This window comes from Methylobacter sp. BlB1, from assembly GCF_015476545.1.
GTDB lineage: Bacteria > Pseudomonadota > Gammaproteobacteria > Methylococcales > Methylomonadaceae > Methylobacter.
Map to the genome: position 1 here is coordinate 1 of NZ_JADMKV010000033.1, position 47,333 is coordinate 47,333.

Genomic DNA, 47,333 nt, shown 5'->3' on the forward strand with positions numbered 1-47,333 from the left:
GATCGTTGCGATCGAAGAGAAAAAGCTTGCAAAACGGAGGAGTCCATATATGTGCCGAGGTACGAGGTGCATCATTCTCGATATGGCTGAGTGAAGGCAACATGAAATCCACAACAGGAACCCATAGCATGACCAAAAACGTTTACCAAAAGCCGTCGCCGGAGACCCAGGCGGAAGCGCTGAAAATCGCCAGGGCGACGCAGCGCCCGGGGCAAACCAAGGAACAAACCAAACTGATCGCCCAGGGCATTGAAAAAGGCATTGCCCTTTATAAGAAGCAGCAAAAGGAAAAGGCCAGGGAGTTGAGCCGGAAGCTCAAGAAGGCTTCAAGTCAGCAGCAGCACTCTGCCGAGCCGGAGGACCAGGAAATGGAAATTGTGGAACGGATTGTTTACCGGCAGCATTGGCTGCCCTGGCTGCTGCTGGCTTTGAGCTGGCTGGGGTGGGGTGTTTATTTTTTCGTTTCCCGAGGCCAATGAATATTCATTGCAGCGGCCGGGGGTATGCGCCTGATGCCGGCATTGGCCTCTGTTTTTGTTGCTTTCCAGACTCCGAAGCACAGAGCGGAACCGTGGGACGGATTCCGCCGCATCTCCTATGCGGCAGATAGTGCCTGTGTATCCTTCAACTCCGTCAACTTCTCAAAATAATCCACTACCAGCTTCGCTTTGCTATGGGAATTCAAACCTTCAGCCAAAACAATAGTCCCCGAGGCGGTTTTGGCGATGATCTGGTAATCGATGTGATGAGTACTGCCGGACTGGCTGCTGCCGTTTTGTTTGATTTCGATCGAGCGAATCAGCGGATAGGCGGAGGTTTTGTTGCTGACCGGAACGCCGAGAATGCGCCGAACGGCAGTGAGCGAATGGCCGTCGAACCGGACGTGCAGCGAGTTGAACAGAGCGTATAAACCGGAAAGCACAATCAGACTGCCGACAAGACCGAATATGCCGCTCATGAGGTTCAGCGGGAAGCCTTCCTGTGTTGCCTGCTTCCAGAGGAATACGCCGACGCCGCTGAAGATGCCGCCAAACAGCATGATGGCAAATGCGCTCAGCGGCTTGCGCCACATTGGGTAGTAGATGTCGACGCGGCTGCCGGTCCGAGTCAGCGGCAATAGTGCGTCTGCTCTAGATTGCACATGCCCGGATGGTTGGTGTTGCGTGGAGAGAGTGGTGATGCGGCGGGACTTTTCTTTGCCGGGATAGACGGGGATTTCGAAGCTGCGCTTTAAGTCTACACCGGGCATATCACCGTGGATATTGAGCCGCCACAAATGGTAATTGTCGCTGTGCTCTTCACTTGACGGCAACCCGTCCGGCACTTCAAACCGGTATTGCAGGCGAGTACCGTGCATCGATGGATGGACCTCGGCATATCCCTGGTCCTGCCAGATGACTTTTTCGCTGCGCGAACGATCTTCACCGCGGCCTGAAATGTAGCTGTTGATGCAGCTAAGGGTCACTTCGAAGGCTGTGGACGGCTGGCAAGGAATGTTGACCAGTAGCTCGCCGCCGACATCGCCTCCGATTGCGCCAGGGAAAGGGTCTATGGTCATCGGCGTCGCGCCGAAACGTTTCCATTCCAGTGTAGTTTTGATCGCCCAGAACAGCAGGCCCAGACCCACGCACGGAAATAACAGCACCAGCAGCGCAAGCGCGCCTTTCTCGCGCCAGATGTCCGGTATGAAAAAGGCGGTAGGGGTGCTGATCAGATTCCAGAATACAGCAAAACCCCAGGCGAAATACATGCCGGTTTTGGCATTGGACTGGATGATGCCGCCTTGCCATTCGGGCCGCTGCAACCAGGGCTTTGTGCCGCCCGCCCGTATCGCCGCGGTTTTTGCGCCGCGCAGGCCGAAATAGATCATCGCAAAACCGGCACCGCCGAAGGCAACGACGAAGATCAATTTGAAACCGAGCAAGCCCCAGCGAATGTCCCGATTCAACACGGCATCTGCGGGATTTGAAGGATCATACCAGACGCTGACCGTCTGGTTGTTTATGCGGGCATTTTCCAGGCGACTGCCCAGCGATTGCTGGAAGTCGCCGACATTGTCGTTGCCTGTGTTGATGGCGACACGGTTGCCGCGATAGTCCCGCCCGTCGACGTTATAACGGTATTCGGCTTTTACCCCATAGGTTGTGGAATCGTCGGAATGGCTGGTGACGATCTGGGCCTGCAGCAGGGTTCCCGGCGTTTCCGGCCAGGAAGCCATGCGCGCAGCGTCATGCAACGTCGGCACAATGGAAAACAGCAGGAAACCTGCACCGATGCAGAAAAACGGCAGCCCGAACAAGGCAAGCAGCCAACTTTTTTCGGTTTTGACGGTAGAGGGCATGTTTTATTCCAAATAGCCACTGATTGGATGGATGATCGCCTGAATGCGGGGCTTTGGCATCGGCGTTTCTCTGCACAGGCAGGGGCGCTGTGCACAATGTCATTTTAGTAGATATAGCGCAAGGTGGCTGAAAACTCATGCAAAGCAGATGTGCGCGGGCATGGTGAAGGGCCGCCATTGGCTTGAAGCCTAGGCTGACAGGGCAAGATTTTGCAGAGCGAGCCAGGGATTCTTCCCAGAACGGTCCCATCCTTCAGAGAATTAATTCTTTGCTTTTGTGCCGTGGCGTACATAAGTTTTGTTCTTTTTGTTGTAGCTTACATTCCTTTGCTGGGAGCAAATGGCCTGTGGCTATTCTCCAGGAAGAAGTCCTATCTCTTTTAATTCAATCACTTGAGGGAAAGATATGACTCAACAGATAGTTAGACACAGATCACGCAGATCTTCTGTGCAAGCCGTGATTTCTTTTCAATCAAATGAAGAGAGATGGACATATTGAAAAGTGTTTACAGTCGGTGAAAAGTCATGGGCCAAAAGGATAATCCTCCAGAAACATTGCATCAGCCAGCGCAGGCTATAGCGAGCGTGGATGTAATACCCGTTATTGAAGAACAGTTACGTATTGATAAAAGGGTCGTGGAGACCGGAAAGATACGAATTTCAAAACGGGTGACAGCACATGAAGAAACGGTCGCCGTGCCGCTGATGCATGAGGAGATACAGGTGGAAAGGGTCGCTATCAACCAGTTTATCGATTCACCGCCGCCCTCAGTCCGATACGAGGGCGACACGATGGTGATTCCGGTAACAATGGAAGTGGCTGTGGTTGAAAAGCGCCTGATGCTAGTCGAGGAGTTACATGTAACTAAACGCCAGAATCAAAAGCAGGAACCCCAATCAGTGAATTTAAGCAAGGAGACGGTGAGCGTTGAACGCCTCAACATTGACCGCCCTGATTACTATGGCGCCGAGCAAAGCGGATGCTGACAAAACACCTTTGTTTTTAATCGAAAATCAGCTTTATAGGTAAAGATTATGAGTCAGACAGTAGTAGGCATATTCGATGATCCTTCCGATGCCCAAGACGCCGTGCAGCAACTTTTAATTCATGGTTTCTCTCGGGCGGATATTGATATCTCCATACAGAAATCCGAGCAACGCGATGAAAAAAAGCTCAGCAGTTTTTTCACCTCTCTATTTGGGACGGATACGGCAAGATCCTATACCGAAGTGGCCCGGCAAAGCGGCGCCATCGTGACTGTCCATGCCGACTCGCCGAGCCAGGCTGCTCAAGCGGCAAACATTCTTGATGATGCGGGCGCTCTGGACATGGATGAGCAGGCCTACCAATACGGCACTGGCGTTTCCGGACAAGCAGGGCTCTCTGAGCAGCAGGCTGGCGCCGCCGAGCGGGCCGGCATTGCCGAACCGATCGGCACCTGTGGACCAGCCGGGGCCACCGGCAGGGAGGAAACCATTGCCGAGGCGGCCAGCAGGGAAAATGCCATCCCTATTATTGAAGAGCAGTTAAACGTAGGAAAAAGAGAAGTTGAAACGGGCCGGGTCAAGCTGCGCAGCAAAATAATTGAGCAGCCGGTCGAGGAGCATCTGAGGCTTCGCGAAGAGCATGTGCATGTTGAAAGACACGCCGTAAACCGGCCTGCCTCCGAGGCGGATCTGGCAGGTTTTAAGGAAGGCGAAATAGAAATCGTCGAACACGCCGAAGTGCCGGTTGTTAATAAGGAGGCGCGTGTCGTCGAGGAAGTGCAGATCGAAAAGGAAATAGGCGAGCGTGAGGAAATCGTCAGGGAGAAATTGAGAAAAACCCAGGTGAATGTAGAGGGCGGAAAAAGGCCGCAGTAATGTTGCAGTCCATAGGATGTGCCGACGACCCCATGGATGGGGAAGGTAGAGCACCAACAGTAGGCGCTTTAGGCGACGCAGGAGCAGTTGCCGAGGCGCAGCCCGCGATGGATGCATTTCACCGTGTCGCTTAAAGCGCTTGCTCTTGGCCGGCATATCCTATGGCCCTACATTGCCGAACTGATGATGGCGGACTGTTGAAGCGGATCCGCCTGCGGGTTAGGCCTGTGCGTGATTGCAAGACCTGCCCCTTTATTTTTCGCCGATCATTTTACCTTCGAGGTATATCTCATTAAGGAACTTGGTTCTATCGGCAGTCATTTTGCTTTCGCACTTTAAAAGGTCCCAGTCTCGCGATGTGCCGCCGCTAGACAGGGTGTAATAAGCATGGCAATTGGCATCTCGATATTTTAGCCAAACCCTCTGACTTTGAATAAGGGCTTCTCTTATTTCTTCCTTTGGCACCAAGCCATCTTTGAAATCGTCTGAATCTATTTTTCTTATGATTTGCTGATAGACCTGGTTAAGTTTTACGTCTGCCAGTTCATATTCTTGCTGTGCCTTGCAAAGATGCTCCGGCAAATCGCACTCATCGGATGCTTGAGCAACAAAAGAAGCTGACAGCAAAAATAAAAATATTAATTGATTCTTCACCAAATACTCCACTCTCTGCACATGAGTCTTTATTGTATTTAACGTTGGAATTGAGCAGCGGTTCAGGCGAAGCCTGATACGTCCGCGAATGATTTGTGTATGCCCAGCATGGGCGTGAACTTATGGGTGGAAGTTCCCTGTCAGAGAACCGATATTGATTAACATTCAGCATAGGTTGACGATTATAACGACTAGCCGAAGGCAAGGGCAATATCGTCAGGTGTCGTCTGGCGGAAGTCTGGGAGCTGACGGACAGAAGTTATATAGAAAGCCGAATCCCTAACCCCAAAAAGGTATGCGGTGCGTAACCGTCTACAAAGTTTTGTAGGCTGGTGAGGAACGAACCGCATCAATCGCGAACGATGCGGTTCCTATCGTCACCCCATCCTGCCGCGCTACGCCTGTTGGACAATTGCCGAGGGCATTCCGGGTCGGATACCCTAAAGGGCTCAAGTGCATTCGCCCCTACAGCGTCTTCGAAGAAGAAGTTGATGGGCTGATCCGCCGGCAAATCGCACAACAGCCGGCCTTCACCCCACTTGAATATCCACACTCGGATAACGGACCCGCCGTTTCTTGGGCGTGGCGATCACATAGGCCGCCGTCAATGGCCCCAAACGCCCGACGAACATCAGCACCATGATCAGACACTCGCCGGCGGTCGAAAGTTCTGTCGTCAGGGCTCTGCTCAAGCCGACCGTGCTGAGCGCGGATACGACTTCAAACAGGATATCGAGCAGCGGCGCGTTTTCCAGCGCCGACAGGGCCATCGTGCCGACAATCACCAGCATCATCGAGATGACACTGACCGAGAAGGCCTTCATGACCACGTTACGCTGCACCGACCGGCGCATCATCGTGACGTCGTCGCTTCGGTTGAGAAAAGCATAGGTGGTCATGAACATGACGATAAAGGTGCCCAGCTTGATGCCGCCGGCCGTACTCATCGAGCCGCCGCCGATGAACATTAGCACGATCATCAGCAGTGCTGTCGAGTCGGTCAGGGATTCGACAGGCAGCGTGTTGAAACCGGCCGTGCGCGGCGTGACGGCTTGAAACCAGGCGGCCGTCAATTGCCCGGCCAGCGGCAGGTTCGCAATCGTTCCTCCATTGTGGCGCTCAAACAGCCAGATCAGCAGCCAGGCGCTCAGGTTGATGATCACTGTCGCACCGATCATCAGCTTCGTATACGGCTGCAACCGCTTCCAGCCGCGCGTCTGCCACAGGTCCATCAGTACGCCGAACCCGATGCCGCCGATGATGATCAGGGACGTGATGATCAGATTGACCGGCACATTCCCGACGTAGGCCGATAAATTGTCCGCAGATAGCCCAAACCCGGCATTATTAAAGGCTGAAACCGTATAGAAAAAGGCATGGAAAGCTGCCTGATGCCAATCCATTTCATCGCTCCAGATCAAAGTCAGCAGCACGAAGGCGATGCTTTCGACAGTGAGTGCAAAATAGACCACGGCGCGCGCCACTTCACGGATCTTGTTCAGGCTGGTCTGGTTGAACGCCTCCAGCGCCAGAAGCTGATGCCTGACGCCGATCCTTTTGCCTATGCTCAGAATGGTCAGCACCGAAAAAGTCATGAAGCCCAGGCCGCCGGCCTGAATCAGCAAAGCGATCACGGTTTGCCCGAAGGTGGTAAAGCGCGTACCGGTATCGACCACGCCCAGGCCGGTCACCGTAACGGCCGAGGTAGCCGTGAACAGCGCCTCCAGCCAAGTGACAGGACGGGTCGTGGACAGCGGCAATTTGAGAATGGAGGCGCCGAGAATGATCAGCGTCAGATAGCCGGCCCCCAGAATGGTCGGCGGACTGGCTTTTAAAACCCTGCTTGTCAGCGAGGATCGGCCGCCTTCGAAGCGGTTGACGAGATGCTCTACCATTGCGCTACATGAACCGGTCTGCCAGTTTCAGCAGTGATTTTCTGACTCCGGCCAGGACCACGGTGTCGTTCGGCTCGATCAGGAACGGGTCGGCTGGATTCGGAAACAGTTGCTCGCGCCGTTTCACCAGAATGCCGAATACTTCGCCTTTGACGCTTGACAGCAGTTCGGCCAGCGAAGCGCCGGCCATCTGTTCCGTTACCTTGACCTCGACGATATATTGCTTGTCGCCCAGCGCCATGTACTCGCGAATCATCGGATAAGCCAGAGCCTGGGCCGTACGCGCGCCCTTTCCTCTTCGGGATGGATGATATGGCTGACGCCCAGCCGGCTTAAAATCAGGTGATGCGCCTGTGTCGTCGCCTTGACCCAGATGTTGTCGATGCCCATGTTTTTCAGATGCACGACGCAGAGCAGGCTGGCCTGCAGGTTCTCGCCGATCGCGATGATCACGGCATCGTATGCCGTCGGGTTCAGCTCTCTCAGCGCATGCTCATCCGTCACATCGGCGACCGCCGTATAAGTCAGCGCATCGGCAAAGGTTTCGATCACGCGCCTGTCGCTGTCGATGCCGACGACATCATGCCCCATCCTCATCAACTGAAGCGCCAAGGTGGCGCCGAAACGCCCCAGGCCTACCACTGCATACTGAGCCATAAACAACCCTATCAATTAACAAAGTCTGCTTTGTTGCCGAAGGTAGCCTAACGGTCCGGCCTGTCATGCTGATGGTATTCTAAAAAACAGATATGGAAATCTAATTATATCGTTTTTAAGAAACATCAGAGTTCACTACCATTTACTCAGACACACCGTTCAATCATTTATTCAAATTTGAAAGCAACACAAAGGGCACAGACATGGCAGCTAACGTTGAGAATATTAACCTGAAAAAACAGCGCACGGCTGAAATCACCAGCCGGATCGGCCAAATGCTTGAAGACATCCGTTTTGGCTCGATTGAAATTGTCATTCACGACGGCAAGGTGGTGCAGATCGAGCGCCGCGAAAAGCTCAGACCTGAAGTTTTCGGTAATTAAATTAACAAAATCCACCGGATCACCGGGGATTTGAAACAGATGTGATGCAGCCGGGCGTTCCCATGCTCCGCATGGGAACGCTTCCGTATGGCTGAAGCGGCGCGGAACGGGACACTGGAGCATCCCGAAGACAGTTTCTGCGCGGCGTCTGTGAACTATAAATAATCTACCGGAATAGCCGGCGATTAAATTAAAAAAATTAAAAAGGCGGCAAGACACCGGACAACCGGAAAGGGCTGCTATCTGGGGAAACGCATGAGGACCAACAACGTTTTACTTTTAACGGCCGCCATTAACGGTCTGTTAGCTGTCAGCGGTATTCAACCGGCAACCGCCTCTACCGCTAAAGAAAAAGACGAAAAAATCGAATTACTGGAACGTCGCCTGCTTTTGCTGGAGCAGCGCCTGGAAGCCGCCGAGCGTAATAATACCGAGCATACTAAGGCTCCGGTAGCGGACGACAAACTGCAAGCGCTGGACCAGAAAGTCAAAATTCTGGAGCGGAAACACGAAGTCGATAAGGAAATCGCCATAGAAAACGCTAAAACAGCCCCTATATTTGAAGCTGGCCCGAAAGGCGTGAGCTTTTCGTCGGCCGATGGCAGCAACTCGGTACGCCTGCGCAGTTCCATACAGGCGGACGGCCGCTTCTTTGTCGATAATGAGTCAAAGGCAAAGGACAGGTTCGATCTCAGGCAGGCGCGTATCTGGTTGGAAGGGCGGTTCTGGAAATATTTCGACTATAAGCTCATGCCCGATTTCGGCTCTAACCAGACGCTGTTGGCCGATGCCTATGTCGATGTGCATTATTTTCCCTATGCCAGCTTGAATATCGGCAAACAGAAAACGCCGATCAGCTTGGAACGTCTGCAAGGCGATTCCGACGGCAACTTCATGGAGCGCGCCTATCCGACTTATCTGGCCAGCAACCGTGACATTGGCGTCAAGTTGCACGGCAGCTTCGCCAGGCCCGGCGATAAAGTCCAGTATGCTGGACCTATCGACTTCAAAAACTTCTTCACTTATGAAGTGGGTGTATTCAATGGCGGCGGCGACAACGGCGCCGACAATACCGACAAGGAAAACGACGACAACAAGGAAGTGGCGGCCCGCCTCTGGTCGCATCCGTTCCAGAACTCCGGCATTGCTGTGCTGGATGGTCTCGGCGTCGGTGTCGCCGGCAGCTGGGAAGTGCCCAACAACAATAAAACCACCGTCAAGAACCTGAAAACCCCGCTGGGCCAGAATACCTTGGTTGACTACACCAAAGTCGGTACAGGCACAACGGAAGTGGTCGCGGACGGCGAACACTATCGCATCTATCCGCAGGCGTACTGGTTTTATGGGCCTTATGGCTTGCTGGGCGAGTATGTACTGTCGTCTCAGCAGTTGACCGGCGACGGCGGCAATACGCATATTCAGCAGGACAACACGGCCTGGCAGATTCAGGCGTCTTATGTCGTGACCGGCGAAAACAACACCTTCCAGAGCGTCAAGCCGCGCTCGCCGTTCGATCCGTTCAATGGCCAATGGGGCGCCCTGCAACTGGCGGCGCGCTGGAGCGAATTGTCCATCGATGAGGACACATTCAAACCGATCAATGGCGTGCAGTTGTTGAACCCGGCCAATTCAATCAGAGAAGCCAGCTCTTGGGCGATCGGCGCCAACTGGTTCCTGAACCAGAATACGCGCTTGATGGCGGATTATGAAAATACGCATTTTACCGGCGGCGCCAAAAACGGCGGCGACCGCCCGGCTGAAAACGTGTTTTCAACGCGGCTGCAGCTGGTTTTCTAACGCTGCGCCGCGGATTGTGGGGGCGACTTCAGTCGCCCATTGATTATCAATACAAGGTTGTAGGGTACGCACCGCGTACCATTTTGGAGCGTCCATAAGTGGTACGCGGCGCGTACCCTACTGTTGATAAGCGAAGTCGCCCCCACAAGTTGATAAATATCGAATAATTCGATGATAAGTTCTAATTATATCGTTTCTATTATTAACCCGGCTTACGTACCATTTGCATCAATGAACAAGCGCTAACAAAGCCGTCTTGAAACCTTTTACTTATTCTTTAAAGACAGGATACACCATGAACACAAAAATAAGGCTGAAAACCGGTTTGCTGGCGGCGAGTCTTTTGGTCAGCAGCGCCGCATTCGCCGACAGAACCTTGCTGAATGTCTCCTATGACCCGACCCGGGAGCTGTATCAGCAATTCAATCAGGAGTTCGTCAAATACTGGAAGGAAAAAACCGGCGAGACGGTCACGGTTCAGCAATCGCACGGCGGCGCGGGCAAGCAGGCGCGAGCTGTTATCGACGGCCTCGATGCTGACGTATTGACGCTGGCCATCAGCTACGATATCGACAAAATCGCCGCGAACGCCAAGCTGCTGCCCAAGGACTGGCAGAAACGCCTGCCCAACAACAGCGTGCCCTATACCTCAACCATGGTTTTCCTGGTCCGCAAAGGCAATCCGAAAGGCATCAAGAATTGGGATGATCTGGTGAAAGAAGGCGTATCGGTCATCACGCCAAACCCTAAAACCTCCGGCGGCGCGCGTTACAACTATCTGGCCGCCTGGGCCTTCGCCGAAAAAACCTACGGCAGTAAAGAGGCCGCCAAGGACTTCATCAGAAAGCTGTACAAAAACGTACCGGTGCTGGATTCCGGCGCCAGAGGCTCCACCACCACCTTCCTGCAGCGCGGCATCGGCGATGTGCTGCTGACCTGGGAAAACGAAGCCTACCTGGCTCTGAAGGAATTGGGCCAAGGCGAAGTTGAAATCGTCGTGCCGCCTTTCAGCATTCTGGCCGAAACGCCGGTTGCAGTCGTTGACACGGTGGTCGACAAACACGGCACGCGCGACCTGGCTGAAGCCTATCTGAATTATCTGTACTCGCCGGCCGGCCAGAAACTGGCAGCCAAAAATTTCTACCGTCCGACCGACACTAAAGCCGTCGATGCGGCCGATCTGGCCAACTTTCCGCAACTGGAACGCGTAACCGTGGATCAGGCTTTCGGCGGTTGGGACAACGTGCAGAAAGAGCATTTCGATGACAAAGCCATATTTGATCAGATCTATTCACCAAGCTAGTTAGGCACACTGTAGGGTACGCACTGCGTACCGTTCCGGGCTCATAAAAAGCTTGGAAAGGCACGCGGTGCGTACCCTACAGGCTGCCCTTATATCATTCTGTTGCCGGTGGGCACGAATAGGTTGTGTCCACCCTGCCGTTGGGGCGATACCTATAAAAATTTATGCTCACCACCACGAAAAGCGTAAAAAAACATGAGTCAAAGTAACATCATGCCGGGCTTTCGCCCGACTCTCGGTTTCACCCTGTTTTATCTGGGGCTGGTCGTGCTGATCCCGTTAAGCACGCTGGTATTCAAAAGCTTCCAGTTGAGCTGGGATGAGTATCTGTCCGTCATTACCAACGACCGCGTGGTCGCCTCTTTCCGCGTCAGCTTTGTGACTTCGCTGGCGGCCGCCGCCGTTGCCAGCCTGTTCGGATTTATCATTGCCTGGGTGCTGGTGCGCTATCCGTTTCCGGGCAAGCGCCTGTTCGATGCCCTGATCGATTTGCCGTTCGCCTTACCGACGGCGGTTGCGGGCATCGTGCTGGCGACGATCTACCAGCCTAATGGCTATATCGGCCAATGGCTGACCGAAATCTTCGGCCTGCAAATTGCTTACAAGCCTCTCGGCATTATCGTGGCGCTGATTTTCATCAGCCTGCCGTTCGTCGTGCGAACGGTCCAGCCAGTGCTGCAGGAATTCGACTCGACCATGGAAGAAGCCGCGTCCAGCCTTGGCGCCACGCGGCAGCAGGTGTTTGCCCGCATTATTCTGCCCAACCTGTTGCCCGCTTCGCTGACCGGTTTTGCGCTGGCCTTTGCACGCAGTGTCGGAGAATACGGCTCAGTCATTTTTATCGCCGGCAATCTGCCTTATGTTTCCGAGATCGTGCCACTGATGATCATCACCAAGCTGGAGCAATACGAATATGCCGGCGCCACGGCGATCGCGTTGACCATGCTGGTCATTTCATTTCTCTTGCTGCTGGTGATCAACCTGCTGCAACTGTGGGTGCGCAAGCGCTCAGGACAACTCTAAAAGGATACCGACATGAGTGCTATTGCTTACCCTGTCCACGAGGCTAAAACCGTTGAGCGGCCGCATGCGCTGCGCGATCCCGACTGGGTCAGATGGAGCCTGACTGCCGTCGCCCTCGGCATTATCGTTTTGTTTTTATGCCTGCCTTTGGGCATCGTAATCGTCGAGGCTTTTTCGAAAGGCTGGCAGACTTACTGGTCGGCGCTGACGCAGCCTGACGCCCAATCGGCCATGCAGCTGACATTGCTGACCGCCTTAATAACCGTGCCGCTCAACACGGTGTTCGGCGTGGCCGCGGCCTGGGCAATCACGCGCTTCGAATTTCGCGGCAAAAGCCTGTTGACGACGCTGATCGACTTGCCGTTCTCGGTGTCGCCCGTGATCTCCGGCCTGATTTTCGTGTTGTTGTTCGGCGCGCAGGGTTGGTTCGGCGAATGGCTGAGAGCGCATGACGTGAAGATCATCTTCGCCGTGCCGGGCATCATTCTGGCTACCTTGTTCATCACCTTCCCGTTCGTGGCACGCGAGCTGATCCCTTTGATGCAGGAAATGGGTAGCGAAGAGGAAGAGGCAGCGCTGTCGCTGGGCGCGAGCGGCTGGCAAACCTTCTTGATGGTCACGCTACCGAACATCAAATGGGCGCTGCTGTACGGCGTGCTGTTGTGCAATGCCCGCGCGATGGGCGAATTCGGCGCCGTTTCGGTCGTATCGGGCCACATCCGCAGTCTGACCAATACGCTGCCGCTGCACGTCGAAGTCAGTTACAACGAATATGACTTTGTCGGCGCCTTCGCCAGCGCCTCGCTGCTGGCAGGGCTGGCCATTGTGACGCTGGTCCTGAAAAGCGCGCTGGAATGGCGGCAGGCCAGACGATAAACCTGAGCGATATGGGCTGGGCTGCAAACCCGGCAATTCGTGCCGCTAATGCTGGGTTTAGCAACCCAGCCTACACAGTTCCAATAGTTTTGTGAGACGACTTATGAGTATTCTGCTTTCCAACATCAGCAAGAAATTCGGCCAGTTTTCAGCGCTGAACAACATCAACCTGGAAATTCCCGAAGGCGAACTGGTTGCACTGCTGGGCCCTTCGGGCTGCGGCAAGACCACCTTGCTGCGCATCATTGCAGGCCTGGAGCAAGCCGATCAGGGGCGCGTGCTGTTGAACGGCGAAGACAAAACCGACCAGCATGTCAGCCATCGCGGCATCGGTTTCGTCTTTCAGCACTACGCGCTGTTTCGCCACATGACCGTTTTCGACAACGTGGCTTTCGGGCTGCGCGTCAAGCCGCGCAATCAGCGGCCGAAGGAAAGCGAAATTGTCAAAAAAGTCCACGCCCTGCTGGAACTGGTGCAATTGGACTGGCTGCACGACCGTTACCCGGATCAGCTGTCCGGCGGCCAGCGCCAGCGCATCGCCCTGGCGCGCGCCCTGGCCGTGGAGCCGTCCGTGCTGCTGCTGGACGAGCCTTTCGGCGCGCTCGATGCCAGCGTGCGCAAGGATCTGCGCCAGTGGCTGCGCAACCTGCATCACGAGCTGAACGTCACCAGCATTTTCGTGACCCATGATCAGGAAGAAGCCATGGAAGTCGCCAGCCGCGTGGTCGTGCTCAATCACGGCCGCGTTGAGCAGCAAGGCTCGCCCAGCGAGATTTACGACCGTCCGGCCAATGCTTTCGTCTCGCGCTTCATCGGCCAGACCAACGTATTTACGCCGGAGCAGATGGACGACATTTGGCTATCCTCGTACGGAGTACAGCCCGGCAAAACCGCGCATGTGCGTCCGCATGACATCGATATCGAAAAAACAAACGATCAGGATGCGAAGGTCACGCTGAAAGACTGGCAGCATCTGGGCGCATTGATCCGCATCGAGCTGGTCAAGAATGGTTCAAACGACCGGTTTTACGCCGAAATGCCTAATGAGCGCTTCAAGCGCCTGCAGCTCGGCAAAGGCGACAAGGTGTCCATGCGCATCCGCCAGGCGCATTGGTTCTAGTAGATACAACCCGACTGTAAAGGACTATAACCATGAACTTAAGCCAACTGGAATTACTGCGCGTGCTGCAGGAAACCGATCTGAACCTGTCCAAAGCGGCCGACAGGATGCACATCGTGCAATCGGCCGTCAGCCGGCAACTGCAGCTTTTTGAAAGCGAGCTGGGCTCGCCCCTGTTCGAGAGAAAAGGCAAAAAGCTGACTGGCCTGACGCCTTTAGGGGTTCGCATCATGGATGAAGTGTCGACGATCAACATGGCCAAAAATAACATCCGTGCCATCGCGGCCGATTACCTGGACAGCCATCAGGGCACCTTGCACATTGCAACTACGCATACGCAGGCCAAGTATTTTCTGCCGACCCCGATCCGGCGCTTCCGGGAAAAATATCCCGGCGTCAGGATCTACATGATTCAGGCCTCGCCCGAACAGTTGATCGACCAGCTGCATGCGCACAAGGCCGATATCGCGATCTGTACGGAAAAAGTCGATGAAGATGCCGGACTGGTGCTCAAGAAATGCTACGCATGGCACCATGCGGCCGTCATGCCGCAGGACCATCCGCTGAGCACGGGCGAGATCACGCTGGAGCGGCTGGCGTCTTTTCCGATTCTGACCTACAGCTTCGGTTTCACGGGCCGGTCGAACATCGAACATGCCTTCAGAAGCGAAGGGCTGGAGCTCGACATCATCCTGGCCGCGGCCGACACGGACGTGATCAAGACCTATGTACGCCTGGGGCTGGGCGTCGGCCTGATCGCGGGCATGGCCTACGACGCGCTGGCGGACCGTGATCTTGTGGCGCGCGACCTGTCGCATCTGATTCCGCATTCGACGACCAAGATCGCCTATCTGAAACACAACTATCTGCCGCTGTACAGCCAGCATTTTATTGAGGAGCTGTTGAGCGCGGCCGATCTGCACCGCAACAGCAAGGAGCCGTTGCCGTTGCAACAATAGGAAAAACACAGCCTCTGCCGCTTGGCTCTGGCTTTTTTGCCTGCGATTTTAGGCGATGGCGACAGACGGCTGTCGCAGCGTTCTGAAATCGCGGATTGATCAACAAGGAATCCCATCTTCATGCAGGAAAATAATCAGAAAAACATTAGCCGCTGCGACCTCGACGCCATCGTATCGGAACTGCGGCTGCTGCGGAACAAATCGCTGCAGCGCCGGCAGCGAGAAGGGCGGCCTACGAAGCTGCCGTCCCGAAAGGCGCTGATCGACGTTCTTGAAAAGCTTTCGGCGGCGCTTTTTCCGAACCGTCTCGGCTCAGGGGAACTCACCGATGAGAGCATCGATTATTTTGTCGGCCATACGCTGGATGCGGCGCTAAGAGCCCTGTGCGAGCAGGTGCGCCGCGAGTGCTGCTTCAAAGCTGAACAGAACGGCAACGTCGTCTCCGAGTGCAATCAACAGGCAGATAGCATCAAGCGCGATTTTGCCGCGCAGCTGCCGGCGATACGCGCGCTGTTGGATGAAGACCTGATGGCGGCCTATGAGGGCGATCCGGCCGCAGCCAGTCCGGACGAAGTGCTGGTCTGCTATCCGGGCATGACCGCCATTATTTACCACCGGATCGCGCATGTGCTGCACTCGCTGGGAGCGCCGCTGGTAGCACGCATGATTGCCGACATTTCGCATTCGGTCACCGGCATCGACATCCATCCGGGCGCCAGAATCGGGCCCAGCTTTTTTATCGATCACGGCACCGGCGTCGTTATCGGCGAAACGGCCATTATTGGCCGGCATGTGCGTTTGTACCAGGCCGTCACGCTGGGCGCCAAACGCTTCCCGAAAGACGCGGACGGCACCCTGATCAAAGGCAACGACCGGCATCCGATCGTCGAAGACGATGTCGTGATTTATGCCGGGGCCACCATTCTCGGCCGTGTGACCATCGGCCAGGGCTCAACCATCGGCGGCAACGTCTGGCTGACGCACAGCGTGCCGCCCGGCAGCATCATCACGCAGCCCCAGGCGCATAGCGAAGCGCTATCCGGCGGGGCTGCAACTCAACAGGAGGGAGCTTACAACAGCCACTGAGTCAATTTCGTATCACTAAAAAATAATAACTAATCACCAGACAAAATAATCAGGAAATAGAAATATGTCAGATATACATGAAGCCTATACCGCATTGAGCGATGTTGCCGCGCGTACATTGGCCAATGCGACCAAAACTGTCCCCATGATGTCCACCATCACGCCCAGATGGCTGGTTCATTTGCTGCACTGGGTGCCGGTCGAGGCGGGTATTTACCGCGTCAACAAGGTCAAGAACGAAACCGGCGTTGCGGTCGACTGCTCCAGTCTGGACGAGCGCGAACTGCCGCAGACTTTCGTCGACTATGAAGCCTGGGGGCGCGAGTACCGGCTGGGCGCGGTCAACACCGTGCTGGACATTCACACCCGCGTCTCGGACTTGTATAGCAGCCCGCACAACCAGATCCAGGAACAGTTGCGCCTGACCATCGAGACCATCAAGGAGCGCCAGGAAAGCGAGCTGATCAACAACCCCGAATACGGCCTGCTCAGTAACGTGGCGCCCTCACAGAAAGTGCAGCCGCGCGTCGGCACGCCCATACCCGACGACATGGACGAGCTGATCACCAAGGTCTGGAAGCAGCCCGGCTTTTTCCTGGCCCATCCCCTTGCTATCGCCGCTTTCGGCCGCGAATGCACGCGCCGCGGCGTACCGCCCGCTACCGTGACGCTGTTCGGCTCTCCGTTCCTGACTTGGCGCGGCATTCCGATCATTCCATGCGACAAGCTCAAGATCGTCGACGGCAAAACCAATATCCTGCTGATACGCACCGGCGAGAGCCGTCAGGGCGTGGTCGGGCTTTACCAGCCGAACTTGACCGGCGAGCAAAGCATGGGCTTGTCGGTGCGCTTCATGGGCATCAATCATAAAGCCATTTCGTCCTATCTGATCTCGCTCTACTGTTCTTTGGCGGTGCTGACCGACGACGCCATCGCGGTGCTTGAGAACGTCGAAGTGGGCAAATACTATGATTACAGCTATGACTACAAGTGATTTTGATGCCCGGAACGCCTCTGCGGCGCCGGAACTGTCGGCCGAGCAACTGGAGCGCATGGCTAATGCCCTGTTTTCGGCCCTGCCCGGCGACGGCGATGCGGCCGGCGTAGCGGCGCAAGAGTTGGCCGTGCAGGCCGCCGAGCATCCGAGAGCGATGAACTGCGCAACAAAACTGGCCGGACTGCTTAACCCGGCCGGCGCTGCGCCGTCTGTTTCCGGCACGCCCGGCGAAGACACGATGTTAAAGGAACTCGCCCGGCAGATAGCGACAGTCGATCACGCGCCTTTGAACGGAACATCCGGTTCATCGTTTTATTTTCTCGACGACCTCATGCCGTTCGGCCGCAGTCCGGAAGCGCCGGGCGTCGGCAATGCGCATCCGCCTTTCGACGTGCATGCCGTGCGCCGCGACTTTCCGATCCTGCGGGAGCATGTCAACGGGCGGCCGCTGATCTGGCTGGACAATGCCGCGACGACCCAGAAGCCGCAGTGCGTGATCGACCGCATCGCGTATTTCTACCAGCATGAAAACTCCAACATCCACCGCGCCGCGCATGAATTGGCGGCGCGCGCCACCGATGCCTACGAGGCGGCGCGCAATACGGTCGCCCGCTTCCTGCACGCGCCGTCCAGCAATGAAGTCGTGTTCGTGCGCGGCGCCACCGAGGCGATCAACCTGGTCGCCAAGTCCTGGGGACGCCAGCATATCGGCAAGGATGACGAGATCATCGTCACCTGGCTGGAGCACCACGCCAACATCGTGCCGTGGCAGCAGCTGTGCGCCGAGACCGGCGCCAAGTTGCGGGTCGTGCCTGTCGACTATGACGGCCAGGTGCTCTTGGACGAGTATGAAAAGCTGTTCAGTTCGCGCACGCGGCTGGTTGCTTTCACGCAGGTGTCCAACGCGCTCGGCACCATTACGCCGGCCCGGCAGATGGTCGAAATCGCCCATCGCCACGGCGCGCGCGTGCTGATCGACGGCGCGCAGGCCGTGTCGCACATGCGCGTGGATGTGCAGGCGCTGGATTGCGACTGGTACGTGTTCTCGGGCCACAAGATCTTCGGGCCGACCGGCATCGGCGCGCTGTACGGCAAGCGGGACGTGCTCAACGGCACAGTGCCCTGGCAGGGCGGCGGCAATATGATCAAGGATGTCACGTTCGAGCATACCCAGTACCATCAGGCGCCTACGCGCTTCGAGGCCGGCACGGGCAATATCGCCGATGCGGTAGGGCTGGGGGCTGCGCTGGAGTACATGGAAAAGCTCGGTATGGACAATGTCGGCCGCTACGAGCATGAACTGCTGGTCTATGCCACGCGCGGGCTCAAGACCATCCCGGGCTTGCGCCTGATCGGCACGGCAGCCGACAAGGCCAGCGTGCTGTCCTTCGTGCTTGAAGGCTTTACGACGGAAGAGGTCGGTTCGGCGCTGAACAAGGCGGGCATTGCCGTGCGCTCCGGCCATCACTGCGCGCAGCCTATTCTGCGCCGTTTTGGCATCGAAGGCAGCGTGCGTCCTTCGCTGGCGTTTTACAACACCTTCCAGGAGATCGACGTGCTGGTCGAAACCGTGCGCGCCATTCAAAGCAAAAGACCTATCTGAAGTACCGAGGGTAGGCGCTTCAGCCGCGATTGCCGCGGTTGAAGCGCTTTTTGCGAGATGATATGGAATTGTTTTACCGAAGCGGCCTCATTGCAAGGCGCTGTTTCTGATCTGTTGAGAAGAAAATATTAAGCCGTTTCTAAAAATTGCAGTAACTGATGTTGCGCGGGTGGGGGTCGAATTCATTCGACCCGAGATACGTAATATCAGTTGTAGTAACACTCTTTACAATAAGGATTTTGGCAGCAGGTGGCGAACCACCTGCCGACATCAAAGGCAACCGATTACTTGTTGCCGGCCTTGAGATGCTTGACCGCTTCTTCAGCGGCTTCGGTCGCCACTTCGGTATGTCCCTGTTTGCCGTGTTCGATGGCGCTTTCCAGTGATTTTACGCCTTCATCGATGTGATTTTTGGCTTCGCCTTTGGAAACCTCGGCGCTTTTCTGGGCATGTTTCAGCGCTTCTTCCGCATGCTCAACCAGAACGGAAGCATGTCCCGCTTTGCCATGCGTTACCGCGGCATTGGCATGTTTCAGCGCTTCGTCCGCATGCGGTTCGGCAAAAACGCTTGTGTTCAATAAAAGTAATAAGCCTGTAGCCATTAATTTGAAAATTTTCATATTCGACCTGTTTTAAATAGTTAGTAAACGAAAGGTATTTTTGTATCAGGTTGAGGCTTTGTATGGCCTTGCATTCTCATGACCGATGCCGGTCATCTAAAGTCAGGCTATTTTTCGGCACCCCCCAAGTTGATGTTTCTTAAATTCTATTTATGGCGTTGTTCTCCATGGTGCTGTTTCAATTCCTCCCATCTGGCCAGCTGCTGCGTGGTCAGGACTTGTTTGATGGCCGCTTGCGATTCCTCGTGCAGAGCCTGAATCTTTTCACGCTGCTGGCTGAAAATTCCCTCCAGCTTGGCTTGCTGGTCTTTCGTCAATTCAAGCGCTTTGCTCAGCTGCTCAACGCCGTGACCATGATGATGCCAGCTTTCGGCCTGTCCTTGGCCGGGAACGGCGAAAGCCGTGACAGGAAGGGCCATCGCAAGGGATAAAAACAGGATTTTCTTATTCATAATGTTTCTCCGTTGATTGAATATTGACAGGCTCTTTTTCCGGAAGCAGTTCCATGAATTAATTCATCTGAGGTCATGATGAAAAATCCCGCAAATGCTCCGGCAAGCTATTGATTAGCTTTTGGCCTGAAACGGATGGACGGCGGTTGATTTCTGGGCCAGTACATCAACGGCTCTCGGTTCGCCTGCGACCGCGCGCTTGATAGCCAGACGCGTCGCTTCGTAATTGAACGCCTGGATTTTTGCATCGTCTTCGGCCAGCCAGTGAATAAAGACGCCCACGGAAATAAAAATATCGTCAGCCTCATCAATGGGTAAAATGCCATCCTCGACCGCATCGGCAACTGCCAGCGCTACGCCTCTTTGCGCGGGACCGAACAATTGCGTGGCCTGTTTGCCGTTTTTGATGGTCACTTTATTGAATAGCACAGTGGCCGGCTTTACCAATAGATTGGGAGCCACGACGGCCAGCAGGGTGGTAAAGCCGTCTTTGTTGTTGGTCAAGGCATTGGCAAACGCCGTTTCTGCGCTGCTGCCCCGGGGGCCTAATATCAGGTCAATATGAGCCACTTCACTGCCTTCCCCTACCAGCGCTTCGCCAATATGCAGCTTATTAATTCGAGCCATTTTTCTACTCCGTTTGTATTGTTGAAAGCGTTTCCTGTTGCACCGGATACGCACCTATCGATAACTAAGCGGTTTTCATGCCAATCATGATAAAACTCGATAAATCAAGGCAGATACGGATAAGGCAATCCGTTTTGCTTTGTGATGGCTGTTGCTGATTCAACCTGAGTTGCTGAATGGGTGTTTCAGAACGAACAGTGCGGCAGGATGATGGCATTATGATCAAAATCAAACACAGACCTTGGAGAACTATGGCCTTGACGTAAATAATGATGGTTCCGTCATTCGCCATTTTGGTATTGTTCTGCTCTTGTGCCGGCGTTTGACGGTATTGCCAGGACATAGCATCGTTTTGCACATAGATTCATTGCCGTATGACCGGAGATATTCATGACTGAATCCAAGCCCAAGCCCGCCGCGGTATTATTCATAGCCATGCTGGCATCCCTGCCCGTCTTTTCCGATACCATTCTTCATCACACGCCGCCTTTTGTGCCGACGGGCATGGCGCCGCTGGGAAACGACCGGCTATTGCTGTGGCGGGACGATGGCCAGGTGCAAATGCGTGACGGCAACGGTGAATGGTCGGCGGTTTTGCATCTGCCCATGCAGAAGGTCATACAGATCGAACCGGAGAGCTCCGGTTTTCTGGCTTTCGGTGCACCCGTGACGCCATTCGGGGCAAGTTTCATTGTGGCCTTTGATCCGGCAGGCAGGGAAATCGAACGCTGGTCGGTCGCTGGGGCATGGGATATCAAGGTTACTCCCTATGGAAGGCGGGCAGTGACTCGAACCGGGCTTTTGCCGCTGTTGCCTCAAGCTGTCGTCGGCGCCGAAGAACCTTTCCCGGCATGGGGCGGCGATCAGCGGGAGGAACCACGATTTCCTCCGGAGCTGTTGTACTGGCTGGGAGGGACGATTTTCTGTCACCGCGCCGATCTGTCCTTGCAATCTTTTTCCCATGCGCGCTGCGAACGACCGGGCCCCGGAGGATGGATCTATGAGTATGGAGAGTCGACGTTGGCCCCAGTCGCTTGCGGCCCCTGGCTGCTGGTAAACGAGGGTAAGCGCCAGGAACAGCTTGTCGTACTTGACATGGCGACGGGCAAGATTCTAGCCCGGCGGAATTACCCCAGCGATCCGCATATCGCTTGTGCCGGTGGAGAGGAATTGGCGGTCGGCGATCGTAATCTCGAACTAGTCCGACTGCCGTCGCTGAAATCACGCTGGCATTTTCCCATCGCTAAAGATCGGGTGATTGAGCTGATCGCATTAGAGCATTACCTGGCCTATCGTGGGGAAAACAGCCCGGACTTGCTGCTGGTGCCGCGGCCGGCTCCTGAGCACCAGTGATGCAAGCTTCATGCGATTAGGCGTGACTGTTGTGCGTGAATTGCGGCGGTTTTCGGAACAATGATGGTCGTCGTCTTATTCTTTTACATACCTTTATTATCAATAAGATATAAATTTTTTTTGGAAAAACTTAACGCTCTTTCGATACAAAATTTGGAAGAATGCTGATGCCGTCTTCCATGGTTAGATAAATTTCCTGATTGGAACGCGAATATGGATGAGATATGTATTACAAGTCTAACATTATAGCTTTGTTGCCTTGATGGCTAAAAACAGGGAAGATATGCGGGAGCTTTATAATAAATTGTCAGAAATTAAGGATTAAGGAAACATCATGACAGTATTAGTTCCGGGGGAAACAGAAATAGCTTCTGAAACCGATGTTCGTGCAGGATTTATCGGGATTGGTGGAGTAAATGACGCATTTGATTTGTACCTAGTGCTGCTAAGTAATGGAAACTATAAATTAATAGTATTTATGAAAGTCCAATTCTTTTTTCAAGATGGAAACGGAGGAAAATGGACTAACAGTGAAAAGACAACTTTTGTAAATAAATGGGAATCCGCGATCAAGCAAAAATGGGGAGGGAGGGTATTAAAACAGCTCAAGTCGAATAAAAATGTCAGTATCGAGTTCAGATTCAAAACACAAATCGGCGGATGGATGCTTGATCATTGGGAGATTAATGTAGAGAAAGTGAATAAGTTTGCTGTCAGCAGTGTCAATCCAATTATAGGAAATGTCACACTTGATAGTTTGGACTTAAAACTAACTCGTAAAAAAGGGGGAGGCTTTCAGCGCGCTGTCGTTCATGAATTTGGGCATATGATTGGACTGGATGATGAATACCTAAAAAACAGTCCATTTCAGAAAGACTATAAATCAGTAATGAATGGAGGTGAGTCAGTTCTTACTCGACATGATGCGCCGCATATGAAATGGCTCAATGAAAGGCTAAAAGAGAAGGGTATTCAGTAATTATGAAATATATCCTTATTTTGTTCTTCTCACTAATCACATCTTCATGCAATGCAGGCAATAAAATGGATAATTTAGATTCTCTCTTTTCAAAAGTGTTAGCTAGTTCAACCGCAGATGAAGAAGAAGGTACAATTGAAGAGGTTTGGGAATATATGTCTGATAACAGAATATATGTTCAAGTATATTCTGTGGATAAATTGGGAAATAAGATTGACATTGACAATGTTTCTAATATAAAAGAAATTACAAGCGTAGAAGTAGTTTTTTCTAAAGGCGAATTTAAAAAATCATTTATTTGGCAACCTATAGACAATGAAAATATCTTCATTTTATTTAGGGAAAAATAAGAGTAATTACAAACGATGGTCTTAATATTGACCTGGAGACGTTGTGTGTTCCTTGGCAAGTTAGTCCAGCGTTACGTTACAAGATGAACCATGGAAATTACATTAATCAGGCACGGCAAGCCCGCATTCGAGCTAAAAGGAAAAGTAAAATCCCGGGATGTTTGCGAGATGATCAGAAGGTATGATTCATCAGGCATAGCGGAGCCGCCGCCGGAACAAGCAAAGCAGCGGGCATCGGCATGCAAGGTGGCCGTCTGCAGCGATTTCATCCGCTCTTTGGAGTCGGCCAAGGCACTCGGATTTAATGATATCTTACTGAGCGATCCGATGTTTCGGGAAATTGCCGTACCTCATTTCAAGACGGGTTCATTTGCCATGTCAGCCAGCGCCTGGGGTGCGCTGTTGAGATACATGTCGGTATTCGGTTTCTCGCAAAATGGGGAGTCGCTCTCGATGGCAAAAAAGAGGGCGCAGGTTGCGGCATCGGCTTTGATTGACATAGCCCATGTCCATGAAAGCGTTTTGCTGGTGGGGCATGGCTTTATAAACTATTTTCTAGCCAGGGAATTGCTGTCCAGAAACTGGGTCGGCCCCTCAAAGCCAGGCGGCGGCTATTGGGAATACGGGGTATATCAATATCATGCGGTATGACATGGCGCTGGGCGCCGCAAAGCCTGAACCAGGGGCAGGGTGCGGCTGGCTGCTCAAAGCATCCGACTCGCCGTTTCGGAGGACCCTATTCTAAGGCCGCTCATTTAAAATGTTACACAACAAAAAGGAAGTTTAATGGCTCAAGTAAAAATTTACGGCATTCGGGAAAAGCAGGCGCCGGTGCGCGAGCGTTTGTCAGAAACCACACCAATGTGTCATGGAAGCCTTGCAGTTTTCGGGCGATAAACGCGCACATCGTTTTTTTTATGATGGAGAAGCTTGAGCAAGTTGATCCCCCATATCGACCGCCCACTGCAATGATCATAATGCCAGCACATCACTTCGTTCTCGTCAGTCCAGGATTTTTCCTGGATGGTGTCGTCGAATATCAATACGCCGTCTTCCCGTTCTATTTGACGAACGGTTGATTTCACGTGTCGCCATAGATCCCGTGAGTTGTATTCACGCTTCGCTAAAAAAACGCGTCACACGATCATGGCTCACATCACCATCCACCATGGCCGACAACCCTGACGCTGTTGTCGCACCAAACGTACTGATCAAATAATCAGTGTATAACTCTAATTCTGCTTTTTTCATCCGTATAGCATAGCGGGTTTTAAGGATGACTGCGTAACATCAATTACTCTCTTACAGCAGCCTGGAAACCTTGCCGTCCCTTGAGCCGAATGCCGATCCTCCTGCTCCATACCCCAATCCCAGTTCGACTGCCTATGAAAAATTACCATCAGCGATATGAATTATTGCTGAGGTGATTTTTTTTCATCGTTTTATTCTGTTGTGCAAAGGCGCTGAGCACTCTGGCGCGCCTTGACAAAGACTTTGCGGCGTCAACCGCCTGGTCCGTTTCTATCCGATGCAAGCGTGAAGCCCGTAGACCATACGCAGCAGCGTATTGATCCATGGCAAACAACGATCGGGAAGGTGTTGCGCGGCATCTGTAACTGTTCACTTGAAATGGGGATATCAAATGAAAAAACGTACTTTATTGGGACTGGCCACAGTCTCTTCGCTTTTATTCAGCAATCAAGGCGCATTTGCACACAGCGCTGCCGAAGCCCAGTCGGGCGGGTTGCGCGACTTGATGGGCCGCAGCGCCGCGGTCGCATTCGGCAAAGTCGTCGATATTCAATACCGTAATTCCGAACCGACCCGGGAAGAACCCAATGGGGTGCCGCATACTTTCGTTACCTATGCCATCGACAAGGTGTTCCGCGGCTACTTGCCCGAAAAATTCACCCTGCGCATTCCGGGCGGCGCCGACGGCAAAGGCGGCGTGTACACCGAAACGACTGCGCCCACCTTTGCGCGCGGCGAAACCGATGTGCTCTTTATCGAAGGCGGCGAGCCGGGCGATTGCCAATTGGTCGATTGCGTCGGAGGGCGCTTTCGCGTCTCCGAAGACCACATCTACAACGGCTACGGCGTACCCTTGGTCGAAGCCGAAAAAATGCTAAGCTTCGGCGGCAAGCCTCATTTCGAGCTGAATACGATGGAGCTGCCGCGTCCCGATTTCGATAAAGTCATCACCCAAGCCGAAACCATCGCCTGGCTGAAAGAGAACCAGATCGACGAAAGCCGGCTGGACGAACTACGCAAAAAATACGAGGTGGAAGCGCCCGCTTTTTATCGCATCAATTTACAGGCGGAAGGCATCAGCGACAGAGACGATGATTCCGGCGAGGAAGAAGCCGGCGTCATCGACACATACCGCGATCCGCTCAGCACCACCGAATTTTTCGCCCTGCTGGAGCATTTCAACGCCGAATTGGGCACGCCCGATCTGAAAGTCGTCGAAGCGGACCCCGGCCAGGCATTTTTCGTCAAGCCGCCCGTTGCCGAACCGATGCAGGAGGTCAGAACCGATCTGCCCAAGGCCAGCGACGAAGAACTCAGAGAACGCGAGAGACTGGACGGATTATCCCAACGGGATGAGCCCGATAGCGCTGATTCCAGCTTTAACAAACTTACCGTTAACTAATCGAAAGGGATATAACTCATGAAACAGATCAGATTTTTTGTGATGCTGCTCCTATTGATAGCGGCGCAATCGGCATTTAGTGCTTCCTGGCTGGAATGCAACGGCGACAGCGGAAAGAAATTGCGTTGGGGCGGAAACTCGACGAGCGCGCGCATCAATACCACCAGTTTTTCCGGCAGCGCTTTGACCGCTGCGCAGCGCGGCTTGAGCGCCACCAATAAGAACCCCTCGCCGTTTGTGATCAATGCCACGACTGAAACCGGCGGCGTCTCCCGCGGCAACGGCCAGAACGAAATCTATGCCAAGAACATCTCGCCTCCCGGCGTGGCCCAGATGAACTACCATTGCTACTGGTTCTTCGGCTGGCATTACGGCCTGGACGAAGTGGACATCGTGCTCGATTCCGAGCGCAACTGGACCAGTTCCACTGCTAAGTCGGCCAACTTCACGTACACGGGTTCCGCGCGCCCGATCGACTCGGTGATTACGCATGAAGCGGGACACCTGCTGGGGCTGATGCACGTGAACTGGGAATACAACGTGATGGGCGACTCCTGGCGGCATCACCATGCCAACGGCACGCAAGCGGACATTTATTTCGGCGAAGATGCTTCCCATGGTTCGCGCGTGCTGTACGGCTCTCAAAACAGCGCGTTCAACGACGTGTCAGTCACGCACTGGCGCCGTACCGGCGCGGACGGCGAATATTCCAGCCATGGCCGCGTACGTGTCCGCAACAACGCGAATACCGCGACCTTGACCGGCATCACGATCAACGGCGAACCCGGTTTCCGCGTCACTCGCGGCACCTTGGTCAGACCGGAATTTACGCTCGAAAACAACGGCAAGTCGACCAAGAGCGACATCGGCTTCGGCATCTACGTCTCGACCAACGACTTCATCAGCACGGGTGATCGGCGCATCGCCGGCGGCACCTTCGGCTCTTTGAGCCCGGACGATGTGCACACGACCACCATCCCGGTCTTCATTCCGAGCGATTTGACGGTCGGCAAGGATTATTGGCTTGGCATCATCATCGATGAAGACAATGCGATCAGCGAAGTGAACGAATCGAATAACCAGGCCTATATTCCGATCCGAATCCAATGATCAGTGCCTGAAAGCGTCCCCGGAGCAGAAGGTTCTGTTTCGGGGCGTTGTTGGATAAACAGAATTAGTGTTAAAGTCAGGCTATAAAAACCGGCTTCCGGCATGGTCCTGAAAAAGCGCGGCCATGCGGACATAGCCGCGCAAGGTCTCGACGCTGCGGTGCCGCAAGGGTTGTGTTGCGTTAGCGGGAGGAGCCGCAGTTCAGGTAAACTACGCGACCTTAATACCGTTCAGAAAAAACTACATTAAAAGGAAGTTTAATGGCTCAAGTAAAAATTTACGGCATTCGGGAAAAGCTGGCGCCGGTGCGCGAGCGTTTGTCGGAAACCATTCACCAATGTGTCATGGAAGCCTTGCAGTTCCCGGCCGACAAACGCGCGCATCGTTTTTTCATGATGGAGAAGGAGGATATGCTTTATCCGCCAGGGCGTACCGATGCTTACACCATTATCGAAATCGCAATGATCGAAGGCCGCAGCATTGAAGCAAAGAAGAAGCTCATCCGTCTGCTTTTCGATAAAATCAGGGATGAAGTCGGCATCGCGCATCAGGATATCGAGGTGTGCATTCAGGAAAGCCCCGCGCACAACTGGGGCTTCAGGGGCATGCACGGCGATGAAGTCAAACTCAATTATAAAATCGATGTATGAATTTATTCAGGCGTTGGTGTTTCAACGGACATCGGGCATTTTGAAAACGCCGTATGTGATTCCAAGACCACACGCCCTGTTATGAATGACTGAAATGAATACTCGCCGCCACGGCAGTAGAAAACTGATTGAGTTCAAGATCAGCATTGAAAAAATTGCATTAGGTAGTATTACGTATTATGCTTCGCTTCGTGCTTGGCGCATCAGTATTTATGTTAGTCAGGCACTAAAGAGGCTGCAGTCTGGATTGGAAGTATGGACTCGGCGCATCAGCGGCAGAGAAATCCATTGCAGAACTCCAGTCCGGCTACGGGCCGGCTTTATTTTGTCTGATCGCCCATTCCGACGGGATAGGCGAATCTGTTCCTTACACTAGATCACAGGATGTCATTGTATGAATAAGTTCAAAAAACGGTTGTGGGTAATGGCTTGCGGTTCATTACTTGCAAGCATCGGTATCAGCCAATCTGTCCATGCCGCTAATAATATTCAGCACTTTAAACAAAAAGGGTCGGGTGCGTCGGCTCAATGGGATCAGTCTGACGACTGCTCTTACTCCAGTACCTCCGTATATGTCTCGGAGACCGAAACACCAGGCGCCTCCGGCGAGTCGGCGCCATTCGTCAGCGTATGGGTAAATACCTACAACTCTTGCAATGGAACCTCACACAGCATTTCCGGTTATTCATACGCTGATATCCAGTTCAACAAGAACCCGGGATTCAAGCCCAGCACACTGGTTGCGACCATCCCCGCCTCAGTGTGCAGCTATGACTATAATACGGATTCATGGTGGGGATCGTATACATGTGAGGAAAACCATACCATCGATGTCGATCTTACCTGGACGCCTACTGAGCATCCAACACACTCCAACAGCCATTACAACTACGGTTCGCCCACTTATAAGTTTTCATCCCACAGTGTAGGGTCTACGGCGGCCGCTACAGTTTCGGGAACCGTCAAACAGGACGGCTCTCTCGACTTGATTACCGGCAGCTTGACGTACGGACAGGTGTATTCTGACCATTCCGGCAGCATATACCTGGGCGAGTACCCTATCTTTTTGCCCCAACCAGTAGTTGCCTACTGACAATAAGGGCGGCACAAGCTTGAACCGCCTGTAAGCCGTGCTGATGTTAAACGGGAAGCGTCTAAGAAATTCGGGCGCTTCCCTTATCAACGCATCTTAAAAAGTTCTATTTCTTCGTAAGGCTTGAGTCGAACTGAGGTTAATTAAGGAAACCCATGAGCAGTTATCAGCTACAAACTGAAATTGAGATTGATGCAACCCCCGACCAGGTCTGGGCAATTCTTACAGATTTCACAGCCTATCCGGAGTGGAATCCCTTTATCAAATACATTCATGGGCTTCCGCAGCATGGCGCCCGGCTTGAAGTGCGCATTCAGCCAAGCGGAGCCAGAGGCATGACTTTCCGTCCGTCCGTTCTGATGGCCGATGCCGGCCGGGAACTTTGCTGGCTTGGCCGCTTCCTGCTGCCCGGCTTGTTCGACGGCGAGCACTGCTTTGTGATCGAGCCTCTTGCCAGCGGAAAGGTGCGGTTCCGGCAAAGCGAGCAGTTCAGCGGCGTGCTCGTGCCGGTATTCAGAGGCAGTCTCGAGCGGGATACGAAGCGAGGTTTTGAAGCGATGAATCAGGCGTTGAAAGCGCGCGCCGAAGCAAGCCAATCAAACTGACTTTTTAGGATAAACCTTTATGAAACCAATTGATCGCACTTGTGCCGAACATTACGTCTGGGGCGATGCATGTGACGGATGGCATCTGGTAAAGCGCGATGACATGTCGGTCATCGCCGAGCGTGTGCCGGCCGATGCAAAAGAAATTCGTCATTTTCATGCAATTGCGCGGCAGTTTTTTTTCATCCTGAGCGGTTGTGCCGTTCTCGAGATCAATGGCGAGCGTTTCTCCTTGATGGAAGGCCAGGGCATGGAAGTCGCCCCCGGCATTTCGCATCAGTTCTTGAATGAATCGTCCGAGGATGTTCACTTTCTGGTCATCTCGCATCCGAGCACCAGAGGCGACCGTGTCGATGCCTGATTTTGCGCCGCCTTCAATTTCAAAATACTAAATACTATGAAAGACACAACCGCCAAAATTGCCGGCATTGACAATTTCCGCGCTGTCGACGCTACGCTCGCGACATCAGGCCAGCCCACGGAAGATCAGCTGCGGGCTGCGGCGGCCGAAGGCTATGAAGTCGTCATCAATCTCGCGCTTCACAACCATCCTCGCTATTCGCTGCCGGATGAGTCGGGTCTGGTGGAAAGCCTGGGCATGACATACGTCCATATTCCGGTCCAGTTCGACGCTCCCGGCGAGAATGAGCTGCTGGCTTTCTTTGAAGCCATGGACGCGCACAAAGACAGAAAGCGCCATATTCATTGTTCCCTCAATAAACGGGCGACCGTATTCCTGGGATTGTACAACATGATCAGGCTGGGCCAGGCTGAAGCTGACGCGTTCGAGACCATGAGGTCGGTCTGGGAACCCGACGAGGTCTGGGCCGCATTTATAGCGGAATTTATAGCGGACATGCAGGCCAGGCATGTTGCTCACTCTCCGGCCCGCTGACCGGCATCAGCCCGGCCAGATTAAAAAATCTGTAATTCTTGCCGTAAATCCATAACGCCACATTGACGCTCCCCCATTGGGTACAACAGAAAATTAATTTTTCGTGTGATGGCGTACATAAATTTCATTCTTCTTGCTGTAGGGTAATTTTTTATCAGGAATACGTGCCATAGTCTGTTTGCTTTCCTCTGCATCGGGCCGTTATATCAAACGTCGGCCCAGACGCGACTTTTCAAGCCGAGAGAGAAGTTATGCCATTTATCCGCCGCTTATATAGAACGCTACTTTTATTGGCAGTTTTCGCTGTTGCCATGTTTTCTATCAGCGCCTATGCGCATCAGGAACAAGCCGGAGCCGGTCTTACAGAGAAAGCCCGGCTCGGCGAGATTCGTTTCCCGACTTCTGCCCGGTCGGAAAAGGCGCAAGCCCATTTTCTGCGGGGAGTCACGGCGCTGCATTCCTTTTCGTATGAGCTGGCGCTCGACGAGTTTCGCAAAGCCACGGCAATCGAGCCGGATTTCATGATGGGCTATTGGGGCGAGGCGATGGCGTACAATCAGCCGCTCTGGGGAAAGCAGGACGCTGATGCTGCGCGTAAGGCGCTCGCAAATATCAAGGACATCCCCAAGCTAGGCCCAAGGGAGCGGGCTTATCTGCATGCAGTAAAGCTATTGTATGACGAAGGCGACAAGGCCTACGCCGCCGCTATGGAAAGGCTCTACCGGGAATACCCGGACGACCTGGAGGTGGCAGCCTTTTATGCGCTGGCCCTGCTGGGAAGCGTCCGCTCAGACGATCCTGCCGGTCTGCGAACCCGGATCAGGGCAGGCGCCGTCGCGTTAGAGGTGGCCCGAAAAGCACCCGATCACCCCGGCGCAACGCACTATATCCTTCATGCGTTCGATGACCCGGATCACGCCATTCTGGCTCTGCCGGCCGCGCGGCGCTACGCCGAAATCGCGCCCGAAGCGCCTCATGCGCTGCACATGCCGTCTCACATTTTCCTGCAGCTGGGGATGTGGCCGGAAGCCGCTTCGACGCAGGAAGCGTTATGGGAACAGCAGAAAAACAGCCCCGTCAGCGAGCGCGACTACCATAACCTTTACTGGCTGCATTATGTCTATTTACAGCAGGGCCGCTACCGCGAGGCGGAGGCATTGCTGACGCTGATGCAGAAAAATCTCTCGGAGTTTCCTAAAGATGACAGCGTTTCCCTGGGCTACGTAACCTTTCTCAATTCCGGCATGGCCGCCGCCTTCATGCTTGAAACCGGACGCTGGGAGGCGGCAGCCAGGTTGATTGATCCCTTACAGAGGCGCTTTGGGCACTTCGTTGCGGCTGTCGAGGACAATCCCGGCCCGTACCAGGGGCTGGCCGGCTACGTCGAATCGCTATGGATCTACACACGCGGCATGGCGGCCGCAAAAATGAATTCGCCGGATGCCCGCAAGCATATTGAAGCGCTGCAAGCCATGGCGCAGCGAGCCGATAAAGAGGATCTGCCCGGCATCGGATTGCCTCTGCCGAAAATATCGGAAATTCAAAGACTGGAGATTGCTGCTGTGGCAAGCGCATCGAAGGACAGACTGGATGAGGCTATCAAGCGTATGGAAAAAGCGGCGGCCATCGAGGATTCGGCGCCGCCTCCCCCGGGACCGCCTGCGTTGATCAAGCCCGCGCACGAATTACTCGGCGAAATGCTCCTGCAGGCAGACCGTCCGGCGGAAGCTGAAAAGCAGTTTGGGGCGGCGCTTGTTCGGCACACAAGCCGGGCGCGTTCATTACTGGGGGTTGCGCGGGCCGCCGCCCGGCAGGGAAAATGCGAGAACGCCATGAATACCTATGCCGAGTTCCTGCATCAATGGCAACGGTCCGATAAAGGCCTGCCGGAGATACAAGAGGCGCAGGACTATTTAAAGCGAGCCAGAAGCGATGGAATGTGCTGAACGCATTGACACGCACCGGCCAGGAGCGATGGGTTTCCTTTGACAGTCTATCCTGTCTGCCTTTCATCCTATGGTATTCATACGTATTGCGTATTTAATTCAATATAGTAATTTTGAGTTTCCACAGAGCAATAGCTTGGGAATCTTTGACGTGACAGAGCGGGGCATTTACATCTTCACGTCAACCCTGAACAATCAGCCAACGGCCGAGGCGGTGTGAAAACTCACTGATGAATCTCGTCCCTTTTCCAGGTTGTTCTGACAATATGAGATCGTGTCTTTCCGTCAATTATTTTCGTTTTGATACCGCCTGGCGGTTTATTTAAATACTGAAAGCTGAAGGAGATACTTCTATGAAATTGAAACACGCTACCGTTTTAATGGGCGCTCTCGCGCTTGGCCTCAGCGCCCAATCCAATGCCGCCGAGCATCATACGGCTCAGGCGCTGGAACACTCAGGCATGGCGACGGCCCATGGACAGGATGGCCACGCCGACCAGCTGCTCAAGCATGCGGAAGAAGGCTTGAAACATGCTGAAGCTGCGGAAAAAGAGCATGCTGAATCTCATAAACATATGACAGAAGCCATTGATCATTTAAAACAAGCCATAGATCATGCCAAGAAAGACCATGCCGATGTAGCGACCAAGCATGCCGAAGAAGCGATGGTGCATATGCGCAAATCGATTCCTCAATAAGTCTCTAATAGTGAAGCCGGTTATCGGGCGTTCATGATAGCCGGTTTCGTTCTCCGTGATTTTGCCGTAAGCGGGCCGCCTGATTGTTATGCCGTCTAAAAACGGCCTTGTTTTCAATTCCGGTAACCGGGGTGAGAGCGATGCCTGCATCGCGATTTAAAACCGCCGGGCCAGCCGCGATGCAGGGTATCGCTCCCACAGGATCAGTCAATAATTTTTAAGGGTTCTTTAAGGAATTTTTCCCATATACGCTCAGACCGACAATCTGTAAGATTTTTATTACTCTAGTTCTTGCACTTAGCGGGAACCGTAATAACAGACAGGATCAGTCGAGACAGCTCATGAAAATCCAGAGGTCGTTTTTTCTTTTAACCGTATTGACGGGCATGGCTGCCATCGGTGCGGGGATGGGATATGGCGGCAAGGACAGCGCCAAGCCTTTCGTTGCCCCGGCCATAAACTTCAAAGAGCCATCGGCGCCAACGCTCGCCGTGAAGCCTAAGCCTTCAAGCGACGAAGCAATCAAAATACCTGAATTTGCGCCTTTGGATAGCGCCGTCGCCGAACCGGTCCGGCCCAGCGCCGGACAGTTGCCCGGCACGTTTCGCGGCGACTGGGGCGAAACGCTCATTTACGCCCGCAATGACCGGGTTAATTATGAAGATGCCGCCTATATAAGCCTGGAGGATGACAATCAAAACCAGCCGCCATCCACGAGCCCGGCATTTTGGCGCAGGGTGAAAAAATTCAAGACGCCCGATCCGGAAGCCTGCCTGTCTCCGGTCCAGGGCGCCGATCTGACCAAATGCGACTTTACCGAAGAAGTTAGCTTAAAAGACCGGAATCTGAACGGCGCGGTCCTGAGCAAGGCGTGGCTGGGCGGCGAGCTGGGCAGCGCCGATCTGACCGGCGCCAATCTGAGCGGTGCCGTCGTGAGCGGTTCGCTGGTGATCGGTCCCGATACCCGGCTCGATCATGCCAATCTGTCAAAACTGCAATCCGACGGCAACAATCCGCTGATTGCCGAATCGGCCAATCTGAGCAACACCAATTTCTCCGAAGCCAACCTCTATGGCGCCAAAATGGCGGGCGCGAACCTGACGGGAGCTGATTTGACCGGCATCACCCTGACCGGCGCGGAGCTTTCTGAAACCCGTCTTGAGGGCGTCGGCCTGAGCAAGGCCAATTTGACTTTCGCCAACTTGTCGGCCGGCGTACTGGCCGATGCCGCATTGAATGAAGCCGATCTGACCGATGCGAACCTGACGGAGGCCGATTTCTCCCGGGCCAATCTGCAGCAAGCGAATCTGGCCGGCACCGAACTGGCAAGAGCCGATCTTTCGGGCGCCAATCTGCGCGGCGCCAACCTGATGGCGGCCAAAAATACCAACAGCGCCATCATCGATAGCGAAACGGATTTCACTGACGCCATCTGCCCCGATGGCGTCAGTGTAGACGGGATGCAGGTTATGACCTGCGTCGGACACGGCTTTTAAAGCCATTGTCCGAGTTTCAAGGAAGAAATTTTGATGTCTGTCCCCAGGCATTGAGGGTCGGGGGACAGACGGTTATTTTTATAACATAGTTAGGAAAATTCATGAAAGAAACATCACTTCTTAGCGCCATGCTCGGCGTTCTGGCTATCACCTCCACCTCGGCAATGGCAACAGGATTTGTGACCTTGCCGTCAACGGGCTTTACGGTATCCGGCGGTACCTCAGCCTATACGCTCTGTAATGTAACTGGAGACTTCGGATCGGATGAATCCACGCCTCCGACATTCTCTCCCAATGGCGGCGCCAACAACACCTGTGCCGTGTCCAGCAACAACCCGCCTTTGACCGGCTACACCAAAGTGGCGGAGGCTACGCGCAATCTCACTACCAGCGGTATCACAGTTGGCACGCTGACCGACCAGGTCTGGCGGGATTCAGCCGGTACAAGCTGCGTTTATGCCGCCAAAATCCGCATGAACAACGTCGATTCCGACCCCAATACAGCGGGCACGCAATATTTTGAAGTCAACGACGTTCAGCGCGCCGGCTTCAGGGACCGGGGGCCGGTTTCCATTGCCTACAATTTCGTGACCCGCGGCGGAGGACAGTCCGACGAAGTGCTGTTCCGGGCCGGGCTGACCCATAATGCGGTGGTGCATGAACCGGGCGACGACGACCAGCCGCTGACTTCGGTAGCGCCGATCAGCACCAACTGGGTAGACTTCACGTCGGACGTTAACTACAACGATCCGGACGGCTCCTCCATGCGCGATTCATCATGGTTCTACGTCAAGAGCGGCTGTACATCGGCTACGCCGACAGCAGTTTCCGGCGTCTTGCAAGTCCGTGAAATGGGGCAGGAAGGCCAGGCCCTGCGGACAATTACGCTTTCCGGTTATGCGCCGGCAGGGGCTGATAACCAAGACTAATGAGGCGGTATTAATCGTCTCGACTCAACCGGATAGCCAGATAAGCCAATAACCTGGCAATCTGGCACGACGGTTGGGCCTGGCGCTCCTTGCGGCCGGACGGCAGCCAGGATAACGCCAGGGACAGTGGTCGAAAGGGCGGGTATGATGGGATATTTCGATACCCCGCATCCCGCCCTTCCTTTTCGCCCTTGCGCCATCGGACTTGCGGAGCTTATCCCAGATCACTGTGCTCATCATGAAGATTCGATGCCAGATATCCTTTTTTTCTCAGGTACTTGACTGAAGCGGACAAGGCCACGGCCAGCAAAACGAGCCCAGCCAGAACTGCGAAGACTAAGCGGCTCTCGTCGAACCCGTAGAGATAATAGGTCTTCCACGCGACCAATGCGCTGCCGATCAGCAGTGCCTCGACGATCGTTCCGGTTTCCTTGTCGAGCGCTTTGCGCCAGTTATAATGGTCGAACTCCTGCAAGGTTTTACCCAGGCCGCGCAGATTGGGCCAGAAGCGATTGACGGTTTTCGTGTAATGGTCAAACTCCTGACCAAACTTTTTCCTGAGAAAATCCTCTTCCGCCGAGATGACGGCGAGATAGACAAATCCGAAGGACAGGAAGATCAGCAGGCTAAGCAGGGGCGAGCCGTAGAGCAGGCTCAATCCCATCGTTATCAGGAAATTCCCTACATACATCGGATTGCGCGTGTGCGAGTATAAGCCTTTCACGACCAGCCTGGTGGCATATACTTGCCGGTTTTTTCCACCGCGATGAATGTAGGCAAGGCCAATGGTCGCCAGGCGCAATGCCTCACCGGCCAGAGCGGTCATGAGCCCGAGAATCACCATCATCTGGTCGAGCGCGCGGCTTCCGAGGAGCAGGGACGGTTTAATCATGATGATCAATGCGACCGCGATTCCAGGCAACAGCAACTTGCGCGCGTGATATAAGACATTGCCCGTGGAGACCAGGAAACGGTTAAATGGGCTGATGGTGATCGACTGCATAGTAATAAGTTCCTAAAAGATCGGGGAAAAATGTCTCTCATGCTTTAAGGCTGCGAAAATCGCCAGTACGGCCTGGGCGTTTGGCGGCTGCAACTTCTGACTGAGGTGCTGCACTTCAGTCAACCCGTTTGAGTTCAACAAGGTTTTTCGGGCCGCCGCCGCGGTCGCGGCAATGCTGGAAAAATTTACGCATTTTAGACATTTCGAGAATGTGCCGTGTCCGGCATTCGAATGCCGGACACGGATGCTATTCATTCTGACAGGTGCGCGGCAGTCCAGTGCCTGCAGTGCTTGGGGTAATCATGTCAGTTGTGTAATTATTGTATTCTCTAGTGTTTGCTGTAAAGTAGAATTATTGCCCTATGCTAAGATATAAGCTTGGAGAATCGGCAAGATTCTCACGGTCAACCAATCAGCTTTCCAGAGCGATTAATTTTTGGATTCTCATGTGTAAAGATCAAGTTTTTAAGGAACAAATTCAAAAGACTGCGGATTTTAAATTCGGCACGGCGGTTGCCAATGTATTTGACGACATGGTGAATCGTTCAGTGCCTTTTTATGGCGAAATCCAGCGCATGATGGCGGAACTGGCTGGCGATTACGCCGCTGCGGGTACGGATGTCTACGACCTGGGCTGCGCTACCGGGACGACTCTAATCGGCATGAACACTTCGATACCCGAGGATATTCGTTTTATCGGCATCGATGATTCCCCCAAAATGCTGAATAAATGCCAAAGCAAACTGGAAGAAGCCGGATTTAAACGCCCTTTTGAATTACGCGTTGCGGACTTGAATCAACAGGTCGAAATCTCCAATGCCTCAGTAGCGGTTCTGTGCCTGACACTCCAGTTTATCCGTCCCATCAAGCGGGAAAAATTGCTGCAATCCGTTTTTGACGGTTTAAACAGTGGCGGCGCGCTGATCCTGGTGGAAAAAATATTGGCTGAAAACAGCCGCTTCAACAGAGACTTCATCGAGTACTACTACAACTACAAGCGACGCAATCATTACAGCGAGATGGAAATTTCGCAAAAACGCGAAGCCCTGGAAAATATTCTGATCCCTTATAAGCTCAGTGAAAATATCGACCTGCTGCGCAATACAGGCTTCGCGCATTGCGAAGTGTTTTTTAAGTGGTATAACTTTGCCGGACTTATTGCGGTGAAACAGTAACAGGGCCAGATTGTCGGGCAGCGCTCCCACAAGCTTGCGTAAATCCTGCTGGTTTGCTCCATCCGGAACCCTTCACGGCACGGCAACACCATGACATTAATCAACCGGTGCTGCCGGCCGTCAACTCTTGGAAGCTGTTCAGTATCTTACTTCCAGCCCCACCCAATAGGCTCTCGGCGCGCCGGGGCCGATGAACGTGCTGTTCAGCCAGTCCCTGGAATTGTAGTTCCAGCCGCTGGGGCCTACGGCGCCTCTTTCGGATGGCGAGAAAGGATTGATGCCCAGCCGTCCGGCCGTGGCGTAATCACGATCGAACAGGTTGTTGATCATGCCGAAAAACGACACGCCCTTGGCGACTTCATAACGGGTTTTCAGGTTGAAGACCGCATAGCCGGCAATGCGGCCCGAGTCCTTGTACTGGCGCCCTTGGGTCAATACCTGCCTGGTTTTGTTTCTGTTAAAAGCATAATAATAGTCATAGTCGCCTTGCGTATGCTCGTTGTTTTCGTTGCCGCGCACGTAGGATGACGAGTGCGCAATCATGGTCACGCCCAGCATCCATTTCGGGGTGAGATGGACGTTCAGATTGGCGCTGATGTTATGCAGCGGTATGCCCGGCATGCGGTCGCCCGGGTTGATCTCGATCATGTCCTGGCCGGCTGCCAGCGGCCGGCCGGTCGAATCGTAGGGGATCTGTCTGGCTTCGTTCGGCGATAGTACGGCAGCGCTGCTGTTGTGCGGGCTCACCATGAACAGGTGCGACTGGAACGTCGCATCGGTATAACCGTAATTGACCTGAAGGTCGACGATGCCGACTTTGCCGGAAAAGCCGAACTCGATGCCCTGCCGCCGGGTATCGCCGATAGTATCGAAGAAGCTGCGGTCAGGGGTGATGCCGACCAAGTAGATGTCGTCCTTGAGATCGGTCCGGTATAGGCCGGCGTTCCAGTCCCAATCGCCGAAGATCTTGCCGCGCATGCCGAATTCGTAGGAGTTGGCGAAAATCTGCGGCAGATACGGGTCTCCGGACAAACTGGTCGGCAGCGTGCAGGAGCCGCCGATGGTCGCCAGGCTTTTCGGCACCATTTGCGTATTGTTTGGATCGCCGGGATTCTGCCGGAGCAGGGAGCCGTCATAGGCGCAGCCCAGCTCCACGCTGGAGGGCACGCGGGTGCCCCGGCTCCAGTTGAAGAACAGGTTCAGGTGTTTCAGGTCTTCATAGGCCACATCCTGGTTCTTGAACGGCAGGTAACTGATGCCGGCCGAGGGATTGAAGGATGTGTAATCGAAGGCATCCGAGGTCGGCGTGTCTCTGTGTTTGCCCAGGCCGAAATAAGGGTCCTGGGACAGGTAAACCGTCTGAAGAAAGTCCCTGTCGGAATAGTTGGGCTCAGCCGGACAGGAGGTCGGGTCGGCGCCGTTGCAGAGAATCGTGTTCGGTCGGTAGGCATTGCGGTCCTGATAGGCGCCCAGGCTTGCAGCACCGGCGCGGGTGCGGGCTCGCATTTGATTTTTCACACGCGTATAGTTGTATCGGCCGGAAACGCTCAGATGCAGATTGTCGATAGGCGAAAAGGTTTCGCTGAAATAACCGCTGAAGGTCGTGGACTTGCCGGAAAACGCGTTATTCCGGATATCTTCGCGCGCGGCTGTAAAAATGGGATCGATATGAGAGGGATCGCTGTATACCCGGTGCGAGGCATCGATCAGGCCCAGGCGCTGGCTGGTGTCAAAATCGGTGCGGGCGTAATCGACGGAGCCGCCCAGCATGAATTTATGCAGATCGTTGTTCCAGTTGAGCTGCAGAGACCCGCCGTCGGTCAGTTGCCCGATCGATGTCTTGCTGAGCACGCCGATCGGCGTGCCGTCGATGTAACCGGCCGGGGAGTCTTCCGGGTCCGTCGATATCGGCGGGGTATTGTCTCCGGCCGCGCCGTTGCGCGGCCCGGCGATTGAGTTATATCTGATCTTGGTGCAGGGCTCTTCCATCGGCGGCGCGGGTATCAGATAGTTGTCATCTCCAAAGGCTAAATTTTCCTGATTCAGGGTGCCCGGATCGATGGAGAAGTCGCCATCCCGGTCCAGGCCATAGTCCTGGATGCCGTCCCGGTTCGCATCCGGGTAGCGGCAGACGGGGTCGCCGGATGAGTCGTCTCTGGGCGCCATGGGCTTGCTCTGATCGCTGATCTCTATTTCCGAGAAATCCTCGTAAATATCGCCGGCGACGGCCTCGCGGCTGCTGTCGCGGCGATAAATCTGGCCAGTCAGGCTCCATTCGTCGTTAAAAAAGAATTCTCCGCCCAGCGTGTACTGCTGCAGTTCGTTTTCGGTGCTGTCCGGCGAGGTGAACACTGACGCCGGATTCTGCCGGTAAAGATCGGTCGGGATCAGGCCGTTGCCCAGCAGGGTATTGCCGACCAGCAAGCTGCTGAAGCGGAGCGCGTAGTCGTCGCCGCGCAGATCGAAGCGGGCAAAGCCCTGGATGACCTGGGAAGGCGAGTTGACGCGCCAGCCTTCTTCATCGAAGCCGGTGAAAGCGATGAAACTGCCCAGCGTGCCGTTGTTCCAGCCGGCCGACAGTTCGCCTTTCTTGCGGTCCCAGGAACCGCCCTGAAAGCTCAGATTGGCCCCGGGGTCGTCGAAGCCGTTTTTCGTGCGCAGCGACAGGGCGCCGCCCAGCGTATTCAGGCCGAACAGCGGATTGGAGCCGGGGAAAACGTCCATGCTTGCGAGGACGTTCATCGGGATCAGGTCCCAGTTCACGACATCGCCGAACGGCTCGTTGACGCGCACGCCGTCGAAAAACACCGACAGGCCCTGCGGCGTGCCGATCTGCGGCGAGGCGGAAAAGCCGCGGTAGGTGATATCCATCTGGAAGGGGTTGCCCTGATAGTCGTTGACGTTGACCGACTGCAGGCGGCTGTTCATCAGATCGCCGAGGCTGGTTGCCATGGATTCCCGGATGTCTTCGCTGGTCACGGACTGTATGTTGCCGGGAATCTGTTCCCTGTCGAGCTGCAGCCCTTCCAGAGGGCCGAGTTTGGCGGTCGGCTTGCCGTTGATGGTGATAGTATCGAGTTCGACGGCATCGGCATCCTCCGCCAGACACGGGGTCGTATTTACCGACAAGGTGGCGGTGAGCAGGAGTAAACGGGATTTTTTGCCCAGCCTGAATGAACCGGGTGCGGGTTTCAAGGACATAACGACTGACTGTAAATGGGAATAGCTTGGTTGGGTTGGCGCCGATAAACAAGCCGGCCATTTTATTAGGCAGGTAAGGACATGAATATGGGAAAAATTCCCTTATTCAACGACGGATATGAATACAGGAAAAATTCCTTGCCGCCTTGCGTAAGCATGTAGAGGCGGCTTCAGTCGCCCTGCCCTTTGCGTTTTCCTGCTTGCAGGCGGGGCAAAATAATAAGCCGCCTGGACGGCGGCTTGCCATTATTCATCCCTCATTCGATGGCTTGAATCGCGCCTTCAAGCACCTGGGTTTTCGGACGGCAATTAAAGGCGCGATAGTGCAGCGGCCGGATTTCCCGGCCGCCGAGACTGTTTCCCTGTCGTTTGCCGCTCATGGCCTCCTTATTGCTGCATGGCTATGTAGCATGGCGTGGGGCCACAGTAGACATTATTCAGTGAAGCAATCTTGCCTTCGTAAAAACCCACTTCATGAGAGGGTTCCCATGAATCCGGCACCCATTGATCGCCCCAGAAATAACTAATCCGTTTTCCGGGATTAGAAGATTGCATTATTGGATGACAGCCTGCCAGTTCGACCACCTGATCATAAGTCATTCCTACCTCGACTTTGGCTAATTGCTCATCCTCAGGTTTGCAGGTGAAAGCAGGCAGTTCTGCATTCTCCTTGTTGCCCTGAACGCAGTACATGCCGGTAACCGTCTCGCCATCGTCCTGCGTATAAGTGGTTTCAATAAAATCGGAGCAATTCTGGCTGTGGTAAATCACACGCGGCGTAGTATCCTGCGGGGGTGTAGTGTCCTGCGGCGGTGTAGTATCCTGCGGCGGTGTAGTATCCTGAGGCGGCGTAGTGTCCTGCGGCGGCGTAGTGTCCTGCGGCGGCGTAGTATCCTGAGGCGGTGTAGTGTCCTGGGGCGGTGTAGTGTCCTGAGGTGGAGTCGTAGGGTCTTGCGCGGCTTCAGAGGAAAGAACGCTCAGCAATGTCAGATCCGAATTCAATCCCAATCTGACATTCACGTACTCGACCTTATCGTTAACTGCCACCTCGGGGATAGTTATTGTGCCGGTAGCGGGGTCATAAACGGCGAAAGTCTCGGCAACAGCAGGCTTTTTAAAATCAATAAGATTGAATGTTCCGTCCGGGTTTAATCTCAATTTGACATCTACAAACTCGACTTTACCGTTAATCAGCACTTTTGAAATTGTCGCCATGCCGGTAGCGGGATCATAAGTGGTGTTTGCCGCAGTGGAAGCAGGCGCTTCAGCAGGAGCCTGAGGGGTTTCAGCGGAAAGAACGCTGAGTGTTTGGCCCGAAATGAATCCTAACCTGACATTAACATACTCGACTTTACTGTTAACTATCACTTCCGGAATGGTTACAGTGCCGGTAGCGGGATCATAAGTGGTGAAAGCCTCGGAAGCAGCAGGCTGGTCAAAACCGAAAAGATTAAATGTCCCGTCCGGGTTTAATTTCAACTTGGCATTGGCATAGGCAACTTTACCGTTGACCAGCACCTCCGGAATAGTGGCCGTGCCGGCAGCGGAATCGTAAGCGGTGCTTGCCGCGTGACCAAGCGTTGTCAGGAACAGGGCATTTAAAAATACCGCCAGCTTTTTTATTCTCATTCTCTTCATTCTTATAATCCTGTTGATCAGCTATGCGGCTTTGAAATTTGCGCACGATTGGCGTCAAGCGCATAACTAATGACTGTCATTGGAAATAGCTCTGTTGGGTGTCGTCGATAAACGGACGGGGCATTTTATTGGGCGGGTAAAGTCATGAATATGGGAAAAATTCCCTTATCCAGTGACAGACATGAAAACGGGAAAAATTCCTTGCCTGCTTCGCTTGAATCCGTGTTCCCTTGTGCTATGGCCCAAGAGAATGATGCGTACCTTGACTGCCTGGAACTAATTGCGGGTCTTTTCGAGAGGGAAGAATTGAAAAATGAATAAGGCTGGCATAAGGGTTTTTTAGGGCTATGGAAAGCGTACCAAATCTAACGGCGCACTTCTTTCAACAAGCTATCCCATGGCATTTTTCTGTTACGGCGGCTTCATCCCGTCAGTCTTTGGCCGCTATGAACAGTCAGTTTTGAGCGGAAAAATGACCCGAGCCAGACTGTCGAAAGCTGGCGATATAAGTATTCGCACATATCCCAAGACGCTAACTTAACGCTTAACCTATCCCATTGTTGATACTTAGATCTCTGTACTCCGCCGCGCTATGTAACGGCATCAGCATTATCGCTAGGCACAATCCGGACGTCGCCGTTTTCGGCGACGCTGTGCCGGCATTGGGAGGCACGGACGCAGACTGCAAGGAGGTCCTATGGTGACTTTTTCGGTTCGATGCATGCGCCATGCAGGGTTGGGCACCGTTGCTCTTCTCGGGGCACTGCTAACGCCGCTGCCTGCGCCCGGCAGTGTGATGCTGGCGCAGGTTGCCTCTGGCATAGGCAGCACCACCGATATCCAGAATGCGCGTGATGGCTCCGGCCGGCTATTCTTCGTCCAGCAGACCGGCCAGATCATGGTATGGAAGAACGATGTCGAGACAGAGTTCCTGAATATTTCAAGCCTGGTTTTGGCCGGAGGCGAGCAAGGTTTGTTGGGCCTTGCGTTCCATCCGGACTATCGCAACAACGGCTTCTTTTACGTGAACTATACGCGCAGGCCGGACGGTGCGACAGTGGTGGCGCGCTATTCGCGCAGTGCGAACGATCCCGACGCCGCCGAACCGCGGAGCGCAGCGGTATTGTTAACGATCGCGCAACCCTACGCCAATCACAATGGCGGCGCAGTGCGCTTCGGCCCCGACGGTTATCTCTATATCGGGATGGGCGATGGCGGCTCGGGTAATGATCCGCAAAATCATGCCCAAAATCTCACCAGCCTGCTGGGCAAAATACTGCGCATCGACGTGAATACCACGGCCGGCCCGCTTCCCTACGGCATTCCGCCCGACAATCCGCTTGTCAGGTCGCCGCAGCCCGGCGTGCGCGCCGAGATTTGGGCGTACGGACTGCGTAACCCTTGGCGGTTCAGCTTTGATAGAGCAACGGGCGATCTGTTCATCGGCGACGTGGGACAGAGCTCGCGCGAAGAGATTGATTTCGTCCGCGCCGGCACCGCCGGCGGAATGAATTTCGGCTGGCGGGTGATGGAGGGCACGCAGTGTACGAATCTTCCCGGCGATCCGCCCTGCAACGATCCTCGTTTCACTTTCACCCGACCTATCGTCGATTACGATCATGGTCAGGGTTGTTCCGTAACCGGCGGTTATCTGTACCGAGGCCGTGCGGTGCCCGAGTTGATAAGTGCGAGCTCGTCCGAAGAGGGCCAACTGTTCAAAGGCGTCTATGTTTTTGGGGACTTATGCAGCGGCACGATCTGGCGTATCAGCGCAACGGCAGCCGGGGGCGTCTCGAAGTCAGTGCTGTTCGACTCGGGCCTGTCTATCACCACTTTCGGCGAAGATGAAAACGGTGAAATCTATGTTGCCGATGCGACTGCCTCGAAGATATACAGGCTCGCCAGCACGGCGCCAGGCGATACGATCAAGCCTGCGATCGCTATCACAAGTTTTCCTGACGCGCTGACTTTTCTTCAGCGTGGCGTCGCCTCTCAGGTGATAGCGATTCGGGCATCGGATAACGTCGGGCTAGCGAAGGTTGATCTTTTTGTTAATGGCAATCTTTTCCTGACTTCAAAGTCCGGCCAGATCGATCAAGTTGTCGACACCAGCAAGGTTCCTGCTGGCGTCTATGAGCTGCGTGCGGTGGCGACCGATACCGCAGGCAATGCTAGCCAGGTGATCAAAGGCGTCATCATCCTTGAGACGTCCTCTGCGAATGTTTCGATCATCAACGGATTGTGCAATTAATTTCCTTGAGGATGATGATGTGCCAGTCAAGCGGCGCTTTGATGCTGCGCCGCTGTCTTTGAGCAATGAATGGCGAGGCCGGATCAGAACTGCTTCGACCAAGCCAGCTGGAACGAGTATTGGTGCATTTCCAGATCGATGGTCTGCGTGGGGCTTAACGGATTGGTGCCGCTGACGGTATAACTGGGCGAATACATGAAGGCGAAGCTCAGTTCGTCGTCCTTGCCCAGCGTGCGGCTGAACCCGGTCGTCAGATGCCACTTCTGAACGCCCGGCGCCAGGATGTTGAACAGCACTTCCGAATCGGAAATCGGCTGCTCGCCGTAGCTGATGCCCGCGCGCCAAGTCCACAGCTCGTTTTGCTTCCACTGTGTGCCGAACTTGAAGACGGTGATGTCGTCCCAGCCGAAGCCGGCGCCGCTGTCGTCGCCCAGCCGCGCCATCATCAGATTGGGGAGCATGGGATTGGCTTTCGAGCTCACGGCGCTGTAGCGGATATGCTCCAAGTCGAAGGCTGTGGTGAGCTGGTCGGTGACATCCCAGGCTATCCCGAAGTTGAAGCTTTCGGGTATGTCGAAGTCGCCCTGCTCGGCGAACAGTCCCGCATAATCCTCAAACCGCGACATGAAGATGCGGCTTTTGTAGGAAGCGCCTAGGCGCAGGCCCGGCAGCGCTTCGTACAGCGCGCCGACGCGCACGCCGCCGCCGAAGGAATAATCGTAGCCCTGGTTGGACAGGTGGCCTGGATCGCTGGAAAAAGGCGCAAACGCATTCAGGCCTCTGGCCTTGAAGCGCTGGATCGCGAAAATCGGTGCGATGCCGACTGAGGCGCGCCCGTCCAGAAAGGAATACGCATAACTGGGCACGATGAATCCCTGCGCCAGATCGACGCCGGCAGTGCCGGCGCAATAGGTGCCGGAGCCGCCGGGCGGGCACAGGGGATTGGGCGAGGCGACGTAATCGGTGTTCATGCCGCCGTTGCCGTAGAGCGCCACCCCGATGGTTTGCCGGTTATCGAGCCGATAGCTCCAGCCGATAGTCGGAACGGCAAAATACTCGCTGTCGCTCTCCACGGTGCCGGGATTCAGCGGGAAAGCGCCGGGCATCATGGTCGGCTGGCCCGTTACCGTGTATTCCCGGCGCGGACTGAAAACTTCGACTTCCAGGTCCAGCCTCTCGCCGACAAAGGCCATGCCGGCCGGATTCACGGCCACCGCGATGGCGTCCTGAGGCAGGGCCGTGGCGGCGCCGGCCATGGCTTTGCTGCGCACGCCATAACCATGGGAGAAATAGCCATTGGTTGCCTCCGACACGCCTGGCAGGCTTATTAAAGCGGTTATGGCAATGCCCGGCAGATAGTATTTTGCTCGTAAATTCATTAATGCCCCCCTTGTTTTTGTGTTGAATCCTTCTTTTGGTTTTTGCCTGGACCGATGAACAGTGCAGTGAGGCGCATTGTAGTCAAGCTTATATTTTCAATAAAACGATCAAATTAGATTGAAATATTCAATAAATAGATAAAGATGATTGCGCAGTTGCTCAAGATGTTAAAAATCCGTACCGTTTAAGCCGGTGGCGCAGGATATTGCGGCTGATGCCAAGCAGACGAGCTGTCTGCACCTGATTGTTCTCGCAATAGGCATAGGCCGTGCGGATGATGGTTTCTTCCAGCGTATCGAACAGATTGGCTGCCGGCTGCTCGTACAAGTCGGCCAATACCGTTTCCAGAGGCTTGATCGGGGAAGACAGGGGCGCACGCGCGGGCGCACTAAGCGGACTGATGACGCTGGTGTTTAAATTCAGGTCTGCGGCCGCGACCCTGCCATTCCGGCAGATCAGCAGTGCATGGTGAATGATATTTTCCAGTTCGCGGATGTTGCCGGGCCAGGCATAATCGAGCAGCGCGCGTTCCGCATCGTCGCCCAACATGACAGAAGACAAGCCCATCCGTTTGCCGTAGCGTTCCAGAAAATGCCTCACCAAGGGCAGAATGTCGCCCGGTCGTTCGCGCAGCGGCAATAAATTCAGCGCCGCGACATTGAGCCGGTAATACAAATCCTCGCGGAAGCGCCCGGCTTGCACGGCCGCACTCAAATCGATATTGGTCGCGGCAATCAGGCGCACATCGATCGGAATGGCCTGGCGCGCGCCCAGGCGTACCACCTCGCGTTCCTGAAGGACGCGCAATATCTTGACCTGCGCTGAGAGCGGCAGATCGCCGATTTCATCGAGAAACAGCGTGCCGCCGTTAGCGGCTTCGAACCAGCCGCTGCGGGCATTCAGTGCGCCGGTGAAGGCGCCTTTCTCATGACCGAACAATTCGCTTTCCACCAGCGATTCCGAAAAAGCGCCGCAGTTTACCGCCACGAACGGCCCGTTTTTGCGATTGCTGAGCGCATGCACCTGGCGGGCGGCCAGCTCCTTGCCGGTGCCGGTCTCGCCTATGATCAGCACAGTCGCCTCGCTAGGCGCGATGCGCTGAATATAATCGAACAAATGCCGCGATGCCGGATCGGCAAAAACCAGCGCCGTTGCCCTGATGGACAAGGCATGCGAGCTAGGATCAGGCAGCGTGATCAGCGGTCCGTCCTGAAACTCGGGTGAGGCATTGTAAAAGTCGGAATCTCTGTATTTGGCCATAGTTGTTATTCGGATTGTGGCTGGACCTTAATGGGTGTTGCGAATTACTTTAACAGTTAACATATATGAGTTTAAATGATCATTTTTCATAACATTATCTGTTACTGACATATATAAGAAGCTATCCAGGCTATCTCATGAAACCACGAAGAACACGAAGCGCACGAAGAAAAGCAAGGTGTTGTCATTTCTTCCCATCACTTCATGAATTCATCCAGAAATAGTTGCAATCATTTGAATTAAAAAGTCTTCATATCTTTCGTAATAAAAATATTTTGACCAATAACTGATGTTACGACAGGCATCCGTTCCCGTTTGCCGCGCCGAGCACCGGAGCTTTTAACAGATCAGGCCCGCTAGGGGCGCGGCAGGGATGCCGCGCGTTGCCAAAGGGACAGGAGTCCCTTTTGGC

The 47,333-nt window shown here is 54.2% G+C and carries 48 protein-coding genes; 31 read left to right on the forward strand and 17 right to left on the reverse strand.

The window, feature by feature from the left end:
• Positions 1–128: 128 nt before the first annotated feature.
• A complete protein-coding gene (locus tag IT781_RS13200; protein ID WP_194970633.1) occupies positions 129–479 on the forward strand; it encodes a DUF2956 domain-containing protein in 351 nt (116 codons plus the stop codon).
• Between the two features lie 116 nt (positions 480–595).
• On the opposite strand, the gene IT781_RS13205 is transcribed toward IT781_RS13200, so the two are convergent.
• Positions 596–2,341, reverse strand: a complete 1,746-nt coding sequence (locus IT781_RS13205) for a DUF3592 domain-containing protein (RefSeq protein WP_194970634.1) — start codon at positions 2,339–2,341, stop codon at positions 596–598.
• 525 nt (positions 2,342–2,866) lie between these two features.
• On the opposite strand from IT781_RS13205, the gene IT781_RS13210 reads away from it, so the two are divergent.
• Positions 2,867–3,328, forward strand: coding sequence for a YsnF/AvaK domain-containing protein (locus tag IT781_RS13210; RefSeq protein ID WP_194970635.1), 462 nt, complete (start codon positions 2,867–2,869; stop codon positions 3,326–3,328).
• A 48-nt stretch (positions 3,329–3,376) separates the two neighbouring features.
• Positions 3,377–4,204 (forward strand): YsnF/AvaK domain-containing protein, encoded by an 828-nt coding sequence (locus tag IT781_RS13215; protein ID WP_194970636.1) that lies wholly within the window; start codon positions 3,377–3,379, stop codon positions 4,202–4,204.
• A gap of 252 nt (positions 4,205–4,456) precedes the next feature.
• Here the strand turns inward: IT781_RS13215 and IT781_RS13220 are convergent, their stop codons facing one another.
• From IT781_RS13220 to IT781_RS22380, 4 genes are all read right to left on the reverse strand, one after another.
• Entirely contained in the window at positions 4,457–4,858 is a 402-nt protein-coding gene (locus tag IT781_RS13220; RefSeq protein WP_194970637.1) for a lysozyme inhibitor LprI family protein, read from the reverse strand.
• A 530-nt stretch (positions 4,859–5,388) separates the two neighbouring features.
• Positions 5,389–6,753, reverse strand: a complete 1,365-nt coding sequence (locus tag IT781_RS13225) for a TrkH family potassium uptake protein (RefSeq protein ID WP_194970638.1) — start codon at positions 6,751–6,753, stop codon at positions 5,389–5,391.
• Between the two features lie 4 nt (positions 6,754–6,757).
• Complete coding sequence (locus tag IT781_RS22375) at positions 6,758–7,009, reverse strand: hypothetical protein (protein ID WP_228779137.1); 252 nt, start codon at positions 7,007–7,009, stop codon at positions 6,758–6,760.
• On the reverse strand, positions 7,006–7,410 hold the full coding sequence (locus tag IT781_RS22380; RefSeq protein WP_228779138.1) for a TrkA family potassium uptake protein: 405 nt from the start codon (positions 7,408–7,410) through the stop codon (positions 7,006–7,008). The genes IT781_RS22375 and IT781_RS22380 overlap by 4 nt, the downstream gene beginning before the upstream one ends.
• 203 nt (positions 7,411–7,613) lie before the next feature.
• Between IT781_RS22380 and IT781_RS13235 the strand changes: the two genes are divergently transcribed.
• The 10 genes from IT781_RS13235 to IT781_RS13280 all read left to right on the forward strand — a co-directional run bounded on the left by IT781_RS13235 (position 7,614) and on the right by IT781_RS13280 (position 18,557).
• Positions 7,614–7,793: a YezD family protein gene (locus tag IT781_RS13235; protein WP_194970639.1), complete on the forward strand. Its 180-nt coding sequence runs from the start codon at positions 7,614–7,616 to the stop codon at positions 7,791–7,793.
• Positions 7,794–8,048: 255 nt separating this feature from the next.
• The gene (locus IT781_RS13240; protein WP_194970640.1) at positions 8,049–9,590 is read left to right on the forward strand and encodes an OprO/OprP family phosphate-selective porin; all 1,542 of its coding nucleotides are present in this window, start codon (positions 8,049–8,051) and stop codon (positions 9,588–9,590) included.
• A gap of 295 nt (positions 9,591–9,885) precedes the next feature.
• Positions 9,886–10,893 (forward strand): sulfate ABC transporter substrate-binding protein, encoded by a 1,008-nt coding sequence (locus IT781_RS13245; RefSeq protein WP_194970641.1) that lies wholly within the window; start codon positions 9,886–9,888, stop codon positions 10,891–10,893.
• A 195-nt stretch (positions 10,894–11,088) separates the two neighbouring features.
• Positions 11,089–11,916: a sulfate ABC transporter permease subunit CysT gene (cysT, locus tag IT781_RS13250; protein ID WP_194970642.1), complete on the forward strand. Its 828-nt coding sequence runs from the start codon at positions 11,089–11,091 to the stop codon at positions 11,914–11,916.
• A gap of 12 nt (positions 11,917–11,928) precedes the next feature.
• A complete protein-coding gene (gene cysW, locus IT781_RS13255; RefSeq protein ID WP_194970643.1) occupies positions 11,929–12,792 on the forward strand; it encodes a sulfate ABC transporter permease subunit CysW in 864 nt (287 codons plus the stop codon).
• A 103-nt stretch (positions 12,793–12,895) separates the two neighbouring features.
• The gene (locus IT781_RS13260; RefSeq protein ID WP_194970644.1) at positions 12,896–13,912 is read left to right on the forward strand and encodes a sulfate/molybdate ABC transporter ATP-binding protein; all 1,017 of its coding nucleotides are present in this window, start codon (positions 12,896–12,898) and stop codon (positions 13,910–13,912) included.
• A gap of 32 nt (positions 13,913–13,944) precedes the next feature.
• Positions 13,945–14,871 (forward strand): LysR substrate-binding domain-containing protein, encoded by a 927-nt coding sequence (locus IT781_RS13265; protein WP_194970645.1) that lies wholly within the window; start codon positions 13,945–13,947, stop codon positions 14,869–14,871.
• Between the two features lie 120 nt (positions 14,872–14,991).
• Positions 14,992–15,957, forward strand: coding sequence for a serine O-acetyltransferase EpsC (gene epsC, locus IT781_RS13270; RefSeq protein WP_194970646.1), 966 nt, complete (start codon positions 14,992–14,994; stop codon positions 15,955–15,957).
• Between the two features lie 64 nt (positions 15,958–16,021).
• Entirely contained in the window at positions 16,022–16,951 is a 930-nt protein-coding gene (locus tag IT781_RS13275) for a family 2A encapsulin nanocompartment shell protein (RefSeq protein WP_194970647.1), read from the forward strand.
• Complete coding sequence (locus IT781_RS13280; RefSeq protein ID WP_228779139.1) at positions 16,899–18,557, forward strand: family 2A encapsulin nanocompartment cargo protein cysteine desulfurase; 1,659 nt, start codon at positions 16,899–16,901, stop codon at positions 18,555–18,557. The genes IT781_RS13275 and IT781_RS13280 overlap by 53 nt, the downstream gene beginning before the upstream one ends.
• Before the next feature lie 284 nt (positions 18,558–18,841).
• On the opposite strand, the gene smbP (IT781_RS13285) is transcribed toward IT781_RS13280, so the two are convergent.
• From smbP (IT781_RS13285) to IT781_RS13300, 4 genes are all read right to left on the reverse strand, one after another.
• Positions 18,842–19,177 (reverse strand): small metal-binding protein SmbP, encoded by a 336-nt coding sequence (gene smbP, locus IT781_RS13285; protein WP_194970648.1) that lies wholly within the window; start codon positions 19,175–19,177, stop codon positions 18,842–18,844.
• Positions 19,178–19,323: 146 nt separating this feature from the next.
• Positions 19,324–19,629 carry a hypothetical protein gene (locus IT781_RS13290; protein WP_194970649.1) on the reverse strand — a complete coding sequence of 102 codons (306 nt, stop codon included), beginning with the start codon at positions 19,627–19,629 and terminating at the stop codon, positions 19,324–19,326.
• 114 nt (positions 19,630–19,743) lie between these two features.
• Complete coding sequence (fae, locus tag IT781_RS13295) at positions 19,744–20,256, reverse strand: formaldehyde-activating enzyme (protein WP_194970650.1); 513 nt, start codon at positions 20,254–20,256, stop codon at positions 19,744–19,746.
• 64 nt (positions 20,257–20,320) lie between these two features.
• A complete protein-coding gene (locus tag IT781_RS13300; protein ID WP_194970651.1) occupies positions 20,321–20,599 on the reverse strand; it encodes a hypothetical protein in 279 nt (92 codons plus the stop codon).
• Between the two features lie 47 nt (positions 20,600–20,646).
• Here IT781_RS13300 and IT781_RS13305 point away from each other — a divergent pair, with 47 nt between their 5' ends.
• The 4 genes from IT781_RS13305 to IT781_RS13320 all read left to right on the forward strand — a co-directional run bounded on the left by IT781_RS13305 (position 20,647) and on the right by IT781_RS13320 (position 23,589).
• On the forward strand, positions 20,647–21,609 hold the full coding sequence (locus tag IT781_RS13305) for a hypothetical protein (protein WP_194970652.1): 963 nt from the start codon (positions 20,647–20,649) through the stop codon (positions 21,607–21,609).
• Between the two features lie 334 nt (positions 21,610–21,943).
• Positions 21,944–22,588, forward strand: a complete 645-nt coding sequence (locus IT781_RS13310; RefSeq protein WP_194970653.1) for a hypothetical protein — start codon at positions 21,944–21,946, stop codon at positions 22,586–22,588.
• 65 nt (positions 22,589–22,653) lie between these two features.
• Positions 22,654–22,938 (forward strand): hypothetical protein, encoded by a 285-nt coding sequence (locus IT781_RS13315; protein WP_194970654.1) that lies wholly within the window; start codon positions 22,654–22,656, stop codon positions 22,936–22,938.
• A gap of 90 nt (positions 22,939–23,028) precedes the next feature.
• On the forward strand, positions 23,029–23,589 hold the full coding sequence (locus tag IT781_RS13320) for a histidine phosphatase family protein (RefSeq protein ID WP_194970655.1): 561 nt from the start codon (positions 23,029–23,031) through the stop codon (positions 23,587–23,589).
• Positions 23,590–23,804: 215 nt separating this feature from the next.
• Here the strand turns inward: IT781_RS13320 and IT781_RS22385 are convergent, their stop codons facing one another.
• Both IT781_RS22385 and IT781_RS22390 read right to left on the reverse strand, forming a co-directional pair.
• Positions 23,805–24,023, reverse strand: coding sequence for a hypothetical protein (locus IT781_RS22385; protein WP_228779140.1), 219 nt, complete (start codon positions 24,021–24,023; stop codon positions 23,805–23,807).
• A gap of 28 nt (positions 24,024–24,051) precedes the next feature.
• Positions 24,052–24,189, reverse strand: a complete 138-nt coding sequence (locus IT781_RS22390) for a hypothetical protein (RefSeq protein WP_228779141.1) — start codon at positions 24,187–24,189, stop codon at positions 24,052–24,054.
• A 391-nt stretch (positions 24,190–24,580) separates the two neighbouring features.
• On the opposite strand from IT781_RS22390, the gene IT781_RS13330 reads away from it, so the two are divergent.
• From IT781_RS13330 to IT781_RS13380, 11 genes are all read left to right on the forward strand, one after another.
• Positions 24,581–25,591, forward strand: a complete 1,011-nt coding sequence (locus IT781_RS13330; protein WP_194970656.1) for a hypothetical protein — start codon at positions 24,581–24,583, stop codon at positions 25,589–25,591.
• 18 nt (positions 25,592–25,609) lie between these two features.
• Complete coding sequence (locus IT781_RS13335; RefSeq protein ID WP_194970657.1) at positions 25,610–26,701, forward strand: CARDB domain-containing protein; 1,092 nt, start codon at positions 25,610–25,612, stop codon at positions 26,699–26,701.
• A gap of 260 nt (positions 26,702–26,961) precedes the next feature.
• The gene (locus tag IT781_RS13340) at positions 26,962–27,351 is read left to right on the forward strand and encodes a tautomerase family protein (protein WP_194970658.1); all 390 of its coding nucleotides are present in this window, start codon (positions 26,962–26,964) and stop codon (positions 27,349–27,351) included.
• A gap of 394 nt (positions 27,352–27,745) precedes the next feature.
• Positions 27,746–28,444: a hypothetical protein gene (locus IT781_RS13345; RefSeq protein ID WP_194970659.1), complete on the forward strand. Its 699-nt coding sequence runs from the start codon at positions 27,746–27,748 to the stop codon at positions 28,442–28,444.
• Between the two features lie 155 nt (positions 28,445–28,599).
• Entirely contained in the window at positions 28,600–29,049 is a 450-nt protein-coding gene (locus IT781_RS13350) for an SRPBCC domain-containing protein (protein WP_194970660.1), read from the forward strand.
• 19 nt (positions 29,050–29,068) lie between these two features.
• The gene (locus tag IT781_RS13355) at positions 29,069–29,410 is read left to right on the forward strand and encodes a cupin domain-containing protein (protein ID WP_194970661.1); all 342 of its coding nucleotides are present in this window, start codon (positions 29,069–29,071) and stop codon (positions 29,408–29,410) included.
• A gap of 36 nt (positions 29,411–29,446) precedes the next feature.
• Positions 29,447–29,944: a protein tyrosine phosphatase family protein gene (locus IT781_RS13360; protein WP_194970662.1), complete on the forward strand. Its 498-nt coding sequence runs from the start codon at positions 29,447–29,449 to the stop codon at positions 29,942–29,944.
• A gap of 311 nt (positions 29,945–30,255) precedes the next feature.
• Positions 30,256–31,890 (forward strand): hypothetical protein, encoded by a 1,635-nt coding sequence (locus tag IT781_RS13365; RefSeq protein WP_194970663.1) that lies wholly within the window; start codon positions 30,256–30,258, stop codon positions 31,888–31,890.
• A 353-nt stretch (positions 31,891–32,243) separates the two neighbouring features.
• Positions 32,244–32,588 carry a small metal-binding protein SmbP gene (smbP, locus tag IT781_RS13370; protein WP_194970664.1) on the forward strand — a complete coding sequence of 115 codons (345 nt, stop codon included), beginning with the start codon at positions 32,244–32,246 and terminating at the stop codon, positions 32,586–32,588.
• Between the two features lie 341 nt (positions 32,589–32,929).
• Entirely contained in the window at positions 32,930–34,084 is a 1,155-nt protein-coding gene (locus IT781_RS13375; RefSeq protein ID WP_194970665.1) for a pentapeptide repeat-containing protein, read from the forward strand.
• A gap of 101 nt (positions 34,085–34,185) precedes the next feature.
• Entirely contained in the window at positions 34,186–35,013 is an 828-nt protein-coding gene (locus IT781_RS13380; RefSeq protein WP_194970666.1) for a hypothetical protein, read from the forward strand.
• 214 nt (positions 35,014–35,227) lie between these two features.
• On the opposite strand, the gene IT781_RS13385 is transcribed toward IT781_RS13380, so the two are convergent.
• On the reverse strand, positions 35,228–36,016 hold the full coding sequence (locus IT781_RS13385) for an isoprenylcysteine carboxylmethyltransferase family protein (RefSeq protein WP_194970667.1): 789 nt from the start codon (positions 36,014–36,016) through the stop codon (positions 35,228–35,230).
• Between the two features lie 446 nt (positions 36,017–36,462).
• Here IT781_RS13385 and cmoA point away from each other — a divergent pair, with 446 nt between their 5' ends.
• Positions 36,463–37,191 (forward strand): carboxy-S-adenosyl-L-methionine synthase CmoA, encoded by a 729-nt coding sequence (gene cmoA, locus IT781_RS13390; protein WP_194970668.1) that lies wholly within the window; start codon positions 36,463–36,465, stop codon positions 37,189–37,191.
• Positions 37,192–37,329: 138 nt separating this feature from the next.
• Here cmoA and IT781_RS13395 read toward each other — a convergent pair whose 3' ends face one another.
• From IT781_RS13395 to IT781_RS13400, 3 genes are all read right to left on the reverse strand, one after another.
• Positions 37,330–40,392, reverse strand: a complete 3,063-nt coding sequence (locus tag IT781_RS13395; RefSeq protein WP_194970669.1) for a TonB-dependent receptor — start codon at positions 40,390–40,392, stop codon at positions 37,330–37,332.
• Positions 40,393–40,649: 257 nt separating this feature from the next.
• A complete protein-coding gene (locus IT781_RS22610; protein WP_255528700.1) occupies positions 40,650–40,772 on the reverse strand; it encodes a hypothetical protein in 123 nt (40 codons plus the stop codon).
• Between the two features lie 7 nt (positions 40,773–40,779).
• Entirely contained in the window at positions 40,780–42,030 is a 1,251-nt protein-coding gene (locus IT781_RS13400) for a hypothetical protein (RefSeq protein WP_194970670.1), read from the reverse strand.
• Between the two features lie 144 nt (positions 42,031–42,174).
• Between IT781_RS13400 and IT781_RS13405 the strand changes: the two genes are divergently transcribed.
• Both IT781_RS13405 and IT781_RS13410 read left to right on the forward strand, forming a co-directional pair.
• A complete protein-coding gene (locus IT781_RS13405) occupies positions 42,175–42,351 on the forward strand; it encodes a hypothetical protein (RefSeq protein ID WP_194970671.1) in 177 nt (58 codons plus the stop codon).
• 376 nt (positions 42,352–42,727) lie between these two features.
• Positions 42,728–44,281, forward strand: coding sequence for a PQQ-dependent sugar dehydrogenase (locus IT781_RS13410; protein ID WP_228779142.1), 1,554 nt, complete (start codon positions 42,728–42,730; stop codon positions 44,279–44,281).
• An 83-nt stretch (positions 44,282–44,364) separates the two neighbouring features.
• Here the strand turns inward: IT781_RS13410 and IT781_RS13415 are convergent, their stop codons facing one another.
• Both IT781_RS13415 and IT781_RS13420 read right to left on the reverse strand, forming a co-directional pair.
• Positions 44,365–45,660: an OmpP1/FadL family transporter gene (locus tag IT781_RS13415; RefSeq protein ID WP_194970672.1), complete on the reverse strand. Its 1,296-nt coding sequence runs from the start codon at positions 45,658–45,660 to the stop codon at positions 44,365–44,367.
• 160 nt (positions 45,661–45,820) lie between these two features.
• Complete coding sequence (locus IT781_RS13420; protein ID WP_194970673.1) at positions 45,821–46,921, reverse strand: sigma-54-dependent Fis family transcriptional regulator; 1,101 nt, start codon at positions 46,919–46,921, stop codon at positions 45,821–45,823.
• Between the last annotated feature and the right edge of the window lie 412 nt (positions 46,922–47,333).

Coding starts and splice junctions, on each gene's coding strand:
- IT781_RS13405 (WP_194970671.1), top strand. CDS start 42,175: ATGAATATGGGAAAAATTCCCTTATCCAGTGACAGACATGAAAACGGG.
- IT781_RS13345 (WP_194970659.1), top strand. CDS start 27,746: ATGAATAAGTTCAAAAAACGGTTGTGGGTAATGGCTTGCGGTTCATTA.
- smbP (WP_194970664.1), top strand. CDS start 32,244: ATGAAATTGAAACACGCTACCGTTTTAATGGGCGCTCTCGCGCTTGGC.
- IT781_RS13260 (WP_194970644.1), top strand. CDS start 12,896: ATGAGTATTCTGCTTTCCAACATCAGCAAGAAATTCGGCCAGTTTTCA.
- IT781_RS13200 (WP_194970633.1), top strand. CDS start 129: ATGACCAAAAACGTTTACCAAAAGCCGTCGCCGGAGACCCAGGCGGAA.
- IT781_RS13365 (WP_194970663.1), top strand. CDS start 30,256: ATGTTTTCTATCAGCGCCTATGCGCATCAGGAACAAGCCGGAGCCGGT.
- IT781_RS13400 (WP_194970670.1), bottom strand. CDS start 42,030: ATGAAGAGAATGAGAATAAAAAAGCTGGCGGTATTTTTAAATGCCCTG.
- IT781_RS13335 (WP_194970657.1), top strand. CDS start 25,610: ATGAAACAGATCAGATTTTTTGTGATGCTGCTCCTATTGATAGCGGCG.
- IT781_RS13395 (WP_194970669.1), bottom strand. CDS start 40,392: ATGTCCTTGAAACCCGCACCCGGTTCATTCAGGCTGGGCAAAAAATCC.
- IT781_RS13380 (WP_194970666.1), top strand. CDS start 34,186: ATGAAAGAAACATCACTTCTTAGCGCCATGCTCGGCGTTCTGGCTATC.
- IT781_RS22375 (WP_228779137.1), bottom strand. CDS start 7,009: ATGATTCGCGAGTACATGGCGCTGGGCGACAAGCAATATATCGTCGAG.
- IT781_RS13360 (WP_194970662.1), top strand. CDS start 29,447: ATGAAAGACACAACCGCCAAAATTGCCGGCATTGACAATTTCCGCGCT.
- IT781_RS13355 (WP_194970661.1), top strand. CDS start 29,069: ATGAAACCAATTGATCGCACTTGTGCCGAACATTACGTCTGGGGCGAT.
- cysT (WP_194970642.1), top strand. CDS start 11,089: ATGAGTCAAAGTAACATCATGCCGGGCTTTCGCCCGACTCTCGGTTTC.
- IT781_RS13385 (WP_194970667.1), bottom strand. CDS start 36,016: ATGCAGTCGATCACCATCAGCCCATTTAACCGTTTCCTGGTCTCCACG.
- IT781_RS22380 (WP_228779138.1), bottom strand. CDS start 7,410: ATGGCTCAGTATGCAGTGGTAGGCCTGGGGCGTTTCGGCGCCACCTTG.
- epsC (WP_194970646.1), top strand. CDS start 14,992: ATGCAGGAAAATAATCAGAAAAACATTAGCCGCTGCGACCTCGACGCC.
- IT781_RS13215 (WP_194970636.1), top strand. CDS start 3,377: ATGAGTCAGACAGTAGTAGGCATATTCGATGATCCTTCCGATGCCCAA.
- IT781_RS22390 (WP_228779141.1), bottom strand. CDS start 24,189: ATGAAAAAAGCAGAATTAGAGTTATACACTGATTATTTGATCAGTACG.
- IT781_RS13225 (WP_194970638.1), bottom strand. CDS start 6,753: ATGGTAGAGCATCTCGTCAACCGCTTCGAAGGCGGCCGATCCTCGCTG.
- IT781_RS13290 (WP_194970649.1), bottom strand. CDS start 19,629: ATGAATAAGAAAATCCTGTTTTTATCCCTTGCGATGGCCCTTCCTGTC.
- fae (WP_194970650.1), bottom strand. CDS start 20,256: ATGGCTCGAATTAATAAGCTGCATATTGGCGAAGCGCTGGTAGGGGAA.
- cysW (WP_194970643.1), top strand. CDS start 11,929: ATGAGTGCTATTGCTTACCCTGTCCACGAGGCTAAAACCGTTGAGCGG.
- IT781_RS13245 (WP_194970641.1), top strand. CDS start 9,886: ATGAACACAAAAATAAGGCTGAAAACCGGTTTGCTGGCGGCGAGTCTT.
- IT781_RS13240 (WP_194970640.1), top strand. CDS start 8,049: ATGAGGACCAACAACGTTTTACTTTTAACGGCCGCCATTAACGGTCTG.
- IT781_RS13275 (WP_194970647.1), top strand. CDS start 16,022: ATGTCAGATATACATGAAGCCTATACCGCATTGAGCGATGTTGCCGCG.
- IT781_RS13310 (WP_194970653.1), top strand. CDS start 21,944: ATGACAGTATTAGTTCCGGGGGAAACAGAAATAGCTTCTGAAACCGAT.
- IT781_RS13300 (WP_194970651.1), bottom strand. CDS start 20,599: ATGTCCTGGCAATACCGTCAAACGCCGGCACAAGAGCAGAACAATACC.
- IT781_RS13415 (WP_194970672.1), bottom strand. CDS start 45,660: ATGAATTTACGAGCAAAATACTATCTGCCGGGCATTGCCATAACCGCT.
- IT781_RS13410 (WP_228779142.1), top strand. CDS start 42,728: ATGGTGACTTTTTCGGTTCGATGCATGCGCCATGCAGGGTTGGGCACC.
- IT781_RS13265 (WP_194970645.1), top strand. CDS start 13,945: ATGAACTTAAGCCAACTGGAATTACTGCGCGTGCTGCAGGAAACCGAT.
- IT781_RS13375 (WP_194970665.1), top strand. CDS start 32,930: ATGAAAATCCAGAGGTCGTTTTTTCTTTTAACCGTATTGACGGGCATG.
- IT781_RS13420 (WP_194970673.1), bottom strand. CDS start 46,921: ATGGCCAAATACAGAGATTCCGACTTTTACAATGCCTCACCCGAGTTT.
- IT781_RS13350 (WP_194970660.1), top strand. CDS start 28,600: ATGAGCAGTTATCAGCTACAAACTGAAATTGAGATTGATGCAACCCCC.
- IT781_RS13320 (WP_194970655.1), top strand. CDS start 23,029: ATGGAAATTACATTAATCAGGCACGGCAAGCCCGCATTCGAGCTAAAA.
- cmoA (WP_194970668.1), top strand. CDS start 36,463: ATGTGTAAAGATCAAGTTTTTAAGGAACAAATTCAAAAGACTGCGGAT.
- IT781_RS13340 (WP_194970658.1), top strand. CDS start 26,962: ATGGCTCAAGTAAAAATTTACGGCATTCGGGAAAAGCTGGCGCCGGTG.
- smbP (WP_194970648.1), bottom strand. CDS start 19,177: ATGAAAATTTTCAAATTAATGGCTACAGGCTTATTACTTTTATTGAAC.
- IT781_RS13235 (WP_194970639.1), top strand. CDS start 7,614: ATGGCAGCTAACGTTGAGAATATTAACCTGAAAAAACAGCGCACGGCT.
- IT781_RS13305 (WP_194970652.1), top strand. CDS start 20,647: ATGACTGAATCCAAGCCCAAGCCCGCCGCGGTATTATTCATAGCCATG.
- IT781_RS13330 (WP_194970656.1), top strand. CDS start 24,581: ATGAAAAAACGTACTTTATTGGGACTGGCCACAGTCTCTTCGCTTTTA.
- IT781_RS13210 (WP_194970635.1), top strand. CDS start 2,867: ATGGGCCAAAAGGATAATCCTCCAGAAACATTGCATCAGCCAGCGCAG.
- IT781_RS22610 (WP_255528700.1), bottom strand. CDS start 40,772: ATGAGCGGCAAACGACAGGGAAACAGTCTCGGCGGCCGGGAAATCCGG.
- IT781_RS13315 (WP_194970654.1), top strand. CDS start 22,654: ATGGATAATTTAGATTCTCTCTTTTCAAAAGTGTTAGCTAGTTCAACC.
- IT781_RS13205 (WP_194970634.1), bottom strand. CDS start 2,341: ATGCCCTCTACCGTCAAAACCGAAAAAAGTTGGCTGCTTGCCTTGTTC.